Origin of the sequence: Streptomyces sp. NPDC037389, from assembly GCF_040636475.1 — a bacterium.
GTDB classification, from domain to species: domain Bacteria; phylum Actinomycetota; class Actinomycetes; order Streptomycetales; family Streptomycetaceae; genus Streptomyces; species Streptomyces hesseae.
Window position 1 is genome coordinate 30715 of the sequence record NZ_JBEZUS010000009.1, and the last position, 56357, is coordinate 87071.

50 protein-coding genes, 2 tRNA genes and 1 riboswitch (1 of these 53 running past the window's edge) are annotated in these 56357 nt (G+C 70.9%); of the genes, 21 read left to right on the top strand and 31 right to left on the bottom strand.

Features of this window, described 5'->3' with window-relative positions; translation table 11 throughout:
• Positions 1-148: 148 nt before the first annotated feature.
• The 4 genes from AB0E98_RS20745 to AB0E98_RS20760 all read right to left on the bottom strand — a co-directional run bounded on the left by AB0E98_RS20745 (position 149) and on the right by AB0E98_RS20760 (position 4880).
• Positions 149-1675, bottom strand: a complete 1527-nt coding sequence (locus AB0E98_RS20745) for a glycoside hydrolase family 3 protein (RefSeq protein WP_361704614.1) — start codon at positions 1673-1675, stop codon at positions 149-151.
• Between the two features lie 10 nt (positions 1676-1685).
• Positions 1686-2525, bottom strand: coding sequence for a carbohydrate ABC transporter permease (locus tag AB0E98_RS20750; RefSeq protein ID WP_361704616.1), 840 nt, complete (start codon positions 2523-2525; stop codon positions 1686-1688).
• Positions 2522-3502 carry a sugar ABC transporter permease gene (locus AB0E98_RS20755; RefSeq protein ID WP_361704619.1) on the bottom strand — a complete coding sequence of 327 codons (981 nt, stop codon included), beginning with the start codon at positions 3500-3502 and terminating at the stop codon, positions 2522-2524. The genes AB0E98_RS20750 and AB0E98_RS20755 overlap by 4 nt, the downstream gene beginning before the upstream one ends.
• 106 nt (positions 3503-3608) lie before the next feature.
• Positions 3609-4880 (bottom strand): extracellular solute-binding protein, encoded by a 1272-nt coding sequence (locus AB0E98_RS20760; protein WP_361704622.1) that lies wholly within the window; start codon positions 4878-4880, stop codon positions 3609-3611.
• Between the two features lie 256 nt (positions 4881-5136).
• On the opposite strand from AB0E98_RS20760, the gene AB0E98_RS20765 reads away from it, so the two are divergent.
• The 3 genes from AB0E98_RS20765 (at position 5137) to AB0E98_RS20775 (ending at position 6736) form a co-directional block, all read left to right on the top strand.
• Positions 5137-5907, top strand: a complete 771-nt coding sequence (locus AB0E98_RS20765) for a GntR family transcriptional regulator (protein ID WP_361704625.1) — start codon at positions 5137-5139, stop codon at positions 5905-5907.
• Between the two features lie 107 nt (positions 5908-6014).
• Positions 6015-6236, top strand: a complete 222-nt coding sequence (locus AB0E98_RS20770; RefSeq protein ID WP_311614457.1) for a hypothetical protein — start codon at positions 6015-6017, stop codon at positions 6234-6236.
• Entirely contained in the window at positions 6233-6736 is a 504-nt protein-coding gene (locus tag AB0E98_RS20775; protein WP_361704627.1) for a hypothetical protein, read from the top strand. The genes AB0E98_RS20770 and AB0E98_RS20775 overlap by 4 nt, the downstream gene beginning before the upstream one ends.
• Before the next feature lie 3 nt (positions 6737-6739).
• Here the strand turns inward: AB0E98_RS20775 and AB0E98_RS20780 are convergent, their stop codons facing one another.
• The 4 genes from AB0E98_RS20780 to AB0E98_RS20795 form a co-directional block, all read right to left on the bottom strand.
• Positions 6740-8377, bottom strand: a complete 1638-nt coding sequence (locus AB0E98_RS20780) for a lytic murein transglycosylase (protein ID WP_361704629.1) — start codon at positions 8375-8377, stop codon at positions 6740-6742.
• A gap of 114 nt (positions 8378-8491) precedes the next feature.
• A complete protein-coding gene (locus AB0E98_RS20785) occupies positions 8492-10378 on the bottom strand; it encodes an FG-GAP-like repeat-containing protein (RefSeq protein WP_361704631.1) in 1887 nt (628 codons plus the stop codon).
• A gap of 108 nt (positions 10379-10486) precedes the next feature.
• On the bottom strand, positions 10487-12073 hold the full coding sequence (locus tag AB0E98_RS20790) for a trypsin-like serine protease (protein ID WP_361704634.1): 1587 nt from the start codon (positions 12071-12073) through the stop codon (positions 10487-10489).
• Positions 12074-12155: 82 nt separating this feature from the next.
• Positions 12156-12638 (bottom strand): hypothetical protein, encoded by a 483-nt coding sequence (locus tag AB0E98_RS20795; protein ID WP_361704637.1) that lies wholly within the window; start codon positions 12636-12638, stop codon positions 12156-12158.
• A gap of 440 nt (positions 12639-13078) precedes the next feature.
• Here AB0E98_RS20795 and AB0E98_RS20800 point away from each other — a divergent pair, with 440 nt between their 5' ends.
• The 4 genes from AB0E98_RS20800 to AB0E98_RS20815 all read left to right on the top strand — a co-directional run bounded on the left by AB0E98_RS20800 (position 13079) and on the right by AB0E98_RS20815 (position 17983).
• The gene (locus tag AB0E98_RS20800) at positions 13079-16672 is read left to right on the top strand and encodes an ALF repeat-containing protein (RefSeq protein WP_361704640.1); all 3594 of its coding nucleotides are present in this window, start codon (positions 13079-13081) and stop codon (positions 16670-16672) included.
• Positions 16673-16698: 26 nt separating this feature from the next.
• Positions 16699-16965 (top strand): hypothetical protein, encoded by a 267-nt coding sequence (locus tag AB0E98_RS20805; RefSeq protein WP_361704641.1) that lies wholly within the window; start codon positions 16699-16701, stop codon positions 16963-16965.
• Positions 16966-17237: 272 nt separating this feature from the next.
• On the top strand, positions 17238-17831 hold the full coding sequence (locus AB0E98_RS20810; RefSeq protein WP_361704644.1) for an ALF repeat-containing protein: 594 nt from the start codon (positions 17238-17240) through the stop codon (positions 17829-17831).
• Positions 17828-17983, top strand: a complete 156-nt coding sequence (locus AB0E98_RS20815) for an LAETG motif-containing sortase-dependent surface protein (protein ID WP_361704647.1) — start codon at positions 17828-17830, stop codon at positions 17981-17983. Before AB0E98_RS20810 ends, AB0E98_RS20815 begins: the two co-directional genes overlap by 4 nt.
• 45 nt (positions 17984-18028) lie before the next feature.
• Here the strand turns inward: AB0E98_RS20815 and AB0E98_RS20820 are convergent, their stop codons facing one another.
• Both AB0E98_RS20820 and AB0E98_RS20825 read right to left on the bottom strand, forming a co-directional pair.
• Positions 18029-19546, bottom strand: coding sequence for a SulP family inorganic anion transporter (locus AB0E98_RS20820; RefSeq protein ID WP_361704649.1), 1518 nt, complete (start codon positions 19544-19546; stop codon positions 18029-18031).
• A 134-nt stretch (positions 19547-19680) separates the two neighbouring features.
• Complete coding sequence (locus tag AB0E98_RS20825) at positions 19681-20274, bottom strand: carbonic anhydrase (protein ID WP_361704651.1); 594 nt, start codon at positions 20272-20274, stop codon at positions 19681-19683.
• 506 nt (positions 20275-20780) lie between these two features.
• Between AB0E98_RS20825 and AB0E98_RS20830 the strand changes: the two genes are divergently transcribed.
• The 4 genes from AB0E98_RS20830 (at position 20781) to AB0E98_RS20845 (ending at position 26560) form a co-directional block, all read left to right on the top strand.
• A complete protein-coding gene (locus tag AB0E98_RS20830; protein ID WP_361704654.1) occupies positions 20781-21044 on the top strand; it encodes a DUF3311 domain-containing protein in 264 nt (87 codons plus the stop codon).
• On the top strand, positions 21041-22672 hold the full coding sequence (gene mctP, locus AB0E98_RS20835) for a monocarboxylate uptake permease MctP (protein ID WP_361704657.1): 1632 nt from the start codon (positions 21041-21043) through the stop codon (positions 22670-22672). The genes AB0E98_RS20830 and mctP overlap by 4 nt, the downstream gene beginning before the upstream one ends.
• 163 nt (positions 22673-22835) lie before the next feature.
• A riboswitch (cobalamin riboswitch) is annotated at positions 22836-22980 on the top strand.
• A 158-nt stretch (positions 22981-23138) separates the two neighbouring features.
• Positions 23139-25544 carry a ribonucleoside-diphosphate reductase subunit alpha gene (locus tag AB0E98_RS20840; protein WP_361704660.1) on the top strand — a complete coding sequence of 802 codons (2406 nt, stop codon included), beginning with the start codon at positions 23139-23141 and terminating at the stop codon, positions 25542-25544.
• A complete protein-coding gene (locus AB0E98_RS20845; protein ID WP_361704663.1) occupies positions 25544-26560 on the top strand; it encodes a ribonucleotide-diphosphate reductase subunit beta in 1017 nt (338 codons plus the stop codon). The genes AB0E98_RS20840 and AB0E98_RS20845 overlap by 1 nt, the downstream gene beginning before the upstream one ends.
• Positions 26561-26712: 152 nt before the next feature.
• Here AB0E98_RS20845 and def read toward each other — a convergent pair whose 3' ends face one another.
• The 8 genes from def to AB0E98_RS20885 all read right to left on the bottom strand — a co-directional run bounded on the left by def (position 26713) and on the right by AB0E98_RS20885 (position 34710).
• Positions 26713-27354 carry a peptide deformylase gene (gene def / locus AB0E98_RS20850; RefSeq protein ID WP_361704665.1) on the bottom strand — a complete coding sequence of 214 codons (642 nt, stop codon included), beginning with the start codon at positions 27352-27354 and terminating at the stop codon, positions 26713-26715.
• 91 nt (positions 27355-27445) lie between these two features.
• Positions 27446-28438, bottom strand: a complete 993-nt coding sequence (locus tag AB0E98_RS20855; RefSeq protein ID WP_229357584.1) for a hypothetical protein — start codon at positions 28436-28438, stop codon at positions 27446-27448.
• Positions 28439-28672: 234 nt separating this feature from the next.
• Positions 28673-29881, bottom strand: a complete 1209-nt coding sequence (locus AB0E98_RS20860; RefSeq protein WP_361705260.1) for a metal-dependent phosphohydrolase — start codon at positions 29879-29881, stop codon at positions 28673-28675.
• A 506-nt stretch (positions 29882-30387) separates the two neighbouring features.
• Positions 30388-31722 (bottom strand): HD-GYP domain-containing protein, encoded by a 1335-nt coding sequence (locus AB0E98_RS20865; RefSeq protein ID WP_361704668.1) that lies wholly within the window; start codon positions 31720-31722, stop codon positions 30388-30390.
• 166 nt (positions 31723-31888) lie between these two features.
• Positions 31889-32221, bottom strand: a complete 333-nt coding sequence (gene rsrA, locus AB0E98_RS20870; protein ID WP_361704671.1) for a mycothiol system anti-sigma-R factor — start codon at positions 32219-32221, stop codon at positions 31889-31891.
• On the bottom strand, positions 32218-33063 hold the full coding sequence (locus tag AB0E98_RS20875) for a sigma-70 family RNA polymerase sigma factor (protein ID WP_361704673.1): 846 nt from the start codon (positions 33061-33063) through the stop codon (positions 32218-32220). The genes rsrA and AB0E98_RS20875 overlap by 4 nt, the downstream gene beginning before the upstream one ends.
• 149 nt (positions 33064-33212) lie before the next feature.
• Positions 33213-33854, bottom strand: coding sequence for an alpha/beta family hydrolase (locus AB0E98_RS20880; RefSeq protein ID WP_361704676.1), 642 nt, complete (start codon positions 33852-33854; stop codon positions 33213-33215).
• A gap of 25 nt (positions 33855-33879) precedes the next feature.
• Entirely contained in the window at positions 33880-34710 is an 831-nt protein-coding gene (locus tag AB0E98_RS20885; protein WP_361704679.1) for an SOS response-associated peptidase, read from the bottom strand.
• Positions 34711-34751: 41 nt separating this feature from the next.
• Between AB0E98_RS20885 and AB0E98_RS20890 the strand changes: the two genes are divergently transcribed.
• The 4 genes from AB0E98_RS20890 (at position 34752) to AB0E98_RS20905 (ending at position 38351) form a co-directional block, all read left to right on the top strand.
• Positions 34752-35516, top strand: a complete 765-nt coding sequence (locus AB0E98_RS20890; protein WP_361704681.1) for a M50 family metallopeptidase — start codon at positions 34752-34754, stop codon at positions 35514-35516.
• 27 nt (positions 35517-35543) lie between these two features.
• A complete protein-coding gene (gene aroA / locus AB0E98_RS20895; protein WP_361704684.1) occupies positions 35544-36890 on the top strand; it encodes a 3-phosphoshikimate 1-carboxyvinyltransferase in 1347 nt (448 codons plus the stop codon).
• A 16-nt stretch (positions 36891-36906) separates the two neighbouring features.
• Positions 36907-37914 (top strand): ribosome small subunit-dependent GTPase A, encoded by a 1008-nt coding sequence (gene rsgA / locus AB0E98_RS20900; RefSeq protein ID WP_361704687.1) that lies wholly within the window; start codon positions 36907-36909, stop codon positions 37912-37914.
• Between the two features lie 113 nt (positions 37915-38027).
• The gene (locus AB0E98_RS20905; protein WP_229354055.1) at positions 38028-38351 is read left to right on the top strand and encodes a multidrug efflux SMR transporter; all 324 of its coding nucleotides are present in this window, start codon (positions 38028-38030) and stop codon (positions 38349-38351) included.
• Positions 38352-38388: 37 nt separating this feature from the next.
• Here the strand turns inward: AB0E98_RS20905 and AB0E98_RS20910 are convergent, their stop codons facing one another.
• The gene (locus AB0E98_RS20910; protein ID WP_361704690.1) at positions 38389-39006 is read right to left on the bottom strand and encodes a TetR/AcrR family transcriptional regulator; all 618 of its coding nucleotides are present in this window, start codon (positions 39004-39006) and stop codon (positions 38389-38391) included.
• A 137-nt stretch (positions 39007-39143) separates the two neighbouring features.
• Here AB0E98_RS20910 and hisN point away from each other — a divergent pair, with 137 nt between their 5' ends.
• Positions 39144-39950 (top strand): histidinol-phosphatase, encoded by an 807-nt coding sequence (gene hisN / locus AB0E98_RS20915; RefSeq protein ID WP_311614420.1) that lies wholly within the window; start codon positions 39144-39146, stop codon positions 39948-39950.
• Positions 39951-40161: 211 nt separating this feature from the next.
• Positions 40162-40569, top strand: coding sequence for a CBS domain-containing protein (locus tag AB0E98_RS20920; protein WP_361704694.1), 408 nt, complete (start codon positions 40162-40164; stop codon positions 40567-40569).
• Positions 40570-40674: 105 nt separating this feature from the next.
• On the opposite strand, the gene AB0E98_RS20925 is transcribed toward AB0E98_RS20920, so the two are convergent.
• Positions 40675-42150: a catalase gene (locus AB0E98_RS20925; RefSeq protein WP_361704697.1), complete on the bottom strand. Its 1476-nt coding sequence runs from the start codon at positions 42148-42150 to the stop codon at positions 40675-40677.
• 160 nt (positions 42151-42310) lie between these two features.
• Between AB0E98_RS20925 and AB0E98_RS20930 the strand changes: the two genes are divergently transcribed.
• A complete protein-coding gene (locus AB0E98_RS20930; RefSeq protein ID WP_311614417.1) occupies positions 42311-42727 on the top strand; it encodes a Fur family transcriptional regulator in 417 nt (138 codons plus the stop codon).
• A 40-nt stretch (positions 42728-42767) separates the two neighbouring features.
• Here AB0E98_RS20930 and AB0E98_RS20935 read toward each other — a convergent pair.
• The 4 genes from AB0E98_RS20935 to AB0E98_RS20950 form a co-directional block, all read right to left on the bottom strand.
• Positions 42768-42841 (bottom strand) — tRNA-Met (locus AB0E98_RS20935).
• Between the two features lie 90 nt (positions 42842-42931).
• Complete coding sequence (locus tag AB0E98_RS20940; protein ID WP_361704701.1) at positions 42932-44905, bottom strand: tetratricopeptide repeat protein; 1974 nt, start codon at positions 44903-44905, stop codon at positions 42932-42934.
• Positions 44906-45152: 247 nt separating this feature from the next.
• Positions 45153-45226 (bottom strand) — tRNA-Met (locus tag AB0E98_RS20945).
• Positions 45227-45271: 45 nt separating this feature from the next.
• Positions 45272-48160, bottom strand: coding sequence for a UPF0182 family protein (locus AB0E98_RS20950; RefSeq protein WP_361705262.1), 2889 nt, complete (start codon positions 48158-48160; stop codon positions 45272-45274).
• Between the two features lie 191 nt (positions 48161-48351).
• Here AB0E98_RS20950 and AB0E98_RS20955 point away from each other — a divergent pair, with 191 nt between their 5' ends.
• Positions 48352-48936, top strand: a complete 585-nt coding sequence (locus AB0E98_RS20955) for a PPA1309 family protein (protein ID WP_361704704.1) — start codon at positions 48352-48354, stop codon at positions 48934-48936.
• 38 nt (positions 48937-48974) lie between these two features.
• On the opposite strand, the gene AB0E98_RS20960 is transcribed toward AB0E98_RS20955, so the two are convergent.
• From AB0E98_RS20960 to AB0E98_RS20975, 4 genes are all read right to left on the bottom strand, one after another.
• Positions 48975-50063 (bottom strand): PDZ domain-containing protein, encoded by a 1089-nt coding sequence (locus AB0E98_RS20960; RefSeq protein ID WP_361704707.1) that lies wholly within the window; start codon positions 50061-50063, stop codon positions 48975-48977.
• Between the two features lie 85 nt (positions 50064-50148).
• Positions 50149-50322 carry a hypothetical protein gene (locus tag AB0E98_RS20965; RefSeq protein WP_164737834.1) on the bottom strand — a complete coding sequence of 58 codons (174 nt, stop codon included), beginning with the start codon at positions 50320-50322 and terminating at the stop codon, positions 50149-50151.
• Positions 50323-50517: 195 nt separating this feature from the next.
• On the bottom strand, positions 50518-51009 hold the full coding sequence (locus tag AB0E98_RS20970) for a molybdenum cofactor biosynthesis protein MoaE (RefSeq protein ID WP_361704710.1): 492 nt from the start codon (positions 51007-51009) through the stop codon (positions 50518-50520).
• Positions 51010-51222: 213 nt separating this feature from the next.
• The gene (locus tag AB0E98_RS20975) at positions 51223-52389 is read right to left on the bottom strand and encodes an SDR family oxidoreductase (protein WP_311614412.1); all 1167 of its coding nucleotides are present in this window, start codon (positions 52387-52389) and stop codon (positions 51223-51225) included.
• Between the two features lie 204 nt (positions 52390-52593).
• Here AB0E98_RS20975 and AB0E98_RS20980 point away from each other — a divergent pair, with 204 nt between their 5' ends.
• Positions 52594-54054, top strand: coding sequence for a zinc-dependent metalloprotease (locus AB0E98_RS20980; protein WP_361704712.1), 1461 nt, complete (start codon positions 52594-52596; stop codon positions 54052-54054).
• Complete coding sequence (locus tag AB0E98_RS20985; RefSeq protein WP_361704715.1) at positions 54051-54572, top strand: NUDIX hydrolase; 522 nt, start codon at positions 54051-54053, stop codon at positions 54570-54572. The genes AB0E98_RS20980 and AB0E98_RS20985 overlap by 4 nt, the downstream gene beginning before the upstream one ends.
• Before the next feature lie 71 nt (positions 54573-54643).
• Here AB0E98_RS20985 and AB0E98_RS20990 read toward each other — a convergent pair whose 3' ends face one another.
• The 3 genes in view from AB0E98_RS20990 to AB0E98_RS21000 are tightly spaced (at most 32 nt apart) and all read right to left on the bottom strand, a layout consistent with a single transcriptional unit that may run on beyond the window.
• Positions 54644-55402, bottom strand: coding sequence for an AIM24 family protein (locus tag AB0E98_RS20990; protein ID WP_361704717.1), 759 nt, complete (start codon positions 55400-55402; stop codon positions 54644-54646).
• A 19-nt stretch (positions 55403-55421) separates the two neighbouring features.
• Complete coding sequence (locus AB0E98_RS20995) at positions 55422-56108, bottom strand: AIM24 family protein (protein WP_311614509.1); 687 nt, start codon at positions 56106-56108, stop codon at positions 55422-55424.
• Positions 56109-56140: 32 nt separating this feature from the next.
• Positions 56141-56357: the end of a TerD family protein gene (locus tag AB0E98_RS21000; protein WP_361704718.1), read on the bottom strand. It continues 1556 nt past the right edge of the window; the window shows 217 of its 1773 coding nt (coding positions 1557-1773); the start codon falls outside the window, past its right edge; its stop codon occupies positions 56141-56143.

Consider the following 56357-nt stretch of genomic DNA (forward strand, 5'->3'; position numbering starts at 1 on the left):
CCTCACCACGCACGCCACATGCCTCTTCGGACACATGGCGCGCATGACATTCGTGCACTTGCAGTTTTTGTCGATCTTCAGTTTTGAACGACGGCGATCGGCCCCCGCCGGTGAGCCCGGCGGTGCCGAACCGTCGCGGCCCGGGGGGTCAATCCCCCGCGATCGCCTCAGCGGCAGCGATCCCGCACACCCGCGCCGCCCCATGCGTGGCGATGTGCAGCGCACCGCTCGGCGGCGCCTCGTTGAGCCCCATCTCCACCACGACCGTGTCCGGCCGTGCCGCCAGCAGCGTCCCGAGGGCCCGGGCCATCCACGGATGCCGGTGGACGTCGCGGACGACCGCGACGATCCGTCGCTCCCCCGCCGCCGCGAGCACCGCTTCCGCCCCGGCCGACTCCGGCCCGTAGGTCTCGGTGAGCGTCCCGGGCCGCAGCCGCGCGAGCTCCGCTCCCACGCCCCACGGCGTCTCGTCGCCGACGGCGATGTTGGCGACGGGAGTGAAGGCGGCGACGTACACGGGCCCGGCGGGAGCCGCCTCGTACCCCACCCCGGAGCGCGTGATCCGCAGCGCGCGTCGCGCGGCGACCAGCCCCACGTCGGGGTCGGACGCCGACGGATCCGGGCGCGCCGCCGAGGACGTCCAGCCCGCCAGAGCCCGTACCCGCTCCGCCGCGTCGGCGAGCCGCTCCTCCGGCAGTTCCCCGCCGCGCACGGCCGCGACGAGCGCGTCGCGCAACCGGAGCACGGTCTCCTCGTCGGCCAGGCCGCCCCCGACGCAGATCGCGTCGGCGCCCGCCGCGATGGCCATGACGCTGCCGCGTTCGATGCCGTACGTACCGGCGATCGCCCGCATCTCCATGCCGTCGGTGACGATCAGGCCGTCGAAGCCGAGACCGCCGGCGGTGACGGGCGCGCGCAGCAGCCCGTGGAGAGCGAGGGGGCTGAGCGTGGCGGGCAGGGCGGCGTCGAGCGCGGGCAGCAGGATGTGCGCGCTCATCACGGCCTTCGTGCCGGCCGTGACGGCCGCCCGGAAGGGCACCAGTTCGCGTGCGTGGAGCGTCGCGAGGTCCGCGTCGATGCGGGGCAGGTCGTGGTGGGAGTCGACGGCGGTGTCGCCGTGGCCGGGGAAGTGCTTGGTGCAGGCGGCGACCCCGGCGGCCTGGAGGCCCTCGACGTACGCGGCGGTGTGCCGGGCGACGAGCGCCGGGTCGGCGCCGAAGGACCGTACGCCGATGACGGGGTTGTCGGGGTCGGAGTTGACGTCCCCGGAGGGCGCCCAGTTGAGGTTGACGCCGCAGGCGGCCAGGCGGCGGCCCAGCTCATGGGCGACGGCGCGGGTGAGCGCGGGGTCGTCGACGGTGCCGAGGGCGAGGTTGCCGGGGAAGGAGGAGCCCGTACGGACCTCCAGCCGGGTGACGTCGCCGCCCTCCTCGTCGATGGCGACGAGGACGTCGTCGCGTTCGGCGCGCAGCCGCGCGGTCAGGGCGGCGAGCTGTTCGGGGGAGGCGATGTTGCGGCCGAACAGGCCGACGGAGGAGAGGCCTTCGCCGAGCCTGCGCAGCAGCCAGTCGGGGGCGGTCGTCCCGGTGAAGCCGGGCTGGAGGACGGTCAGGGCGTCCCGGGTGAGGCTGTCGGGGTTGCTCCGGCTGTCCCGGTGCTGGGTGAGGATGGTCATGTCGATGCTCCTAGCCCTTCACTGCGCCGGACGTGAGGCCTCCGACCGCCTTGCGCTGGAGGATGACGAACAGGACGAGGATCGGGATCGCGAAGAGCGAGGAGGCGGCCATGGTGGCGCCCCAGTCGTCGCCGAAGGTGGTGCGGAAGCCGGTCAGCCACAGCGGGAGGGTCTGCGATCCGGGGTCCTTGTTGAGGATCAGGACCATCGGGAACTCGTTCCAGACGGTGATGAAGCCGAAGAGCGAGGTGGCCATCAGGCCGGGCGCCAGCAGCGGGAAGATCACCCGGATGAAGGCCTGGGTGCGGGTGCACCCGTCGACCATGGCGGACTCCTCCAGTTCCTTGGGCACGGCGGCGACGTAGCCGCGCAGCGTCAGGACGGTGAAGGGCAGCACCATGACGGTGTAGATGGCGATGAGCGGCGGCAGGCTGTTCAGCATGTCCGCGTCGCGCACGATCATGTAGTACGCGATGACCATCACCTCCCAGGGCGCCATCTGGGCCATCATCATCACGAGGATGAAGCTCTTGCGGCCCTTGAAGCGCATGCGCGCGACGGCGAAGGACGCCAGCAGCGCGATGACGAGCGACAGGGCGACGGCCACCAGGGTCACGGTGAGGGAGTTCCCGACGAACGTCCAGAAGCCGTCGGCGCTCACCGCCCTGTCGAAGTGCTCGAAGGTGGGGTTCGAGGGGAACCAGACGGGGCTGTCGCTGACGATGTCCTTGTTGGCCTTGAAGGCCGTGGCGAACATCCAGTAGACGGGGAAGGCGAAGAAGGCGAAGAGGACGACCGCCGTCGCCCCCGGCCAGACGCGACCGACGGTCCTGGGCAGTGAACGCCTCACAGCTCGTCCTCCTCTTGCTTGAGAACCAGGCGCAGATAGTGGGCCGTCAGCGCCAGCAGAATGACGATGGTGAGGATGGAGATCGCCGCGCCCATGCCGAAGTGCTGGCTGCCCATGCCCTCCTGGAAGGCGTAGACGGGCAGGGTCTCGGTGAGCCGGTCGGGGCCGCCCTCGTTGATCGCGAAGACCTGGGTGAAGGACTTGAAGACCCAGATGACCTCAAGGAAGGTCGTGGCGAGGAAGAACGGCTTGAGGAAGGGGAAGGTCACCGAGGTGAACTGCTTCCAGGTGCCCGCGCCGTCCAGCGAGGCGGCCTCGTAGAGCTCCTTGGGGATCGTGGTCGTGGCGGCGTAGAGGTTTATCGCCACGAAGGGCACCGACTGCCAGACGATCAGCACGGTGATCACGAAGAAGGTGGAGAGCTGGTCGCCGGTCCAGTTGTAGCCGGCCATGGAGTGCCGGCCGAGCGCGTCGAGGAGGTAGTTGACGACGCCGAAGCGCTGGTCGAAGAGCCACTGGAAGACGGTGGTCGCGGCGACGACGGGCATGGCCCAGGCGAGGACGAGGCCGAGCGAGAGCAGCAGTCGCGTCTTCGTGCCGAGCCGGGCGAGCAGCAGGCCGATCAGACAGCCCACCACCATGATCAGGACGACGTTGGCGGCGGTGAAGACCACCGAGCGGCCGGTGACGTGCCAGAACTCGGAACTGCCGAGGACGCTGTCGTAGTTGTCGACGCCGGTCCACTCGGTGACGCGCTGGATCAGCTGGCGCTTGTTGAGGTTCTGGAAGGACAGCAGGCCGTTCTTCACCAGCGTCCAGCCGAGCAGCAGTACGACGGCGGCGACGGTGGGGAGGATCAGCAGGTAGGGCAGGCTTCTCGCCGCGCGTTCCCGGTCGCGGCGGGGCGGCGGGGCGCCGCCTTTGCCGATCCGGGGCGTCGGGCCGGTGGCCGCCGCCTCTTCGATCTGCGCTGACATCGTCGTCCGCCTTCTCCCCTGTGGAACGGTTGTGCGTGCTGCGGGGTCCCGTACGGGCCGCCCCCACGGCGGCCCGTACGGGACCGGTCGGATCGCTGTCGGAGGACTACTGCTTCTGGGCGAGGCGCTTGTTCATGTCGCCCTCGACCTGCTTGGCGGCCTCCTCCGGCGACTTGCCGCCCAGAACAGCCGTCATATAGGCCTTGATCGGGTTCGGCGCGTTCTCCACGTTGGCCCACTCGGGGATCAGCGGAGTGGTGCCACCGGTCCTGGCGGCGGGGGCGGCGGCCTCGGCGGCCGGCTGACCCTTCAGGTTGGTCAGCAGCGCGTCCTTGTTGGGGAGCGAGCCGACCTCCTTGGCCAGCGCGCCCTCGTTCTTGTCGGACAGCGCGATCTTCAGGAACTCCTTGGCGAGGTCCTTCTTCTTGCTGCCCTCGGAGACGGCGAGGTTGGAGCCGCCGAGGAAGACGCCCTCGGGCTTGCCGGCGGTCTCACCGGGGATGGTGAAGTAGCCGATCTCCTTCTCGATCTCCGGGTTCGCCTTGACGGCGGTGGCGGCCTCCCAGCCCATGCCGATGAAGGCGCCGGTCTTGCCCTTGGCGAAGACGTCGGCCTGCTGCGGGGTGGCCTCGTCCTTGTCCTTGGGGGCCTTGCTGTAGGACTGGTACTTCTTGTAGACCTCCATGGCCTTGGCGACCTTGGGGTCGCCGAGGTTGGAGACGTACTTCTTGCCGTCCTTCTTCACCAGGTCGGCGCCGGTGCCGATGGTCAGGCCGTCGAAGAAGTACCAGTTCTGGCCGGGCAGGTAGAGCGGCTCGGCGTCGCCCTTCTGCTGAATGGCCTCAAGGTCCTTGAAGAACTCGTCACGGGTCTTCGGGGCGTCCTTGATGCCCGCGTCGGCCCAGATCTTCTTGTTGTAGATGACGACGCGGCTGGCGGCGTACCAGGGGGCGGCGTACTGCTTGCCCTCGAAGACGGCCGGCTTGTTGAGGGAGTCGGTCCAGTCCCCGCCGATCTCCTTCTTCAGGTCGTCCAGCTGGGCGAGGCCACCGGTCTGGGCGTAGGAGGGCGTCTGGGTGTTGCCGACCTCCACGACGTCCGGCGGGCTGGACTCGGAGAGGGCGGTGGTGAGCTTCTGCTGAATGCCGTCCCACTTCTGGACCTGGACATTGAGCTTGACACCGGTCTTCTGTTCGAACTCGGCCTGGACGGCCTTGGTCCAACCCGGTGGATTCGAGCCATCCATGAACCAGACAGTGAGGCTCTTGTCCTTGGAACCGCCATCGGCCGATCCCTTGTCACTGTCGCTGGACCCACAGGCAGCAACACTCACCAGCATGGCCACGACGCCCGTCGCCGCTATGAGCCCTCGCTTCACAGCACTCTCCCTTGAGGACCGAATGTGGTCTTTAATGGTTTAGACCAGTGCCCGCAGCTTGGCCTAGACCTTTTGGGGTGTCAAGGGTGTATAAGAGTCGCTGTCGGCTCCGTTACCGGACCGACACCTCGAGGTCGACCCGGGTATCTCCGGTCTCCTCGGGCTCTGCCCGTGCCACCATGTGACCGCTACAGACACGGAGGAGCCGGTGACGGCAGCAGGATCATCGGAGTCGGGAAGGTCGGGAAGGCACGCCATGGCGACCGAGGGCGAGACGGCGGAGGGCGGCAGCGCCGCGAGCGGCGGACGGACCGCGCGTGTTCCCAAGTATTACCGGCTCAAACGGCACTTGCTGGATATGACCGAAACCATGCCTCCCGGTACTCCCGTACCGCCGGAGCGCACCCTGGCCGCCGAGTTCGACACCTCCCGTACGACGGTGCGTCAGGCCCTCCAGGAACTGGTGGTCGAGGGCCGGCTGGAGCGCATCCAGGGCAAGGGCACGTTCGTCGCCAAGCCCAAGGTCTCCCAGGCCCTCCAACTGACCTCCTACACGGAGGACATGCGCGCCCAGGGCCTGGAGCCCACCTCCCAGCTCCTCGACATCGGCTACGTCACCGCCGACGACCGCCTCTCCGAGCTCCTCGACATAGTGCCCGGCGGCCGCGTCCTGCGCATCGAACGCCTGCGGCTCGCCAGCGGCGAGCCCATGGCGATCGAGACCACCCACCTGTCGGCGAAGCGCTTCCCGGCCCTGCGCCGCAGCCTGGTGAAGTACACCTCCCTCTACACCGCGCTGGCCGAGGTCTACGACGTCCACCTCGCGGAGGCGGAGGAGACCATCGAGACCTCCCTGGCCACCCCGCGCGAGGCCGGCCTGCTGGGCACGGACGTGGGCCTGCCGATGCTGCTGCTCTCACGCCACTCGCTGGACGCGGAGGGCAAGCCGGTGGAGTGGGTGAGATCGGTGTACCGGGGCGACCGCTACAAGTTCGTGGCGAGGCTGCGACGGCCGGTGGCGGAGTAAGGACCACCTCAAGGTTCACCCACCGACTTCATGACCATTCGATGAGCGTTCCGCAAACATGACCTTGGGGCGGGCCCGTTGTCAGTGGCACCCCCTAGCCTGAGGGCATGTCATGCAACGCGACCCTGACCCCGACCCCGGAGCAGCTCAACCACGAGATACGCACGTTCCTCACGGCCCGTCGCGGCCGCACGCTGACCAGCGCCGAGCGCGATGTCTACGAGCGGCTGCGGGCCGAATGGCTGGCGGCGGGCCGCCGCGCCCGGTACATGACGGTTCCCCGACCCGCTCGCACCTCGGCCTGCGGGGCACGTACGGTATCGGAATGAGCCACGCCGTCGACGCGGTCGATGCCGCCGCGATCGCCCTGAACGACCGCTCCTGGACCCCCTCGGACCACGAGCTGACCCTCGCTCGCGACTTCTTCACACGTCGCGACGCCATACCGCAGCGACTACTGCCGGGCATGCCCATGTCCCCCAGCCCCCAAGGCTGGGTCACCCAGCACGTCCTCTGGCTGGAAGACGTCGCCCACCTCGCCGGAGAGCTGCTGGACGCCTGGCGCGGCTGGCTCCCGGACAGCCACATGCTCGGCCTCCTCGGCGCCTACGGCGGCCTGGCCCGCACCGCCACCCCCCTCGCGGCCCGCCTCGGCCGCGACTGGACCGCCGAGTGGCAGGCCCCGCCCTCGAAGCAGGAGACCTCCTCCTGGGAGGACTGGCATCTCCCGACGGAACAGCGCCGGCAGCTCGACGCGCTGACCGACCGTCTGGTCCTGATCGGCGCGGTCATGGTGATGGCCGTCAACCGCGGCGAGACGGGGCACTGACGCTCACGCGGTGACGGTGAGCTCGACGTCCAGGGTGACACCGTCGGCGGCGGTGAGCCGGAGGACGTACGTACCGGGATTCCCGTCGGCGTGGATCGCCGGAAGGGTGACCACGCCATCGGCGCCGGGCGGAGGCAGGACGAGGGTGCGGACGGCCTTGCCCGACGCGTCGGAGAAGTACGGGCCGAGGGTGTTCTCGGCGGTGTTCTCCTTGCTCGTGAGGAAGGTCGCGGTAAGCACCGTGCCGAGGGCGGGCTGCCCATAGCGGGTGGCCTTGACCTGCGGACTCTCGGCGAAGGTGCCGCCGGCCGGTGCGCTCGGGGGCTGTTCGCCGATCCGCGTCAGGGCATCGGCGGTGGCGGAGGAGGAGAGCCGGGCGTTCACCTGGAACGTCACGTCCTTGCCCGCGGTGGTCGCCATGACGACAAAGCCGCCCGGCCGGTCACCGACGCGTATGCGCGGCGCGACGGCGATGCCCTGGGCGTCGGTGGCGACAGTGACCGTCGTGGCGTCCTCGTGCCCGGGGAAACGCGCGTCGGTGTCGGCGCCGACGATCTCGAAAGCGACGTCGGCTCCGGAGACGGGGTCGCCGTGGGCGTTGCTCGCCCGTACCCGCGCGACCTGGTCGAGGTCCTGTCCGGTCTCGGCGTCGCGGCTCGGCTCCCCGAGAGGGGTGAGACGGGTGACGGTTCGGGGGTCGGGCTCGGGCCGGGGCTCGGGTTCAGGCGTGGGCTTGGGCGTGGGCTTGGGCGTGGGCTTCGGCAGGGGCTTGGGCTGCGGCTTCTCCCCCGGCCCGGGGGCGGTCGTCCGCACGGCGGCGTGCGCCGAGGTGACGGACCGCCCGTCGGCCGGGTCCGGGCGATGGGGGACGGCCGGGGTGTCGTCGGGGAGGGCGGTGACCTTGCCGCCCTGGTACGTCCGCATCCACTCCAGGACGGCGTTGACGTATTCACGGGAGTTGTTGTAGCTGAGGATCGCCTTGTCGAGGTCGGCGGGATCCGTGAGGTTCCGGTCACCGGCGCAGAGGTAGCGGGCGGTGCCGAGGGCGGCGTCGTAGATGTTGTTGGGGTCCTTGACCCCGTCGCCATTGCCGTCGGCGCCCCAGGTGACCCAGGTGGAGGGGATGAACTGGGTGGGGCCGACGGCACGGTCGTACTCGGTGTCCCCGTCCCAGCGTCCGCCGTCGGTGTCGCGGATGAGCGCGAACTGCTTCCCGTCCAGCCTCGGCCCCCGGATGGGCTGCTCGGTGGACCCGTCGGTGCGCAGCCCGTACCCGGAAGCGTGCACGGACTCCACACGCCCGATCCCGGCGACCAGCTCCCACGGGATCCGGCACCCCGGCTGGCTCGCGGCCAGCGCCTGCGCGGCCTTCTTGTAGGCGTCCAGCGCGGTGGCCGGAATCCCGGCGTCCCCGTTGGCGGACGGGCCCGGCTGCTGCGGGGGCTTCCGCAGATCGGGGAGGACGAGATTCGGCACGCCCCTGGACGGGCCGGCCTGCGCACTGTCCGGCCCGGGCGCGGCCGGGTTCGCCTGTGCGGTGAGCGGCCCCGCGGCGGCGGCCGTGGAGAGGGACACGACGAGCGTGATCCCGCACAGCCCGCGGCGGGTGCGGCCGGTGAGGTGGATGGGGGCGAGCTTCATGGGGGCGGCGGGTTTCCTGACGTATGAACTACTGAACTGCTGAACGCTGCTGAACTGCTGCGATGCGATGCGGGCGTGGGGCCGGCACACAAGGTGCCGGCCCCACGGGGTGATTCAGCGCTTCAGGTCGCTGTTCCAGGCCTTCACGGGAGCGTTGAAGCCGCTGCCGTTGCTGATGAAGGTCCACAGGCCGACCGACGTACGGCCGTCGGCACCCTGGCCGTAGTCGTACGTGACGCCGATGTCGGCCTTGCCGTCACCGTTGAAGTCGCCGGCGGTGAGCTCGCTCGCGGCCCAGTTCCAGCTGTCGACCGTGGTGCCGCTCTCCCAGACCTTGCGGGGGTCGGTGAAGCCGTCCTTGGTGCCGGAGAAGACCCACAGGCCGGTCTTGCTCTTGCCGGAGACCTTGCCGTAGTCGTACAGGACGGCGATGTCGGCCTTGCCGTCACCGTTGAAGTCACCGGCCGTGACCTTGCTGGCCTCCCAGATCCAGCTGCGGCCCTCCCACGTCAGGCTGTTCCAGACCTTGCGGTGCTCGACGAAGCCGTTGCTGTTGTCGGCGATGAGCCACAGGGCCGTCTCGTTGCGGCTGTCGGAGGTCGTGCCGTTGCCGTAGAGGACGGCGATGTCGCTCTTGCCGTCGCCGTTGAAGTCACCGGCGACCATCTTGCTGCTGTTCCAGTTCCAGCTGGTCGAGCCGCTTTCCCAGGTCTTGCGGGGTTCGGCGAAGCCGTTGCCGTTGCTGGTGAAGGTCAGCAGGCCGCTCTCGTTGCGGGATCCGTTGTTGCCGTAGTTGTAGAGGACGGCGATGTCGGCCTTGCCGTCGCCGTTGAAGTCACCGGCGGCGACCTTGCTGGCGTCCCAGTTCCAGCTCTTCCAGGAGCTGGAAGAGCTCTCCCAGACCTTCACGGGGGCGTTGAAGCCGGTCCCGGTGCCGGTGAAGGTGAACAGACCGGTCCGGTAGAGGCCGTCGGCGGTCTTGCCGTAGTTGTACAGTGCGGCGATGTCGGCCTTGCCGTCGCCGTTGAAGTCACCGGACGTCAGCTTGACGGCGTCCCACCGCCAGCTGTCCGAGCCGGTGTCCCACACGGCGCGCGGCTCCTTGAAGCCTTCGCCGGTGGCGGTGTGGACCCACAGCGCCGCCCGGCCCCGGCCGTCCTTCGACGGACCGTAGTCGGTCAGCATGGCGACATCGGCCTTGCCGTCGCCGTCGAAGTCGCCGGTGGTCGTCACGTAGCGCTTCGGGAGAGCACGCACCTGCTGGACCCAGAAGGCGATGTCGTCGGTCCGGCTCGCGACGGCGCCCTTGCGGGTCTCGGCCTCGTTCCCGAAGCAGCCGCCCTGCCAGGAGGTGCTGCTGACGGCGACCAGCTCCTCGCGCCCGCCGCGCTCCCGCACCACCGGCCCGCCGGTGTCGCCCTTGCAGACGGCCCCGTCCTTGCCGGTGATGTCGAGGCTGGTGCCCTTCACGGCGTCGACGCCGAAGGCACCTGAGTGCACACGGTCCGGCACCCACTCGTCCTTGGTGCGGCCGTAGCCGGCGACCCGCAGGACGTCCCCCTTGGCGGGGGCGCCGCTGCCGAGTTCCGTAGGCTTGACGTCGGCGACGGGGGCGGCGAGCCGTGCCATGACGAGGTCGCGGTCGCCACGCGGGACGAGCTCGACGACGTCCCGCACCTGCCCGGCCTCGGTGGCGAGATCCGCCCGGCCGACGGTCGCCTTGGTCTTCAGCTGGGGCGCCCCGGGAGCGACCTTGCCGCCCGGCTGCGCGGTGTCGGCGAAGCAGCTGCCGGCGGTCAGCACCCACTGCTCGTCGACAAGCGTGCCGGTGCAGGCGCGCTGACCCTCGCCGATGTCGAGCTTGACGGTGGAGACGTACTGGCCGTCCTTGGCCACGTCGCCGATGACGGCGTGTGCGGGGGTGGCGACCAGCGCGCCGGTCGCGACAACAGTGGTGAGGAAACCGGCTGCCCACGCTGCGCGCGAACTACTGCGGTTCATGTGTTCTTCCTTGAGAGTCGTGAGCGAGCGCGGGCAGGACACGCTCAGGTCCGGCCGCCGCCGTGCGCGGCGGGCGGCCGGACCGTGGTTGATATGCGTCGGGCCGTTTCAGCCGACGAGCTGGACCTCGCCGTGCGTGCCGGCGGCGTCGATGCCGGGGTAGTAGCTGACGTTGCCGTCGTTCCACCCGACGAGGACGTCGTTCGGGCCCTTGCCGGGGACGGTGAAGGAGCCGACCGTCAGCGTCCGGGCGTTCTTCCACGCCGAGCCGACGGGCCGGACGGTGATCCGGCTGCCGTGGTATCCGGCGGTGTCGACACCCGGGAAGATCTGGGCCTGGCCGTCGTTCCAGCGGATGAGGAGGTCGGCGGTCTTTTTGCCGGTGAACTCGCCGGCGCTGATCTGGACGGCGTTCTTCCAGCCGTTGTCAGCCTTCGTCAGCTGGGTCTCCTTCTTGACCCCGTTGACGTCCGTGTCGGAGTACATCGACGTGGAGCCGTCCTCCCACAGCACGAGCAGGTCGTCGCGCAGGGCGTTGGCGGTGAAACGGCCAGCCGTGATGAGGCGGGCGTTCTTCCACGAGTCGCTGCGGGCGAGGGTCTTCTCGTCGTGGACACCCTTCTCGTCGACGTGGGTGTACGTCGAGAGCTTGCCGCTGGCCCAGCGGACGGTGATGCCGTCGGAACCGTTCTCGGTGAACTTGCCGCCGGTGACGGCCCTGGCGTCCTGCCAGTAGCTGCCCTTGTCGGCGATCTTGTACTCGGCGGAGAAGGGCTGCTTCGGGTCGTCGTGGTCGGCACCCTGGAAGAGCGTGGCCTCGCCGTCCTTCCAGACGACGAACAGGTCCATGCGGCGCTTGCCGTCGTTCGAGCCACCGGTGAAGTAGCCGGACACGGTGTGGGCAGCGTACTTCCAGCTCGAGCGCGGTAGGAGGGTGCGAGAGGAGACCGACTGGATCCATCCCGCGATGTCGTCGACCCGTGTGTCGACGGCGCCCTTGCGGGTCTCGGCCTCATTGCCGAAGCAGCCGCCTTGCCAGGACGTGCTGTTGACGCCGACGAGCTCGTAGCGACCGCCCACCTCGCGGAGGGCGGGGCCACCGGTGTCGCCCTTGCACAGGACAGCGTCCTCGGCCTTGCCGGTGAGGCTGATCGTGGTGTCCTTGACGGCACCGGCGGTGAACTTCGCGTAGTGCAGGTTGTCCGGCACCCACTCGGTCTTGGTACGGCCGAAGCCGGCCGCCCACAGCTCCTCGCCGGCCAGCGGGGCGCTGACTCCCAGGTTGGCGGGGGTGATGCCGGTGACCGGCTTGTCCAGCTTCGCCATCACCAGGTCGCGGTCCTCACGCGGGACGAGCTCCACGACGTTGGCGACCGTACCCGAGTCCCGCGTCAGGTCCGCACGGCCGATGACAGCGGTGGTCTTCAGCCTCGGCGCGCCTGCGGCGACCTTGAAGTCCTTCGCGGGGTCGTCGGCGAAGCAACTCGCCGCGGTGACCAGCCACTGCTTCTCGACCAGCGTGGCCGAGCAGCCGCGCTCACCACCGATGTCGAGCTTCGCGGTGAAAGGGAACGAGCCGTCCTTGGCACTCGGGCCCACGACGGCGCTCGCCGGAGCGGCGGTCAGCAGGCCGGAACCGACGGCGGTCGCGAGGAGCCCAGCGGCCCATGCGACGCGCGTACGGCTGACAAACATGTTTCTTCTTTTCTTTCTCGGTTCGGGAATCGCCGAAGGCTTACGGGATGCCGAAGAAGAGGCGCCCTGGAATCGTTGCTGGTCAGCCGGTTACGCGAAGCTCGACCAGGGTGGTGGACTTGCCGGGCGGAGAGCCGCCCTCACCGACGCCCTTGTAGCCGTTCTTCGGCACGTCTACGGTCTCGGTCTTGCCGTCGGCGGTGAGCTTGGCCCGGATCGCGTAGTCCTCAGTCGTGAGGTAGAAGGCCTTGGGCACCTCCAGGGTCAGATAGCCGGACTTGCCGTTACCCGTGACCTTGAAGCAGTACTGACCTTCATCGTTGTGGCGCGTCATCACCACGATGTCCTGAGAGGCGGCGCAGTCGGCCAGCAGGATGCGCCCGTCACCCTTGCGGAGAGCGATCCCCTTCTCCTTCAAGATCTTTTCCGCATTCGGGTACTCAAAGGTCTCCACCGCCGAGGGCTGGGTGGCTTCATCGGTTGGCGTGGGAGCCGCGGAAGCCGAGCTCACCGAGACTGCGGCAGCAATAGCGGTGACTGTGCCGACGGCGCCGACGATCAGCATTCCGCGCGCGCGAGATATCACAGAGATTCCCCTCGGATTGTGCAGATGGCGGCAATGCCGCCGGTAATGGCCAGTTAAAGGATCCTTCAAGACGCTATCACCATGAACGCGCAGCCGAGCAATGAGAGGCCATCAACCAGGCCTCACGGGCGGCGCGTCACGGGACGTGACGCCATGTCCAGCCCTTATTGATCAAGGAGACGGCACCCATCGACCCCTTTACTAAAGAAAGAGCGCGACATGTCCACGTCACCTCTTCTCAGAATTTCTGACCCGCCATCAGAAATATAGGTGCCCAGCGAAACAAGATGATCGGCAAGGTTATGCTCACCCGGCCGAATGCGGCATCAGACAGCTCGTGAGATGAGAAAGGCTTTTTGGTGAGGGCAACCGTCTATGCAACCCGGGCGAGAGGGGTGCGGTCGCGCGGCATACGCGCCTTGTCCGCAGGCGTACTACCTCTGGCGCTCGTCGCCGGCATCATTGGCACCGGTCCCGCCCATGCGGCGGATTCATGGGACGAAGACGAGCCCGTCAACCCGATTCCGGCCACCGATCGCGGCCGGGTAGTTCAGCTGTGGAAAGATGGCGGCCCCAGTGTCAAGGCGGCGGCGGAAGCCGCGCTCCTGGGATCGGACGCCGACCTGCGACGCTTCTTGGACAGCGAGCAGGAAATCGCCGAGCGCCATGACGATCGCGTCACCGCCGTTCAGCTGCATTCCATGGGCGGCCAGGGGGTCCGCGAAGCAGCCCAGAAGGCATTGGCCGGCACCCATGATGACCTGCGGAAATTCCTCAAGGACGGCTGGAAGAAGCCGCTCGAGCAGGACCAGCGCGTTCAGGTCGCCCAGATTGTCAGCGCCGGCGGGCCCGGAGTCCAGGAAGCCGGTCAAGCTGCGATCAAGAGCTCGATCGAGGACGTCAGAAAGTTCCTCGACAAAGGCCAGCACACCGCCCGTCAGGCGGACAACCGCGTCCGCGTCGTCCAGATTCTGAGCGGTGGCGGGCCGACCACCAAGGAGGCTGCGAGGCTCGCCCTCAAGGGGACCCCTGACGACATCCAGGAGTTCCTGAACGTAGGCCAGTACGTCGCTCGTTCACGGGACCAGGAACGTGCGACCGTCTCGCAGCTGGCCGAGCAGGCCAAGGAAGCGGGCGCGCAGGCCAAGCGCGAGACCATCGCCGCGAAGGCGGCCTCGGACCGCGCGGTAGCCGCTGCCCAGCTTGCGAAGGAAGCCGCTCAGAAGGCGGCGAAGGAGACAGAGGAAGCCCGCAAGGACGCGAATCGGGCCGCCGGTGCGGCCAGTCGCGCCGCCCAGGCTGCGCGGAGTGCAGCTGAGGCCGCGCAGGAAGCCATCAGCGCCGCGCGGGCCGCCAACCAGTCGGCCCGTGTCGCGGCCGCAGCAGCGGAGCAAGCCGCTGCCGCAGCTGCGGGCGCCGCACAGGCAGCGGCTCGGGCACGTGGCGCCGCCGCCGACGCCGCCACGGACGCCGGCAACGCCTCGGCCGCGCGCCAGGCCGCGGAGAACGCCCGTAAGGCGGCCCAGGCCGCCGACGACTCGGGCATCGCCGCCGGCCACGCGATGGACGCCTCCCGGGAGGCCGCGGCCGCGGCGAAGGCCGCGGCCGGTGCCGGCGGCAACGCCGACGCCGCTGCCGCCGCAGCAGACGAGGCCAACAGCCTCGCCGACGCCGCCGGTGCCCACTCTGCCGAGTCAGCCGCGGCCGCGGCCGCGGCTCACCGCCACGCACGCGAGGCGACCCGCGCGGCGAACGCCGCGGCGGCTCTCGCCGAGGAATCCGCGCAGGCCGCGCAGGAAGCCCAGACCTGGGCCCGTTCGGCCGCCAATCACGCCCGGAAGGCGGCCGACGCAGCCGAGGAGGCGGCCAAGCAGGCGGGGGAGGCGGCCAAGGCCGCCGATCAGGCCAAGGAGCACGCCAAGGCCGCCAAGGAGGCCGCCGATGTCGCGACCGGCGCGGTGAAGAAGGCGCGAGAGGTCCACGACCTCGCGCGCAAGATCGAGGCAGAGCAGCTCAACGCCCGTACCGCGGCGGCGATCGAGAAGGCCAAGGACCTCAAGGCCGAGAACGACAAGCGCAAGGCGGAGGCGGCCGACAAGGCCAAGGACACACAGGCTCTGGAGGACGAGGCGGCACGGCTCGCCGCGGGCGCCGCCAAGCCTGGGGGCGATGCCAAGGAGATCACTTCCAAGGGCCGTCAGCTGGCGCTGTTGACAGCACAGGTCTCCGGCCCGTGGGGCCGGACCGCAGCCGAGGTCGCGCTCGCCGGCTCGGATGACGCCATGCGGGAATACGTGCGCACCGGCTGGAAGCGGGCCGCCGATCAGGACGACCGTTCCCGGGTGGTACGGCTCGCCACCGATGGCCTGTCGGACAAGGTCAAGCAGGAGGCCAAGAAGGCCCTCGACGGCGACACGAAGCAGATCAGCGAATTCCTCCTCAACGGTCAGCACAAGACCGCCGCCATCGAGTACCGCGTGCGTGCGGCGCAGATCTCCAGCGCCGGTGGGCCGGGTGTGCAGGAAGCGGCTCAGGCCGCGCTGAAGTCAGGTTCGCCCGACAAGCTCCTCGCTTTCCTTGATGAGGGACAGTTCGTCGCGCGGGAGGCCGATGAGCGGGTACGTGCCGCGCAGTTGGTCAGCAGCGGCGATCCGGAGCTCCAGGCCGCCGCCCGGATCGCGCTCGCGGGCCCGCCGCAGCTGCTGCACGACTTCCTCCAACGGGGCCAGTACATGGCCAAGCGCAAGGACCAACTGGCGGCGACGCACATCGCCCAAGTCCAGCGCCTCATCGCTGAGGCCGCAGGAGTCGCGGCGACCGCGCAGCAGAACGCCGCTCAGGCTCAGGAGTCCGCGCTTCGCGCTGCCAAGGCCGCGGAAGAGGCGGACAAGTACGCCAAGCAGGCGAAGGCCTCCGCCGAGGAGGCCGACAAATACGCCAAGCAGGCCGCCCAGTCCGCGAAGGACGCTGCGGCTTCTGCGGCGCAGGCGGCCGAATCGGCCAAGCAGGCGCGCCAGGCTGAAGCCGACGCCCACCAAGCGGCCCTCGACGCGGACAACGCGGCGGCTCGCGCGGAATCCTCCGCTGTTTCCGCCCGCGGTTCGGCCGCCGAGGCCTACGCCGCCGCCAGCGAGGCTCGCTCCTCGGCCGAGAAGGCCGGCAAGGACTCCGATGCCGCTTCGTCGGCCGCGAGCGACGCTTGGTTCGCCGTCGCCGTCCTGCAGGAGAAGGAGTGGCAGAAGGAGTGGGAGGACTACGAGAACCGCCAGCTGACCTCCTCGCTCCAGGGGATGGAGGACGAGTTCCGGGCCGCGCAGAAGAAGGACAAGCGTGGTTGGTTCAGCAAGTTCTGGAACTTCGACAACTGGCTTGAAGACCTCCAGAAGGGCATGGACTACGCGGGCCTGGTCCCTGGGGCCGGTGAACCTTTCGACGGCATCAACTGTGCTGTCTACGGCGCGCGCGGGAAGGGCACCGAAGCCACTCTGTCCTGCTCAGCCATGATCCCCTTCGTCGGCTGGGGGGCTGCTGCGACGAAATTCGGCCTCAAGGAGGCGAAGAACGGAAAGAAGGGCGCCGAGACCCTCGAAGCGTTCCTCAAGGCAAACCGTGAGGCCGGCAGGCCGGCCGAGGTCTGGACTACTCCGAATAAGGCCAGCAAGGGCAACCGATTCCAGCAGGCCGTCGATCACTGGCGCAAGCACGGAGGCGAGTTCCCCGAGCTCAACGGCGCCAAGGAATACGTGACGAAGGCCCACAGCTATCGTCAGCTCATTGACCCGGACACTCCGCCGGCGGGGTACCGCGTGTTCGTTCGCCAGAAGGACTCCGACATCACAGGCTGGGCTGTGTACGAGGAGAAGACGAACACCCTCACCGCGTTCGATAAGAAGGGTCTACCAATTACCATGCACAAGCCGAGGCCCTACGACAAGGAAACCAACCCGAGCGGATACAAGGGCACCCTTGAGGACCATCTGAAGTCCCAGGGGAAGTACGAAAAGGGGCGCTGATGAGCACCCCGGTCACGAGGACAGCTATGGAGAACACGGACGACTTCGAGGACGTATGCCGCATCTGCGGCTACTCCGACGGTGAGTCCTTCCGCGAGGACGGATGGCCCGTCGGCACGATCTGCCATTGCTGTGGCACCGAGGCCGGCATCGGGGACAACGACCTCGAGCAGGTTCGCGAGATCCGCGAGCACTGGCTGCGCCATGGCGCGCAGTGGTGGCAGCCGAAGTCCAAGCCTGCAGACTGGGACCTGCAGAGACAACTGGCCAACGTGCTTCTGCAATGGCGTTGACCGGTACCCCCGAAGGCCTTGGCGAGCTTTCGGGGAGCTGGACGCCGGGGAACAGAGGACGCCAGTAGAAGGGGTGGGGCCGCACACGATCGTGTGCGGCCCCACACGCCTCTTCGGCCGAGAGCGCGGGCAAAATCACAGCCATGAGGCGGAGTTCCCCGAACCGAGTCCGACGGGCCCCTTCCCATCCCCGAAGCGATGACATGTCCAGTACGAGGAACTCCCGTGATCTTCTAGTCAAAAATGGGTGCATTCCCCCGTGAAGTCGGCCCGTGCTTCCGCAACCGTCGTCGCCGCTGCACTGGCTCCGGCCGTTCTCCTCTCCAGCTATTGCCGCTGATGTCACCACGCCTGCCGGGGCCTCCGCCCCCGACAAGGCCGCTGAGGTGAAGCCGGAAGAAGGCACCCACAAGAAGCAGATCGGGGACGACAAGTTCGCGATTCTGAAGATCCTCGGCGAAGAAAACATCGGCTGCGGTCTCAAGACGAGGGCCGAGAAGGCGCTCAACGACACCCCCGCGGATATGCACGGATTCCTCACCACCGGCCAGTACGCGGGCCGTGACGAGGACAACCGCTTCGCGATCCTCAGGATGCTCGGGATGGACAAGAACGTCGGTCCGGGCGTCCGGGAAGCCGCGAAGACGGCGCTCAAGGGAACGCCCGAGGATGTTCGGCGCTTCTTGGAGGTAGGTCAGTACGAGGCCCACGCCAAGGACGAGGCCGCCGAGAAGGAGGCCAAGGACAAGGAGAAGACGGCGCCGGGACCGGCGGTGACAAGGACGGCAAGCCGTCCACCGGCGATCGGGCGAAGCCGGAGAACGGCAGCGGCAGCGATGCCAAGCCGGCGGCCGACGTCGCCGTGAAGCCCACCGCGAAGGACACCGCCGCCGGCGGACAGATGGCCGCCACCGGCGCCGGCTCCTCGCTCCCCTGGGCCGTGGGCGGCAGCGCCGTCGCCCTCGCCGCCGGTGCGGGCATGCTCGTGACGGCGCGCCGTCGCCGCGCCACGAACTGAAGGCCGGGAGGGGGAGGGGCGGAGCACCGCCTCTCCCCCTTTCCCTTACGCGAGCTCCGGATGCCGTACCCGGACCGCCTCCGTCCCCTCCGTGTTGTGGCGTTCCGCCCACCCCTCCAGGGCCGTGCGGCACGCGTGGTCCAGGTGGCGGACCGCTGACAGGTCGAGTTCGACCGGGCGGTTCTGCGGGAGGGCCTCCAGGGTTTCCAGCAGGCGCGGGAGGCGCAGGAAGGTGGCGTGACCCGTGATCGTCACGACCACGCGGCCGCCGGTGAGTTCGCGGGTCTCGACGTGGACGTGGGAGACCTCCCACGCCGTCTTGACCACCGCCAGCAGCAGCCCCAGCACCACACCCTCGAACATGCTGGTCGTCACGATCGCGATCGCCGTGGCCGCCAGCACCAGCGCCTCGCCGCGGTGCCCCCGCCACAGCGGCGGCAGCTCCCGGACCGGCACCAGCTTGCAGCCCGCGTGGACGAGGACGCCCGCCAGCGCGGCCAGCGGGATGACGCCGATCGCGGCGGGCAGTGCGACGGCGAAAATCAGCAGCCACAGGCCGTGGAGAACGCGGGAGAGCGATGTCCTGGCGCCCGCTTGGACGTTGGCGGCGCTGCGGACGATGACGGCGGTCATGGGGAGGGCGCCCAGGAAGCCGCAGAGCGTGTTGCCCACGCCCTGGGCCAGGAGCTCCTTGTCGTAGTGGGTGCGCGGGCCCTGGTGCATCCGGTCGACCGCGGCGGCGCTGAAGAGGGATTCCGCCGAGGCGATGAGGGTGAAGGCCAGGACCGTGCCGAGGACGGCGACGCTGCCGAGGGAGGTGAGGTCGTTGAGGCCCGGGGGCTGGATGGCGTCGGCGAGGCCCTTGACCTCGACACGAGCGATGTCCAGGCCGGCGACCGCGGTGACCGTCGTGGCCAGGGTGACGGCCACCAGCGGGGCGGGGACGAGCCGGGCCTTCCCGGGGAGTTTCTTCCACAGGACGAGGACGGCGATGGTGCCCGCGCCCACCGCACACGCGGTCAGCCGGCCGCGGTCGGTCACGGCGTCCATGGCGAGACCCGGCAGGCCCGTGATCTTCGCGAGGCCCGAGCCCGGCTGCCGGGCGCCGGTCATGGTGTAGAGCTGGCCGAGGACGAGGACCAGCCCGATGCCCGCGAGCATGCCCTGGACGACCGCGACGGATATCGCGCGGAACCAGCGGCCGAAGCGCAGCGCCCCCAGGGCCAGTTGGAGCACACCCGTCGCCAGCACGATGGCGCCCAGGGCGCCCAGGCCGAACTCCTTCACCGCCTCGAAGACGAGGACGGTCAGCCCGGCGGCCGGGCCGCTGACCTGGAAGGTGCTGCCCGGCAGGGCGCCGACGGCCAGGCCGCCGACGATGCCGGTGATCAGGCCGAGTTCGGCGGGGACACCCGAGGCGACGGCCACGCCGACGCACAGCGGGAGGGCCACCAGGAAGACGACCAGGGAGGCGAGGGCGTCCTGGCGCAGCGCGCCCGGTCCGCCCGTATCAGATTTACCTGCTTTACCGGAGGAAGTGAGGGTTTTGAGGGTGGAGAGCATGAACGTGGGGGTTCCTTGTAGGTCGCTCGCGGCGCGGGCGAGGGATATCCCCGCCCGCCCACGCGAAGAAGTCCGCTTGCCTTGCTTGCGTCGTGGCAGCGCCCGTCACGGCGCCCGATCGGCGCCCGGCCGTCTCAGAGGGGCCCGAACGTACAGCTGTCCCCACCGGGTCGGTGCGCACGGACCGCACCCGTGTGGACCTCGTAGTACCAGGCGTGGAGGGAGAGCAGCCCTTCCTCGACGCGTTCGCGGACGCACGGGTAGGTGCGCAGCCGGTCGAGCTGGGCCACGGCGTGCCGCTGGACCGCGTCGGCGAGATCGGCACCGAAGGACGAACCGGCCGCCTGTGTCGCGAGCCAGTCGCGGACGGCGGGGGCGGCGGAGAGGTCGTCGCCCTGGACGAGGGCGCCGATCGCGCCGCAGTGGGAGTGGCCGCAGACGACGATGTCGCGGACGCCGAGCACGCGTACCGCGTACTCGATGGTGGCGGTCTCGCCCATGGGGCGGCCGCCGCCGTACTCAGGAACGATGTTGCCGGCGGTGCGGAGTTCGAAGAGCTCCCCGGGCCGGGCGCCGGTGATGAGCGAGGGGACGACGCGCGAGTCGGAGCAGGTGATGAACAGCGCCTCCGGCGACTGGCCGGCTTGGAGGGCACGGAAGCTCTCGGCGCGTTCGGAGTCCGCGACGTGGGCCGCGAAGGAACGGGCGTGGGCTATGAGCGACTTCATGATGGGCCTGCCTCCTGCGCCCGTGACGCGTGTGGGGACGCGCCGGGCACGGTGTGGTCGGGTCGGATCAAGAGCGGGGGACACCGGGGGACCCGGCGTCCGGATGCGGCGCGCCGGGGCCACTGCTTCGGGGCACACCGGCTGCCGAGGCCCGATTCTGCCCGGCCGCCGCGACAAACACTTTACCTGCGCATTACCCGTCGATGACAGATCGAAGTTTCGTCAAATACTGGACAACCCTGGCCCGCGCAAGGCGACTTGACGCCACATGTACACGGCCCGCCACCAACCACCATCCGGACGATGGGATTCCGCCCACACCCCTGCTGGTGTTGCCATTCCGATATCCGGAAAGGGGGTGACGCCCGGAGGCACCCTCACCTAGATTTCCAGCGCATTACGGCAAGTGATCGCACAGGGGACGGAGTCACCGCATGTCGGAACCACCCGAGCATCCACCCGGCCGCGCGGCCGCACAAGCCGCCGCGGACGGCCATAAACCACTCTTGACCGTACGCAACCCGGTCTTGACCGTCCCGCTGATCGTCGCGGGAGTATGCCTCGCCATCCCCTTCGTGGCGATGCTCTGGGTGGACTCCTACGCCAGACTCACCCCGGCCCTCATCGGCATCCCCTTCTTCTACTGGTACCAGATGCTGTGGGTGCTGCTGTCCACCCTCCTCACTGTCATCGCCTACGTCATCGTGCGTCGGCGTGAGGAGACGGCTCGGCGCGAGCCCTCACGCGGCGCGGAAGGGAGCGTGCGATGAAGGACGGCGTGAACGGCGTGGCACTCGCCGTATTCCTCTTCTTCTTCGTCGTCGTCACCGTCATGGGCTTCCTCGCCGCCCGGTGGCGAAGGGCCGAGAACTCCGACAACCTCGACGAATGGGGCCTGGGCGGCCGCTCCTTCGGCACCTGGGTCACCTGGTTCCTGCTGGGCGGCGACCTCTACACCGCCTATACGTTCGTGGCGGTGCCGGCGGCGATCTACGCGGCGGGCGCGGCCGGCTTCTTCGCCGTGCCGTACACGATCATCACCTACCCGCTGGTCTTCACCTTCCTGCCCCGCCTGTGGTCGGTGGCGCACAAGCACGGCTATGTGACGTCGTCGGACTTCGTCCGGGGCCGGTTCGGCTCCCGGGGCCTCTCCCTCGCCCTCGCGGTGACCGGGATCCTGGCCACGATGCCGTACATCGCGCTGCAACTGGTCGGCATCCAGGCGGTGCTCGACGTCATGGGCGTCGGCGGCGGCGAGAACGCCAACTGGTTCGTCAAGGACCTGCCGCTCCTCATCGCCTTCGGCGTGCTCGCGGCCTACACCTACTCCGCCGGGCTGCGCGCGCCCGCGCTGATCGCCTTCGTCAAGGACGCGCTGATCTACATCGTGATCATCGTGGCGATCATCTACATACCGATCAAACTGGGCGGCTTCGAGCACATCTTCAGCAAGGCCGGCGAGGCGTTCGCGACCGAGAATCCCGCTACCGGAAAACCCCGGGGGTCACTGATCCCGGGAGCGGAGACGCAGTGGGCGTACGCGACGCTGGCGCTCGGTTCGGCGATGGCGCTCTTCCTCTATCCGCACTCGGTGACGGCGGTCCTCTCCAGCAGGAGCCGCAACGTCATCCGCAGGAACACCACCATCCTTCCCCTCTACTCCCTGATGCTGGGCCTGCTGGCGATGCTCGGCTTCATGGCCATAGCCGCCGGGGTGAAGGTGAAGAACGGCCAGCTGGCGATCCCCCAGCTCTTCGAGGACATGTTCCCGGACTGGTTCACCGGGGTGGCCTTCGCCGCGATCGGCATCGGCGCGCTCGTACCGGCGGCCATCATGTCGATCGCCGCCGCAAATCTCTTCACCCGCAACATCTACAAGGACTTCCTCAAACCGGACGCCTCGCCCGAACACGAGGCGAAGGTGTCCAAGCTCGCGTCCTTGCTGGTCAAGGTCGGCGCGCTCGTTTTCGTCCTCACCATGGACAAAACGGTCGCCATCAATTTCCAGCTGCTGGGTGGCATCTGGATCCTCCAGACCGTGCCCGCGCTCGTCGGCGGGCTCTTCACCCGCTGGCCCCACCGCTGGGCGCTGCTCGCGGGCTGGGCGGCCGGCATGGCGTACGGGACGTGGCGGGCGTACGCCACACCGAGCGCCACCCAGGATCACTTCGGGAACACCAACCTCATCCCCTTTATTGGAGAAAAGGGATATATCGGGCTTACCGCCTTTATCCTTAACGTGATCGTCGTCATCGTCGCGACGGTCGTCCTCAAGGCACTGAAGGTGCCCGACGGCGAGGACCGGACCCGGCCCTCGGACTACACGGCCGACGCCGGTGACCCGGGGGTCCGCGCGGACCTCCCGCCGGCCACCGCAGGAGCCCCCGGCGGGCACTGACTCGCCGCCCCCGGGACCACCGCCCGGAGGCCCTCCGGAGGGCCGCCACATCCCCGTCCAGGGGGCGTGGCGGCCCTCTTCTCTTGCCGTGCCAGGGACGCCCGTTAGCACATTCCGCGACCGTCTCATGACGCGACGACACAACATGTGGGGGCGCGTGCGAGACCCGGCACTAGATGTATGCTCGTCTCCGCTGTCGTCGCAGGGGAATCCGGTGGAAATCCGGAACTGTCCCGCAACGGTGTATGTGTGCGCATATACCCAGCGCACCTGAAGTCCGACGACCTGCCGACAGCGCGCCCACCACCGAGCCTGCCCCGGCTCGGTCATGGGCGTTGAATTCGTCCGGGCCTCGCGGGTTGGGCCGATGGACGCCTACGAGGCATGCCCTGGTGCAAGTGGCATGCGCGTGCGCGCCCCATCGCTCTCCCGCCCGGCCCACCCAGCCGAGCGAGGGAGAGCCTCAGTGACCATCGCGCCCGCAGATCCGGTTTCAGCTCCGGTCTCAGCGAATGCGGAAGCGACCGGCGGCCCCGGGACCGCGCTCCTGCGCACCCTGACCGACCTCACCGCCAACCTTCCGGCCACCGACCCGGGCAAGGTCGCCGCCGCCGCGCTGCGCGGCCGCAGCGCCGCCGCGGACGACGCCGAGCTGCGCTCCCTCGCCACCGAGGCCGCCGCCGGCCTGATCTCGGAGGAGCCGGAGTACTCCAAGCTCGCCGCGCGCCTGCTCACCCTGGCCATCGCCGACGAGGCGGCCGGCCAGGGCGCCACCTCCTTCTCCGCCTCGGTCGAGGTCGGGCACCGCGAGGGGCTCATCGCCGACGACACGGCCGCCTTCGTGCGCACCCACGCCGCACGCCTGGACGCCCTCGTCGAGGCCGCCCTGACCGACGGCGCGGACGACCGCTTCGGCTACTTCGGCCTGCGCACCCTGCACAGCCGCTACCTGCTGCGCCACCCGATCCACCGCGACGTGATCGAGACCCCGCAGCACTTCCTGCTGCGCGTGGCCTGCGGTCTCGCCGAGGACCACTCGGAGCGGGCCCTGGACGACGTCGCGGAGCTGTACCGGCTGACGAGCACCCTCTCGTACCTGCCGTCCTCCCCGACGCTGTTCAACTCCGGCACCCGCCACCCGCAGATGTCGTCCTGCTACCTGCTGGACTCCCCGCTGGACGAGCTGGACTCCATCTACGACCGCTACCACCAGGTGGCGCGTCTGTCGAAGCACGCGGGCGGCATCGGCCTGTCGTACTCGCGCATCCGCTCGCGCGGCTCGCTGATCCGGGGCACCAACGGTCACTCCAACGGCATCGTGCCGTTCCTGCGCACCCTCGACGCCTCCGTCGCCGCCGTCAACCAGGGCGGCCGCCGCAAGGGCGCGGCCTGTGTCTACCTGGAGACCTGGCACGCCGACATCGAGGAGTTCCTGGAGCTCCGCGACAACACCGGTGAGGAGGCCCGCCGCACCCACAACCTCAACATCGCGCACTGGATCCCGGACGAGTTCATGCGCCGCGTCGAGACGGACGCGGACTGGTCGCTCTTCTCCCCCGCCGACACCCCGGACCTGGTCGACCTCTACGGCGACGAGTTCGACGCCGCGTACCGCAAGTACGAGGCCGAGGGCAAGGCCGTCAAGACCATCCCGGCGCGCGTGCTCTACGCCCGGATGATGCGCACCCTCGCGCAGACCGGCAACGGCTGGATGACCTTCAAGGACGCCGCCAACCGCACGGCCAACCAGACGGCCGAGAAGGGCGCGGTCGTCCACTCCTCGAACCTCTGCACCGAGATCCTCGAGGTCACGAACGACGGCGAGACCGCGGTCTGCAACCTGGGCTCGGTCAACCTCGCGCAGCACCTCGGTGCCGACGGCGAGATGGACTGGGAGAAGCTCGACCGTACGGTCCGCACGGCCGTCACCTTCCTCGACCGCGTCGTGGACATCAACTTCTACCCGACCGAGCAGGCCGGCAGCTCCAACAGCCGCTGGCGCCCGGTGGGCCTGGGCCTGATGGGTCTCCAGGACGTCTTCTTCCGGCTGCGTCTGGCCTTCGACTCGGCCGAGGCGAAGGAGCTGTCCACCAAGATCTCCGAGCGGATCATGCTGGCGGCGTACGAGGCCTCCGCGGACCTCGCCGAGCGCCACGGCCCCCACCCGGCCTGGGCCGCGACCCGCACCGCCCGCGGTGTGCTCCACCCGGACCACTACCCCAACGCCGTCGCCGCGTGGGAGGACCGCTGGGAGGCGCTGCGCGCCCGCATCGGCCAGGTCGGCATGCGCAACTCGCTGCTGCTCGCCATCGCCCCGACGGCGACCATCGCCTCCATCGCCGGCGTCTACGAGTGCATCGAGCCGCAGGTCTCCAACCTGTTCAAGCGCGAGACGCTCTCGGGTGAGTTCCTCCAGGTCAACACCTACCTGGTGGAGGACCTCAAGAAGCTCGGCGTGTGGGACCGCGCCACCCGCGAGGCCATGACCGAGGCCAACGGCTCCGTCCAGGACATGAAGTGGATCCCGCAGGAGGTCCGCGACCTGTACCGCACGGCCTGGGAGATCCCGCAGCGCGCCCTGATCGACATGGCCGCGGCCCGTACGCCGTACCTGGACCAGAGCCAGTCGCTGAACCTGTTCATGGCCTCGCCGACCATCGGCAAGCTCAGCTCGATGTACGCGTACGCCTGGAAGCAGGGCATCAAGACGACGTACTACCTGCGTTCCCGCCCGGCCACCCGGATCGCCCGCGCCGCGTCCGGCGGTGCCGCCGCGACCGCCGCGACCATCCCGGTGCAGCAGGTCGCGCCCGACGAGGACGCCATCGCCTGCTCCCTTGAGAACCCCGAGTCCTGCGAGGCATGCCAGTAATGTCCATCGAACGCCAGAAGAACCTGCTCGACCCCGGCTTCGAGCTGACGCTGCGCCCCATGCGGTACCCGGACTTCTACGACCGCTACCGCGACGCGATCAAGAACACCTGGACCGTCGAGGAGGTCGACCTCCACTCGGACGTCGCCGACCTCGCCAAGCTGACCCCGGGTGAGCAGCACATGATCGGCCGCCTGGTCGCGTTCTTCGCGACCGGTGACTCGATCGTGGCGAACAACCTCGTGCTGACGCTGTACAAGCACATCAACTCGCCCGAGGCGCGCCTCTACCTGTCGCGGCAGCTGTTCGAGGAGGCCGTGCACGTCCAGTTCTATCTGACGCTGCTCGACACCTACCTGCCCGACCCGGACGACCGCGCCGCGGCGTTCGACGCGGTGGAGAACATCCCCTCCATCCGCGAGAAGGCGCAGTTCTGCTTCAAGTGGATCAACGAGGTCGAGAAGATCGACCGTCTGGAGACGAAGGCCGACCGCCGTCGCTTCCTGCTCAACCTGATCTGCTTCGCGGCCTGCATCGAGGGCCTGTTCTTCTACGGCGCCTTCGCCTACGTGTACTGGTTCCGCAGCCGCGGCCTGCTGCACGGCCTGGCGACCGGCACCAACTGGGTCTTCCGCGACGAGACCATGCACATGAACTTCGCGTTCGAGGTCGTGGACACCGTCCGCCAGGAGGAGCCGGAGCTCTTCGACGACGAGCTCCAGCAGCAGGTCACCGACATGCTGAAGGAGGCCGTCGAGGCCGAGCTCCAGTTCGGCCGCGACCTGTGCGGTGACGGCCTGCCGGGCATGAATACCGAGTCCATGCGCGAGTACCTCCAGTGCGTCGCCGACCAGCGCCTCCAGCGCTTGGGCTTCGCCCCGGTCTTCGGCTCGGAGAACCCTTTCTCCTTCATGGAGCTCCAGAACGTCCAGGAGCTGACCAACTTCTTCGAGCGCCGCGCGTCCGCGTACCAGGTGGCGGTCGAGGGCACGGTCGGTTTCGACGAGGAGTTCTAAGCCCCGTAAGGGGCGCGGGGCTGCACCTTACGGGGGCAGCCCCCGGACCCCCGGGCGCGACCGGCCACGGCCGGTCCGCGGTTGCCACTGAACGACCATGACGAAGGGCCCGTACGGAAACATTCCGTACGGGCCCTTCGCCGTGCTGCAGGTCAGTCGTTGGCGACGACCGGATACCGCGGCGTACCCTCCGCCATCTGGCCAAGCGCGTCCTTGCGGTCCCGCTTCGACAGGCGGTCGATGTACAGGTAGCCGTACAGGTGGTCCGTCTCGTGCTGGAGGCAGCGGGCGAAGTAGCCCGTGCCCTCGACGGCGATCGGGTTGCCGTGCATGTCCTGACCGCGCACGACGGCGTAGTCGGGGCGGGCGAGGGCGGCGTAGGCCGTCGGCACGGACAGGCAGCCCTCGTTGGACTCGTCCAGGACACGGCGGTCGGCCGGCAGGTCGTCCAGGACGGGGTTGATGACGTGGCCGACGTGGCGGACGCCCTCGTCGTCGGGGCAGTCGTAGACGAAGACCTTGAGGTCGACGCCGATCTGGTTGGCGGCCAGGCCGACGCCCTCGGCGGTGCGCTGGCTGGCGAACATGTCGTCGATCAGCTGCGCGAGCTTCTCGTCGAACTCGGTGACGTCCTGGCACTCCTTGTGCAGGACCGGGTTGCCGACGACGGTGATCGGACGGGAGGTGCCCCGCTCGCGGTGCGCGAGCTCGCGCTCCTCGCAGTCCTCGGTGTCCACGATGAACTCGCTCTTCGGCTCGTCGTTCACCGACTGCTCAGTGTCTTGCTGCGACATCTCCGCCGTACGCCTCTCTCACAACCCGAAAGCAATATCTTGCCCTGAACCCATAGGGCCCCATACAGGGTACGGGGGCCGGGGCGCGAGCTCAGCAGACCTCTTCGAGATCCCGCCACTCGCGGGTGTCGGGGCTGTCGGCGACCCAGCCGTCCAGCAGGCCGCGCACCAGGCCGGGCGGGGCCGCGATGCCGCACTCGCGCTCGGGCACCCACAGGGACCCGGAGCCGGAGCCGGCCGTGCGGTGGCCGAGGGGGCCGGGGTGGCCGGGCTCGCTGTGGTCGTGGGGGTCGAGGTGCTCGCCGTCGCCCTCGTCACTGGGCATCCGGCTCTCCGAGCACGTACGGCACAGCAGCCGCACGGAGGAGGACCAGTCCTCGGCGGCGAAGCCCGCGTCGGCCGCGAGCCGCTCCAGGGCGTCCCGGTCGGCCTCGGTGGCGGCCTCCAGCAGTACGACCCAGGTGGGGACGGGCGAGGGGGCCCACAGCTCGATCTCGTCGAAGACCGGGTAGGCGGGCCCTGCGGCGGTGACGCGCTCGCCGTGCGGGACGCCGTCGTGCAGCACGACCTCGCCCCAGCGGCGGCCGGAGGACGGCAGCGGGATGGAGAGCACCTCGATGCGCGCCGGATCGAGCCGGCGGCCCCAGACGACCTCGGCCTCGCCCTCCGGGGAAAGGCGCACGGCCGCGCTGCCCAGCTCCATGCCGGCCGGCTCACCGGCCGGGCCGCCCTCGCCGGGCACCTTGAGCCCGTAGGCCTGCCAGGCGCGGCGGGCCAGCGGCCAGTCCTGGAGGGCGGTGGCGGCGATGCCCACGTTCCACCAGTCCGGGGCGCCGGCCTCGCGGTCGAGCAGGGCCACCGCGCGCAGGCCGGCGGCGCGGGCCTGCTCCCAGTCGTGCCGGAACTTGTGCAGCAGGGCGAGGTTGAACCACGACTCGGAGAGCCAGGGCTCCATGTCGGCGGCCCGCGTCAGCAGCGCGCCCGCGTCCTCGTACCGGCCGTCGCCGATGAGCGTGAAGGCACGGTCGGTGGCCTGCCGCCACGAGGCGGAAGGCCGGTGCCGTACCCTGCCGAAGATCCTCACGATTCCCGCCTGCCGGTTTCTGCGTGTTCCGCGTGCGACCACGCCGGATGGACCGGGTGGCGACCGCCGTCCTCCCCGACGACTGCCCGCCACACCCCATGGGTTCCGGGGAGCACTGCCGCCCTCACCGTCTCCTTGCCGACGACGGCGCGCATGACACCCCCCGATTTCCGCGTTCTCGCCATTCTCTTTGTCTTCTTCGCATCCAACCATGCCCTTCCGGACGCCCGCTCATTACCCGTGGGTTCGGCGGGCTAGTCCCGGTTCGCCCGCACTCCCGCGAGTGCGGTGGTGCGGGCCGCCGCGCGCGAGCACCCTCGCGAGCGCCTCCACGACCCGGGGCTCGTGGTCGTGCGCGGTGGCCAGGCGCAGCCGCTCCAGCGCGCGCAGCGGACCGCACGCCGGGTCGCCGGCGAGGTCGTCGTAGGCGTTGACCGTCCGGACGATACGGGCGGTGAGCGGCTGGTCCCGGTATGGATCCGCCTGGCGCTCGACCACCAGTGCGACTTCTGGCGGTACGCCGGTCTGCCGGACCACGGCGCCGCCCAGCAGGGCGATCCGGCGGCGCTCCTCGGCGGGCAGCGGCTCGGTGGCGCCGGCGGGCACGGGTTCGAGGAGGGAGAGCTGGCCGATGTCGTGCATCAGCGCGGCCTCCTCGACGACGCCGAGGCCGGCCGCGGACAGGCCCAGTTCCCGGCCGACGGCCCGGCCGAGCGTCGCCACGCGGCGGGCGTGCCCGGCGGGGGTGTAGCCGGCGATCTCGGTGGCGCGGGCGAGGGAGGCGACGGTCTGCCGGCGGGTGGCCCGTACCGCCTCGTAGCGGTGCACGGACAGCTGGGTGACCAGCAGCGGCAGGCAGAACACGGGCAGCGCCCAGAGGCCGGCGACGGCCACGGCCAGCGCCAGTACGACGCCGGTGGCGCCGATCGCCGAGCCGATGCCGGGCAGGGCGCGCAGCTCCTCGCGGAGGGCCGGGCCGTACGGACCGCCGGTGCGGGCGCGGGTCAGGGCGGCCGCCAGGACGGCGTCGCACAGGGCGGTGAGGGCGAGGAGGAGGAGCAGGAACAGGGGGTAGTACGGGCTGTGGGCGAACCGGGGGCCGAGGGCGCCGGAGGCGTGGAGGGGCTGGAAGCAGAGGGCGGCGAACCCGGCGCCCAGCACGCGGCGGGCGAGCCGGTCCAGCGCGGGGGGCCGGCCGACGGCTCCCGCGAGGGTCGCGCCCAGCACGACGGCCACGACCTGCGCCGCGCCGTGCGAGGCGGGTTCGCCGCCGATCTCGCCGAGCAGCGCGTACGCGAGGGTTCCGGCCGATCCGACGGGCGCGGTCTCGCGCACCCCGCCGGCCCCGCCCGGCCGCCGCCGCGCGGCCTCCCCCAGCGCGATGAGCGCCCCATAGGCGAGAGCCACCCGCGGCTGCGCGACCCCCCACCACGCGGTCCACACGAGCGCCCCGAGCGCGGCGCCCCCGGCGAGCGCGTGCACACCCCGCACGACCGGCACGGCGCGGCGTGCGGGGCGCCCCCCGGGCCGGCGGCCGGGTCGGGCCGGGCGGGTGGTCCGCGCGGGGTGCCCGTCCCGGTCGCGGGGCGACGGCCCGCCTCCCGGGACGGCCCCCGACACCTGCCGCGCACGCGGCAGTGCCCGTGCGGGGTGTCCGTCCTGGCCACCGGGGACCGACCCGCCGCCAGGCACAGGTCCTGGCGCCTGCCCTGCCCCTGGCAGGCCCGGCGCCGCGCGTCCCTCCCTGCCGTCACCGGACGTCGGCGCGCCACTGGGCGCCGTGTCCGGCGTCTGCCCCGCCCCTGGGCGGCCCCGTGCCGCGCGCCCGTCCCGGTCGCGGGGCACCGATGCGCCCGCGGGCCCCGCGCCCGCCCCCCGGCGTGCCCCCGGTACGACCCCCTCCGCAGGGGCCGTCGGGCGCGGCCCCCGGCCCCCGGGGTGGGCTGGCGTCATGCCGGGCCGCCCGGGTGCGCGAAGCCCGCCGCAGGCGAGGTCGCAGGCGAACGGTGATCAACAGGGACGTTTCGGCTGGGCGGAATGATGTCTTCCGGGCAGCGTTCCCGAGGGCTCGCGGGGCGCCAGCCGTGGCGGTCGAGGGCGCGGGAGAGGGCGGCGACCATGCGGGGGTCGAAGTGGGAGCCCGAGCAGCGGTGGAGCTCGGCCAGGGCCACCGGGACGGGGCGGGCGCGGCTGTAGCTGCGGGTGGAGGTCATCGCGTCGAAGGCGTCCGCCACGGCCACCACCCGGGCGAACTCCGGGATCTGATGCCCCATCAGGCCATAGGGGTAGCCGCTGCCGTCCAGGCGCTCGTGGTGGTGGAGGATCGCGTCCCGCGCCTCGTCGAGGAAGCCGATGCCGCGCACCATCTCGTGCCCGTACTCGGGGTGGAGCTCGATGACGCGGCGCTCCTCCGCGGTGAGCGGGCCGTCCTTGCGGAGCAGCCGGGTGGGGACGCCGAGCTTGCCGACGTCGTGGAGGGTGCCGGCGAAGCGGACGGCCTCCAGGCGGTCGCCGGCGATGCCCAGCTCCCGGGCGATCAGCACGGACGCGCGGCCGACGCGCTCGCTGTGGCCGCGCGTGTAGCGGTCCTTGAGGTCGACGGCCTGGACCAGCGCCCGGACCGTCGCCTGGTGCGCGGCGCGCTCACGGCGGCAGCGGTCCAGGACCCAGGAGGAGACGGACATGGGGAGCAGCACCAGCAGGGCCGCCACGGGCCCGTACGCGCTGTGCCACAGGAGCGCCGTCATCAGGCCCGTCGGCCCGTGGAGCAGCGGCGGCACCACCGCCCCCGGCAGCGGCGCGCCCCAGGCCGCGCGCGGGGAGCGGCCCTCGGCGGCGACCAGGACGCCGCCGTCGAGCGCGGTGACGACCAGGGCGAGCGTCAGCGCCGCGGCGAGCGCGGGCAGCAGGGCGTAGGGAAGGCCGGACGCCGGGGCGCCCAGCCCGTGGACGAAGGAGGCCGCACTCGCGGCGAGGGAGAACTGCGCCGCGTGCCACAGCCGCCGCACCCACACGGGCCGCCGGCCGACCCGCCCCAGGAGCGCGCCGGGCACGGCCACCAGCCCGGCGGCCCCGGGCGGCAGCAGAAAGGCCCCGGCGAGCAGCACGGGCACGGTCAGTGGGCAGCGCGGCAGCCGCTCGGAGACGACGCAGAGGCCCGCGAGGAGCGCGACCGCTCCCCAGGGCACGGCCGAGGCGTCCCGCACGGCGGGCACGGCGCACAGCGCGGCGGCGAGCACGGCCCCCGCGATGTACACGCGAGCCGCCGCCGGAAGTGCCCCCATGGCGCGTCCTCCCCGACCCTTGGACCTGGCGTCTGGATGGGGAGAATAGGCTCAGCCGAGCCGGGAAAACCGCCCCGTTGGTATTGCGCCGTCCGTTCGGGTGACGTTCCCGGGTGCGGTGGTTTGGATCAACGGCGTCGGCCTACCGCCGACGCCGGACCGGTGGTCAGTCCTGCCGCCCGGCGGCCTCCGCGGCCTCGGCCGCCCGTGCCTCGGCGACCACGTCCTGCTCCGGCACGGCCTCCCCGGCACGGATCAGCTCGATCCGGCCCATGACCTTGGAGCGGAGGTCGGCCGGCACGTCGTCGTGGCCGCAGCAGCGCTTGACGAGCTTCTTCACGGCCTGTTCCAGCCCGTACTTCTCCAGGCAGGGCGAGCACTCGTCGATGTGCACCTCGAACTCGGCGCACTTGCCGTCGGGCATCTCGTGATCGAGGAACTCGTAGAGATGGTCGAGGACTTCAGAGCAGTCCGTCTCGTGCGGGTCTCCGCAGCTCATGAGTCCGACCCTTTCCGGTTGTGCGACGCGTCGGCCCCGTTCGGCGCGGGGGCGGCACCGGCCGGGACCAGTCCGCGCTCACGGGCGTAGTCCTCCAGCATGCCGCGCAGCTGACGACGGCCGCGGTGCAGCCGGGACATCACCGTGCCGATGGGGGTACCCATGATGTCCGCGATCTCCTTGTACGCAAAGCCCTCGACGTCCGCCAGGTAGACCGCGATGCGGAACTCCTCCGGAATGGCCTGGAGGGCCTCCTTGACATCGGAGTCGGGGAGGTGGTCGAGCGCCTGGGACTCGGCGGAGCGCAGCCCGGTCGACATGTGCGACTCGGCACGCGCGAGCTGCCAGTCCTCGATCTCCTCCGACGCGCTGCGCAGCGGCTCGCGCTGCTTCTTGCGGTAGGAGTTGATGAACGTGTTGGTCAGGATGCGGTACAGCCAGGCCTTGAGGTTGGTGCCGTCACGGAACTGGTGGAAGGACGCGTAGGCCTTGGCGTACGTCTCCTGCACCAGGTCCTCGGCGTCGGCGGCGTTGCGCGTCATGCGCAGCGCGGCCGAGTACATCTGGTCGAGGAAGGTCAGGGCGTCGCGCTCGAAGCGGGCATTGCGCTCCGCCGTGGTCTCGGCGTCCCGCCCGCTCGCGGTGTTCTCCGCGTCGGTCCCAGCGACCGGACCCACCTCCTCCAACACCATGGCGGCGCCCTTGTCGGACCCGCTCGAATCGGAGAATAGACGACGATCCGGTCCGCCCGCCGCTCCAGCCACGGCCGGATCCGCCATGCTCATGACCGCCCATCCCGGGTCGGCCGTGAGCGGGCGGGACGGGCATGCGATCGAACCCATGCGGGGAGCTCCCATTCCTTCGTCTGTGCCGGTACCTGACTACAGACCGCACAACAGCCCGCTCCCGTGGATCATTCCCGGCGGTAGGAAACTTCTCCGGAAGATCCTCAAGATCCTCGGAAGGCCCTCGGTTCGCCCTCGGAAGGCCCTCAGATCGCCTTGAGCCACATCCCCACGGCATCGGTGATCACGGCCAGGGCCTCCGTCTGGGTGATGTCCGCCTTCTTGGGCACCGCGAAGCCGTGGTCCCCGGCCGGTACCGTCACCGGCTCGGTGCCCGGCGGGAACTCCTCCGGCCGGCCGAAGGGGTCGCGGGCGCCCTGCACCACGAGCGTGGGCAGGCCCGCGCCGGTCAGCTCGTCGGCCCGGGACCTCTCCGGCTTGCCCGGCGGGTGGAGCGGGAAGCTCAGCGCGAGCACGGCCGCCGCGCCCAGCTCCGCGGCCGTCCGGCACGCCACCCGGGCCCCCGCGCTGCGGCCGCCCGCCACGACGGGCAGCCCGGGGGCGGCGAGCGCGGGCCACAGCGCCCGCCATGCCTCGTCGAGCGCCTTGGGCGCCGGGGCCACCTTCTTGCCGGCCACCCGCCAGGGCTGCTCGACGAGGGCCACGGTGACCCCGCCCAGGGGCAGGGCGGCGGCGAGCGCCCGGAGGTCACGGGCCTCCACTCCCCCGCCCGCGCCATGGCCCAGGGCGAGCACGAGGCGGGCGTCCGGCGCGAGGTACCAGTGGACGCGGGCGTCCCCGGCGGGGGTCGGCACGTCCTGCGCGGTCTCAGCGATCTTTGTCGTCACCGCTCCATCCTGCCGCCCCGCCCCCTCAGAACAGCGTCGACTCCTCCGGCGCAGCCAGCTCGGTCAGCAGCTCGGGACCGTTGTTGCGGACGTCGCTGACCGCCGTGGCGACCGGGTACGCCCGGACGAGCCCGGGAGGCGGGGGCGCCAGCAGCGCCCGCAGCTCCTCCGGGTCCGTACGGGCGGGATCCAGCCAGGCCTCCCACCGGTCGGGAGTGAGCAGCAGCGGCATCCGCGGATGGATCTCCGCCAACGAGCGGGGCCCCGGTTCGGCGGAAACGGAGGGTGTCGCCATGGCGAACGGCTCCGTTTCCGCCTCGGTGGTTATCACCGAGCAGGTCGCCCACCACGCCTGCGGATGGTCCGGCGGCAGCGTCGGGTCGCGCCAGAACTCGTACACCCCGGCCATCGCCATCACCGAGCCGTCGACGGGCGTGACGAAGTACGGCTGCTTCCGGGTGCGCTTGCGGCGCCCCTTCTCCTCCAGCTCGCGCTCCTGCGCGCCGGTGACCCACTCGTAGTAGCCGTCCGCCGGGAGCAGACAGCGCCGGGACTCGAAGGCCCGCCGGAAGGACGGCTTCTCGTGGACCGTCTCCGACCGGGCGTTGATCATCTTCGCCGCGCCCTCCGGCGTCTTCGCCCACGACGGCACCAGCCCCCACCGCAGCGCCCGCAGCTGGCGAACCGGACGCCGGTCCGCTGCGTCTTTCAGAGGACGTTCGAGCACCGCGTACACGCTCTTCGTCGGCGCCACGTTCCAGTCCGGAGCCAGCGTCTCCTCCGGTACCCACTTCTCCACCTCGAAGAGCCCGGCCAGGTCCTCCGGCCGCCGACTCGCCGCATATCGCCCGCACATGGGTGTCACACTGCCACGAAGACGCTAGGAGCGGCTCACAGATGGACAGCAGCACCACCGCCACCGACCTGTGGAACCGCGTGGTCGGCACCCAGCCCCACCCCTCGCTCTGGCTGGTTCTCGCCACCGGCGTCATAGCCCTCGCCGCTGTCACCCCCTACGGCGTCTGGCGCGTCACCCGCAACGCGATCACCATCGCCCACGAGGGCGGCCACGCGATCGTCGCCCTGCTCAGCGGGCGCCGGCTGGACGGCATCCGGCTGCACTCCGACACCTCGGGGCTGACCGTCTCCCGGGGCCGGCCGACCGGGCTCGGCATGATCCTCACCGCGGCGGCCGGCTATCCGGCCCCGTCCCTGCTGGGCCTGGCCGGGGCCGCCCTGCTGGCGGCCGGGCACACCACCGCACTCCTGTGGGGCGCGGCGGCGCTGCTCGCCGCGATGCTGGTGATGATCCGCAACGCCTACGGGGCGCTGACCGTCGTGCTCTCGGGAGCCGCGTTCGTCCTGGTGTCCTGGCTGGCAGGGCCGCAGGTGCAGGCGGCGTTCGCCTACGGGGTCGTGTGGTTCCTGCTGCTGGGCGGCGTCCGGCCGGCCTTCGAGCTCCAGCGCAAGCGGAAACGGTGGGGCGGCGCGACAGCGCCTCGATCAGGGGTGGTGGCCGGGTGGCGGGCGGGAGCCCCCGACTCCGACGCGGACCAGCTGGCACGGCTGACGCACGTCCCCCCGGTGGTGTGGCTGGGCCTCTTCCACGTCGTTTCCCTGTGCTCCCTGACCGGGGGAGGCCGCTGGCTGCTCGGACGGTGACCGGCGGCGAACCACTAAGGTGAGGGCATGACCGAGAGCCCCGTGCACACCGACCTCTGGCCCGCCCCCGTCGCGAACGGGGCCGTCGACGCGACCGTCACCGTGCCCGGATCGAAGTCCGTCACCAACCGTGCCCTGGTACTGGCCGCTCTCGCCGCCGAGCCCGGCTGGGTGCGCCGCCCGCTGCGCTCGCGCGACACCGTCCTCATGGCCGACGCGCTGCGCGCCATGGGCGTCGGCATCGAGGAGGGCGTGGGCCCGGACGGCACCGGAGAGGCCTGGCGCGTGATCCCCGCCCGGCTGCACGGCCCGGCCGAGGTCCTGGTGGGCAACGCCGGCACCGTCATGCGCTTCCTGCCGCCCGTCGCGGCCCTCGCCGACGGCCCGGTCCGCTTCGACGGCGACCCCCGCAGCTACGAGCGTCCCCTGCACGGCGTGATCGACGCGCTGCGCGCGCTGGGCGCCCGCATCGACGACAACGACCGCGGCGCCCTGCCGCTGACCGTGCACGGCTCCGGCGCCCTGGACGGCGGCCCGGTGGAGATCGACGCCTCCTCGTCCTCGCAGTTCGTCAGCGCGCTGCTGCTGTCGGGTCCGCGCTTCAACCAGGGCGTCGAGGTCCGGCACATGGGCGCGTCCCTGCCGTCGCTGCCGCACATCCGGATGACCGTGGACATGCTGCGCGCGGCCGGTGCCCAGGTCGACACCCCGGAGTCCGGCGGCGAGGCGAACGTCTGGCGGGTCTCCCCCAGCGCCCTCCTCGGCCGTGACCTGGTCGTCGAGCCGGACCTGTCCAACGCCGCGCCGTTCCTGGCCGCCGCCCTGATCACCGGTGGCCGGGTCACCATTCCGGACTGGCCCGAGCGCACCACCCAGCCCGGCGACTCCCTCCGGGAGATCTTCACCGCCATGGGCGGCCGCTGCGAGCTCACCGACGCCGGCCTGACCTTCACCGGCACCGGCCGGATCACCGGCATCGACGCCGACCTCCACGACGTCGGCGAGCTCACGCCCGTGATCGCCGCGGTCGCCGCGCTGGCCGACTCCGAGTCCGTCCTGCGGGGCATCGCCCATCTCCGGCTGCACGAGACCGACCGTCTCGCCGCCCTGGCCAAGGAGATCAACGAGCTCGGCGGCGACGTCACCGAGACCGAGGACGGCCTGCGCATCCGCCCGCGCCCGCTGCACGGCGGCGTCTTCCACACCTACGAGGACCACCGGCTGGCCACCGCGGCCGCCGTCATCGGCCTCGCCGTCGAGGGCGTCCAGGTGGAGAACGTGGCCACCACCGCCAAGACCCTGCCCGACTTCCCGGAGCTGTGGACCGGGATGCTCGGATCCGTCGCGGGGGCGACGACGGCGCCGAGAAGCTGAGAGACCTGGAAGCACGATGCGCCGCTACGGCAAGCACACCGACGAGGACGACGTCCGCGTCCGCCCCAACCGCAAGGGCAACCGCCCCCGCACCAGCATCCGGCCCAAGCACGAGGACGCCGCCGAGGGCCTCGTCCTCACCGTCGACCGCGGCCGGCTGACCGTCCTGGTCGAGGACCGGAAGATCACCGCGATGAAGGCCCGCGAGCTGGGCCGCAAGAGCGCCGTCGTCGGGGACCGGGTCGCCGTCGTCGGCGACCTCAGCGGCGCCAAGGACACCCTCGCCCGGATCGTGCGCGTCGAGGAGCGCAGCTCCGTGCTGCGCCGGACGGCCGACGACGACGACCCGTACGAGCGAGTGGTCGTCGCCAACGCCGACCAGCTGGCGATCGTCACCGCCCTGGCCGACCCCGAGCCGCGCCCGCGCCTGATCGACCGCTGCCTGGTGGCGGCGTACGACGCCGGGCTGGAGCCGCTGCTGGTGCTCACCAAGTCGGACCTGGCGTCCGCCGAGACGCTGATGGAGTCCTACGGCTCGCTGGGCGTGCCCTATGTGGTGACCAACCGCGAGGAGCTGGCGAACGGGGACGCCGCCGACCGGGTCCGCGAGCAGCTCGCGGGGCGCGTCACCGCGTTCGTCGGGCACTCCGGCGTCGGGAAGACGACGCTGGTCAACGCGCTCGTACCGGAGCGGCAGCGGGCCACCGGCCATGTCAACCGGGTCACCGGCCGGGGCCGGCACACCACCACCTCGGCGCTGGCCCTGCCGCTGCCCGACGGCTCCGGCTGGGTGATCGACACCCCGGGCGTACGGTCCTTCGGGCTGCACCACGTGGACCCGGCGCGGGTCATCCACGCCTTCCCGGACCTGGAGCCCGGCACCGAGGGCTGCCCCCGCGCGTGCAGCCACGACGAGCAGGACTGCGCGCTGGACCAGTGGGTGGCCGACGGCCACGCCGACCCCCAGCGGCTGTACTCCCTGCGGCGGCTGCTGGCGACCCGGGAGCGCCGCGAGGGCGACTGACCGACCGCGTTCGCGATCGCCCACGTTTGCGAGTTGCCTCCAGCGGCAAGGGCATGCAAGGACAGCAGAGCACCGGTGCGCACGGGGCGGTCCGCGGAACGGGAGGCAATCTGATGGCGTGGCTGCTGGTCGTCGTCGCCGGAATCCTGGAAACCGGCTTCGCCGTCTGTCTCAAGCTCTCGCACGGTTTCACCCGGCTGTGGCCCACGATCGCGTTCGCGGCCTTCGCCCTCGGCAGCTTCGGCCTGCTGACGCTCTCGCTGAAGAAGCTGGACGTGGGCCCGGCCTACGCCGTGTGGACGGGCATCGGCGCGGCCGGGACGGCGATCTACGGCATGGTCTTCCTGGACGACCTGGTCTCCACCCTCAAGATCGTCTCCATCTCCCTGGTGATCGTCGGGGTGATCGGGCTCCAGTTGTCCGGCTCCTCGCACTGAGCACGGCCGGTCCCGCTGAGCACGGCCGGTCCCGCGCTCACCCCTCGGCCAGCAGCGCCCGGACCAGCCCGGCGACCTCCGTCGCGGCCTCCTCGTCCGAGGCGGCCGGGGCGATGACGTACGAGAGGGTCAGCCGGACCGCCGCCTCGCAGGAGCGCGACACGACGTCGGGAGGCAGGCCGGGCGCGTCGGCGTCCACGACACCGGCCACGCTGTCGCGGATCCGTTCGACCAGGGCGCCCGGCGCGAGCGCGCCCCTGGGCGGTCGCGCCTCGCGCCCGGCGCGGGGCGCCGGTACGGACGGCGCGGCGGCGGGCGGCAGCCGGTCGCCGCGGCAGCCGGTGAGCGCGGCGCGGACGAAGGGGTTCGCCCGGGCCGTCCGGAGCGTCCACAGGGCCGCGGCGGCGCAGCGGTCCCCGGCGTCGGCGGTGTCCGGCGCGGCGGCGAGGGAGTGTTCCACCCCGGCGAGGAACGTCTCGGCCTCCCGGCGCACCAGGGCGCGCGCGAGGCCGTCCTTGCTGCCGAACTCGTTGTAGAGGGTCTGCCGGGAGACCCCGGCGGCGGCCGCGACGTCGACCATCCGGACCCCGTGCCAGGGGCGGGTGGTGAGCGCCGTGAAGGCCGCGTCCAGCAAGAGCTCTCGTGCCGCGGGCATCGTCGCCTCCCCGGCCGTACGGCCGCACGACAGTGGATGGCCAGGGCACAGAATTGACGCGCCGCCGGACGGTGTCAAGAGCCTTCACAGGTCGCGCCGCGCACGCCCCGGCCGTGGCCACGGGTAGTGTGCGTGGCATGTCCGATTACCACGATGATCTGCGTCTGGCCCATGTCCTGGCGGACGCCGCCGACGCGGCCACCATGGACCGGTTCAAGGCTCTCGACCTCAAGGTCGAGACCAAACCGGACATGACCCCGGTGAGCGAGGCGGACAAGACCGCCGAGGAGCTGATCCGGGGCCAGCTCCATCGCGCCCGGCCGCGGGACGCGGTGATGGGCGAGGAGTTCGGCATCGAGGGCTCGGGCCCGCGCCGCTGGGTGATCGACCCGATCGACGGCACCAAGAACTATGTGCGCGGAGTGCCGGTCTGGGCGACGCTGATCTCCCTGATGGTGCAGACCGAGTATCAGGGCGAGATCGGTTACGAGCCGGTGGTGGGCCTGGTGTCGGCGCCCGCGCTGGGCCGGCGCTGGTGGGCGGCGAAGGGGGCGGGCGCCTACACCGGGCGCAGCCTGACGTCGGCCAACCGGCTCCAGGTCTCCCGGGTGGGCCGGATGGGGGACGCGTCGTTCGCCTACTCCTCGCTGAGCGGCTGGGAGGAGCGCGGGATGCTGCCGGGCTTCCTGGAGCTGACGCGCGCCTGCTGGCGGACGCGGGGCTACGGCGACTTCTGGCCGTACATGATGGTCGCCGAGGGGTCGGTGGACATCTGCGCCGAGCCGGAGCTGTCGCTGTGGGACATGGCGGCGAACGTCGTCATCGTCGAGGAGGCGGGCGGCCGCTTCACGGGGCTGGACGGGCGCCCGGGGCCGCACAGCGGCAACGCGGCGGCGTCGAACGGGCTGCTCCACGACGAGATGCTGAACTACCTGCGGCGGTAAGCACTCCGGAGCGTCCTAAACCCACAAGGCCGTCGTAAAAATCTGGCAAAAATCACCCTCGTTCAGGCCTTGTTGGCACTCTTGACGGTGTGTGACGATGACAGCCTCCCGGGTTTGTGAACTTGTGAAGTCCGGTGTTTCCTGCTGGAGTTCACGGTTCCGGGAACGTTCCGGGAACGCATCGCAGTCCACCAAGGAGGTGGCTACGGCCATGCTCGTCCGCGACGCCATGAGCACGGTGGTCCTCACCATCGGCCCCGCGCACACCCTCCGCCAGGCCGCCCGGCTGATGTCCGCCCGCAGGGTGGGCGCGGCGGTCGTCCTCGACCCCGACACCTATGGGCTCGGGATCCTCACCGAGCGGGACATACTCGACGCGGTCGGGGCGGGCCAGGATCCCGACCGCGAGACCGCCCACGGCCACACCACCACCGACGTCGTCTTCGCGACCCCCGAGTGGACCCTGGAAGAGGCGGCGGCCGCGATGACGCGCGGCGAGTTCCGGCACCTGATCGTCCTCGAACGCAGCGAGGCGGTGGGGGTCGTCTCGGTGCGCGACATCATCCGCTGCTGGCTGCCCGCGCGCCGGCGCACGCAGCCGGCGGCGGTCTCCGCATGAGCGGAGGGACGTGAGCCGACGCGGAGAAGGCCTGGGGCAGGCCGAAGAGGCCGGAGCCCCTTGGCGTCCGGCCTCTTCGGTTTGTACGGCAAGCGTCCAGGGTCGTCAGCCGCGCAGGGCCTGGACGGCGGCCTCCAACCGCTTGCCGTAGTCGGGGTCCGCCTGGCGGAAGTTGCTGATCGCGCGCTCGGCGATGTCGTCGCGCGACACCTTGGCGATGAAGCCGGCGAGGTTGGCGATCAGGCGCTCCTTCTCCGCCTCCGACATCAGGCGGTAGAGGTTGCCCGCCTGGACGAAGTCGTTGTCCTCGGCGTGCGAGGGAGCGACGTGGTTGCCGGTGGCCCCGGTGACGGGCACCGGCTGCCACAACGGCCGGTCCGTCTGGAAGGGGCCGCCGAAGCTGTTCGGCTCGTAGTTCTTCGCGCCCTTGTGGCGGCCGTCGTAGAGGAAGCCGTCACGGGAGTGGGTGCGCGCCTCGGTGGCGTGCGGGCGGTTCACCGGCAGGTGGTCGGCGTTGATGCCGACGCGGTAGCGGTGGGCGTCGCCGTAGGCGAAGAGCCGGCCCTGGAGCATCTTGTCGGGGGACGGGCCGATGCCCGGCACGAAGTGGGCCGGCGAGAAGATCGACTGCTCGACCTCGGCGAAGATGTTCTCGGGGTTGCGGTTGAGCTCCAGCCTGCCGATCTCGATCGGCGGGTAGTCCTCGTGCGGCCAGACCTTGGTCAGGTCGAACGGGTTGAAGCGGTAGTTCGCCGCCTCGTCCGCCGGCATGATCTGCACCTGGACGGTCCAGGTCGGGAAGTCGCCGCGCTCGATGGCCTCGCGCAGATCGCGCTGGTGGCTGTCGGGGTCCTCGCCCGCGAGCTTGTTGGCCTCGTCCTGGGTGAGGCTCTTGATGCCCTGGTCGGTCTTGAAGTGGTACTTGACCCAGAAGACCTCGCCGGCCTCGTTGCTCCACTGGTAGGTGTGGGAGCCGTAGCCGTTCATGTTGCGGTACGAGGCGGGGATGCCGCGGTCGCCGAAGAGCCAGGTCACCTGGTGGGTGGCCTCGGGCGACAGGCCCCAGAAGTCCCAGACGTTGTCCGCCTCCTGCGAGCCGGTGTACGGGTCGCGCTTCTGGGTGTGGATGAAGTCGGGGAACTTGATGGCGTCCTTGATGAAGAACACCGGGGTGTTGTTGCCGACGAGGTCGTAGTTGCCCTCTTCGGTGTAGAACTTCAGCGCGAAGCCGCGGGGGTCACGGACCGCGTCCGCCGCGCCGAGGTTGCCGGCGACCGTCGAGAACCGCAGGAAGGTCTCGGTCTCCTTGCCCACCCGGGAGAGGAACTTCGCCCGGGTCCAGCGGGTGACGTCGGCGGTGACGGTGAAGGTGCCGTAGGCACCGGCGCCACGGGCGTGCACGACGCGCTCCGGGATCCGCTCGCGGTTGAAGTGCGCGAGCTTCTCCATCAGCAGCTGGTCCTGGATCAGCATGGGGCCGCCGGCGCCCGCGCTCTCGCTGTTCTGGTTGTCCGCGACCGGAGCACCGGACTCCGTGGTCAGCGGGCCCGTCACCGTTGCCGCCTCGCCGTTCGTCGACACGTACGCCTCCGTCGTCAGATCGTCTGTCCCTTGGCCTGAGCCGAGATCGATCCTACATTGGACTTTGTCTAAGTCAAGATGCGGACGATACAAATATGGGATCCAGTGGTGGACAAGGCCCGCTGCTACGCTGGTCCTATCTGACTGATAGGTGAATGGCATGAGTGACCTGCTGGAACGGCTCCGGGGCCGCGGCTGGCGGCTGACCGCGCAGCGACGCGTCGTCGCCGAAGTGCTCGACGGAGACCATGTGCACTACACCGCCGACGAGGTGCACGCCAAGGCCGCCGGCCTGCTGCCCGAGATCTCGCGCGCCACGGTGTACAACACGCTCGGCGAGCTGGTCTCCCTGGGCGAGGTCCTCGAGGTGAGCACGGACGGCCGCGCCAAGCGCTACGACCCCAACGCGCACCACGCCCATCAGCACCTGGTGTGCTCCCGGTGCGGCACGATCCGCGACGTCCACCCCTCCGGCGACCTGCTGGGCGACCTCCCGTCCGAGGAGCGCTTCGGCTTCCAGGTCTCCGCCGTCGAGGTGACCTACCGCGGCATCTGCCCGAACTGCGCCACGGCATGACGAAAGGCCCGGATCCAAGGATCCGGGCCTTTCGTTTCAGTAGCGGGGACAGGATTTGAACCTGCGACCTCTGGGTTATGAGCCCAGCGAGCTACCGAGCTGCTCCACCCCGCGTCGATGCACTTACTCTAACCCGTCCGTGACCGCTGATGCAAACGCCCTTACGAGCCCGCTTACGTCACGGTGCGGCCACCGGGCGCCGCCCTACGCACTGAGCTCCTGCTGGAGCGCGTCCCGCAGCCGGGCCGCGCGTTCGGCGACCTCCGCCGGGCCGAGCTCGACCGCCTGCGCGCACCACAGCCGCCCCTCGGCGAGGTCGCCGCGCCGCGCCGCGAGCAGGGCGAGCCGCAGCGCGGCCCGGCCGTGCCCGGCCTCGGCGGCCCGGGCCCACCACAGCGCGGCCTCCTGCTCCCGGCCCTCACGGGCCAGCAACAGCCCGAGGTTGAAGGCGCCGTTGCGGCTGCCGGCCTGCGCGGCCTCCCGGTACCAGTGGGCGGCGGCGGCCGCGTCGCCGCGCTGGGCGACCAGCATGCCCAGGCGCACCTGGGCCCGCCGGTGGCCGTGCCGGGCGGCGCGTTCGTACCACTCCTCGCACTCGCCGCGGGTCTCGTCGTCGCGATCGAGCAGGGCGCCCAGCCGGAAGGCCGCCTCGGCGTTGCCGCCCCTGACGGCGATCCGCAGATGGCGCTCCGCCTCGTAGGTGTCCTCGGCGCCGCCGTCCCGCAGCAGGGCCATGGCGACCTGGAGTGCCGCGTCCGTGTGCCCGGCGGCCGCGGCGCGCTCGTACCACTGGAAGGCCAGGTGCTCCTCGTCGCGGCCGGTGTAGAGGATGCCCAGGTTGAAGGCGGCGTCCACGCTGCCGGCCTCGGCGGCCTTGGAGAACCACGGCTCGGCGCCGGCCGGGTCGCCGTTCTGGAGCAGCAGGACGGCCAGCGCGTTGGAGGCCTCCTTGTGCCCGGCGTAGGCGGCGCGGCGGTACCACTGCTCGGCCTGGGCGGTGCGGCTCTGCTCGGAGCAGAGCAGGCCGAGGTTGTACGCGCCGTTGATGTCGCCCGCGTCCAGCGCGGCGCGGTACCAGCGCTCGGCCTGCTGGGACTCGCCCCGGTCGGCGTGGAGGGCGCCCAGGGCGTTGGCGGCGTTGCCGTCGCCCTCCTGGGCGGCGCGGCGCCACCAGATGGCGGCGCTGTCGCTGTCCCCGGCGTCGCGCAGCAGGAAGCCCAGGGCGCAGGCGGCGCGCGGCTCGCCGTCCTTGGCGGAGGTGAGGTACCAGCGCGCGGCCTCCTGGGTCTCGCCGCGCCCCTCCAGCAGGGTGCCCAGGTGCAGGGCGGCACGGCGGTGGCCGCGGGCGGCGGCCTGCCGGTACCACTGCTCGGCCTCGCCGGCGGGGCCGTCCTGGCGGCGGCCGCCCGCGGCCGCGGCGCGCAGCTCGCGCACGGAGGTGTCACCGCCGGCGACGTTCACATGGCGGCCGCCGGTGGGCGGGCCGAGGCCGGCGGCGAGGCCGTTGGCCGCGTCCTGGGCGGCTCGTGGCGCCCGGCCGTCGAGTATCCGCGCCAGCCGGTACGCGGCCTCGCGGTGGCCGCGCTCGGCGGCGGAGCGGAACCAGCGCTCCGCGCCCACGTCGCTGCGGTGCTCCAGGAGGTCCGCGAGGGCGTACGCGCCCAGCGCGTGCCCGGACTCGGCGGACTGCCGCAGCCAGTACTCGGCGGCGGGCTCGTCGCCGCGCTCGCGGTGGTAGCGGCCCAGGGCGTGGGCGGCCGCGGCGGAGCCCGCGACGGCGGCGACGCGCCACCAGGTGGCGGCCTCGTCGGCGTAGCCGCGCTGGTGCAGCAGGACGCCGAGGTTGTTGGCGGCGGAGCGGTCGCCCTCGGCGGTGGCGGCGCGCAGATGACGCTCGGCGCCGTCGAGGTCGCCGCGGCGCAGCAGGAGGGCACCGAGCCTGCTCAGGGATGCGGGGTCCCCGGACTCGGCGGCACGGCGGCGGGCCGTCTCCAGCTCCAGGTCGGCCGCCTCGGTGGCACAGGAGGACTCGGATCCCTCCCGCGTCCCGGCGGTCCCCAGCGGCCCCCCCGGGCCGGACGACGACGGGTCCTGATCATCCCGGTGGCTCCCGTCCCCGGGAGCCTCTACAAGCCGACGTGTTTCCAACAGCCTCGCCTTGTCCCCCATAAGTCCCATCGTCGCACTCCCGCAACCTGCGTACACCACGAATACCGCAGTCAGTGAGGTCACTTCAGCGTTTTGTCGACTTCCCGACTTCCCGACACGGCGGTGCCCCAAACTCTAATCAAAAGCCCCGCACACAACCCGCACAGACCACCCGGACAGCCGACAGCGGTCTCGCGCACGGCACTCGGGCGGCCGTCGGGCGGCCCGGTACGCGAACAAGGCCCGGAGTCCTGGGACTCCGGGCCTTGCCTTTGAGTAGCGGGGACAGGATTTGAACCTGCGACCTCTGGGTTATGAGCCCAGCGAGCTACCGAGCTGCTCCACCCCGCGTCGTTGTGGCACAACTGTACCACGACGACGCGGGGGGCGGGACGGTCAGCTGCCGGGCTTGGTGCCGGCGGGCGCCGCGGCCTCGGCCTTGGCGATCCGGTCGAGGGCGGCCTTCAGATCCTGCTGGGCCTTGCCGTAGGCGGCCCAGTCCTTGTTCTCCAGCGCCTTCTGCCCCGCGTCGAAGGCGTCCTGAGCATCCTTCACGGCCTGCTTGACCGTGGGGTTCTCACTGGCCGGGGGCGTGGGGCCCTCGGTGGGCGGCTTGGTGCCGGGCGCTGGGCTCTTCACCTCGAACACGGCGTCGAGGGCCTTGCCGAGGTCGTCCTCGAAGGCGGTCTTGTCGCCGTAGGTGACCAACACCTTCTTCAGACGCGGGAAGTTGGAGCCAGCGCCGCGCACATAGACCGGCTCCACGTAGAGGAGGCCGTCGTCCAGCGGCACGGTCAGCAGGTTTCCGTACTCGATCTCGGAATCGCCACGCTTCAGAATATTGATCTTATTGGCGATCTCGGGGTCGCCGTTGAACTTGCTCTGGACCTGCTGGGGACCCGAGGTCGTGGTCTCCGACGGCAGCTTCAGAATTCTGATCTTTCCGTAACCGGAGCTCTTGGCATCGGCGTCGACGGCCATGAAGGCGCCCAGGTTCTCCCGGCTCTTCGGCGTGAACGTCGTCGTCAGCGAGAAGGCCGACGCCGGCTGGCCCGGCATCCGCATGCTCAGGTAGTACGGCGGGACCGCGTTGCCCGACTTGTTGGTCGGGTCGTCCGGGACCTGCCAGCGCTCACTGCCGGTGTAGAACGTACCGGGGTTGGTGACGTGATAGCGGGTCAGCAGTTCGCGCTGCACCTTGAAGAGGTCCTGCGGGTAGCGCAGGTGGTCCAGCAGACCGGCGCTGATCTCGCTCTTCGCCTTCACCGTGCCCGGGAAGGCCTTCATCCAGGTCTTGAGCACCGGGTCCTTGGTGTCCCACTGGTACAGCTTCACCGTGCCGTCGTAGGCGTCCACGGTCGCCTTGACGGAGTTGCGGATGTAGTTGACCTGATTCTGCTGCGCCACCACCGCGCGCTGCCCGGTGGTCAGCGAATCGGCCGTGGAGTCGCCGAGCGTGGTGCGCGAGGCGTAGGGATAGCCGTTGGTCGTGGTGTACGCGTCGACGATCCACTGAATGCGCCCGTCGACCACCGCCGGATAGGCGTCGCCGTCGATCGTCAGCCACGGGGCGACGGATTCGACGCGCTCCTTCGGGGTGCGGTTGTACAGAATCCGCGAGCCGTCGCCGATGGCGCCCGAATAGAGGATCTGCGGCTCGCCGAACGCCACCGCGTAGGCGGCCCGGTTGACCGGATTGGCGAGGCTGACGCCGCTCTTGCCCTCGTAGCTGTAGCTCTTCTCGCCGCTGTCGCCGGAGTAGTCCAGCTCCTTCTGCGGGCCGCCCACGATGGAGTACTGGGTGGTCTTCTCGCCGTAGTACACCCGCTGCTCGTACTTTCCGAGCGCGCCCTTGGTGGGCAGGTCCCGCTCGGTGAAGGCGGGGTCGCCCTCGCCGACGGCGGTGGTGCCCTTGGCGGTGATGGCGCCGTAGCCGTGGGTGTACTTGAAGTGGTCGTTGATCCAGTTGCGCTCGGGGATGCCGTTGATGTTCAGCTCGCGCAGACCGATGACCGTGTCCTGCTCCTTGCCGTCGACCTTGTAGCGGTCGACGTCCAGCGTGGAGGGGAACTGGTAGTAGCCCTTCACCTGCTGGAGCTGCTGGAAGGTGGGCGAGACGATGTTCGGGTCGAGCAGGCGGATGCTGGCGGTGGAGTCCGCCGCGGCGCGCAGCCGCTCCTTGTCCTGCTGGCTCTTGCCCTTCAGGTCGCTCTTGCCCACGTAGTCCGTCACCTCGGACCCGTCGATGCCGTAGGCCTCACGGGTCGCGGTGATGTTCTTCTTGATGTAGGGCGCTTCCTTGGCCTGCTCGTTCGGCTGGACCTGGAACTTCTGCACGATCGCCGGGTAGAGCCCGCCGATCAGCACCGCCGAGAGCACCATCAGGCCGAAGCCGATCACCGGCAGCTGCCAGGTGCGCCGCCAGAGCGTCGCGAAGAACAGCACGGCACAGATCAGCGCGATGATGAACAGGATCGTCTTGGCCGGCAGATAGGCGTTGGCGTCCACATAGCGCAGCCCGGTCCAGCCCTCGGTGGACTTCAGGCCGCTGGACTTCACGGCGAGCCCGTAGCGGTCCAGCCAGTAGGCGACCGCCTTCAGCGTCACGAAGACGCCGAGCAGTACGGACAGGTGCCCCGTGGCCGCCGCCGTGGCCCGGCCGCCCGGGCTGGTGAGCCGCAGACCGCCGTAGAGGTAGTGCACCAGGGCGGCGGCGATCAGCGACAGGACCGCCGCCGCGAAGCCGAAGCTCAGCAGGAAGCGGTACCAGGGCAGGTCGAAGGTGTAGAAGGAGATGTCCTTGTGGAACTGCGGGTCCCGCTGCCCGAAGGGCACGCCGTTGACCCACTGGAGCCAGGTGCGCCACTGGCCGGCGGCGGACGCGCCCGCGACCAGGCCCACCAGCGACGTGACCGCCAGCAGCACCCACCGCTTGTAGGGGGCGATGCTCATCCGGTAGCGGTCGAGGCTCTGCTGCTCCATGGACATCGCGCTCAGCGGCGGCCGCAGCCGGTGCGCCAGCCAGATGTTCGTTCCCACCGCCAGGGCCATCAGCAGGCCGAAGACGGCGAACAGGCCGATCTTGGTGCCGAGGGTGGTGGTGAAAACGGAGGAGTAGTCGACCGAGCGGTACCAGAGCCAGTCGGTCCAGAACCCGGCGAACATGACGAAGAGCATGGCCAGCACCGCCAGCACGCCCAGGGTCATCAGCAGGGTCCGGACACGCCGGGACGGTCGGCCGACTCTGATCCGTGGCCCGGACGGGCCTCCGCCGCGGTCCGGCATCTGGAAAGCCAAGGTGCGCACCTCGAAGTTCGCTGTCGATGAAGCTTGTCGATCGAGCTCGACCGAGCCGCTGTGAAGCTTGGGGAACGAGCTGTCGATCAGGCCCACGCGATAGTAGGACCCACTGTGGCAACTTACCGACGCTTTACTCGGTTCCCGTTTTCGGGCTCGGTCAGGGCACGATATTGACCATGTCCAGCAATACCGGTTCGAACCTTCCCGGCTCCCAGGAGCCCAGCGTCCCCATGGCGGCCAGCCCGCTCACCCGTGCCGTGCTCGAGATCGACGAGTACGCCTCCACCCTGGGCTGGGATCAGCCCGCGCGCCTGTTCGCCCTGGTCGACACGGCCCGGCTGCGTTCCCAGGAGCCCGGTCTGGCCGCCCAGCTCGGCCTCGACGACGAGGCGTCGGCCAGCGCCTCCTTCACCCCCATCGAGCAGGAGGAGCTGCCCAAGGGCACCGCCCTCGACAAGTTCCTGGGCACCATCGCCTGGCCCGACCCCGTGGTGGGGTGCGCCCTGACCGTGGAGCGGCTGATGCTCCCGCCGTCCGCCGAGGCGTCCGTGCCCCACGGCCTGAAGGGGAAGCAGCTCGCCGCGTGGGTCGCCAAGCACCCGGACCGCCAGGAGGTCCGGATGACGGTGGCCGTGCTGCGTGACGGCGCGCGCGAATCCGCCATCCGGCTGCGCGAGAAGGACTCGCCGACCGAGGTCCTCACCGGTGCCGACCTGGTGCCGGGCCTGGCCGAGGCGCTGGCCGCCACCTTCGAGGACTAGAAGCCCCAAGCGCCTGGAGGGCTCCGCGAGGGGGCCGGTCAGCCCGTCTTGCACCGGGGCAGGCCGGCCGTGTCCCCCTTGCGGAGCTTCTCCAGCGACTGGAGGGCGTCCTTGATCGCGTCGACCTTGATCAGGGTCAGGCCCGACGGGGTGTCCTTGGCGGCGGCCGCGCAGTTGTCCTTGGGCGTGAGGAAGTAGCGGGCGCCCTTGTCGCGCGCCCCGACCGTCTTCATCTCCACGCCGCCGATCGGGCCGACCTTGCCCTCGTCGTCGATCGTGCCCGTACCCGCGATGAACTTCCCGCCGGCCAGATCGTCCGGCGTGAGCTTGTCGACTATCCCCAGGGCGAACATCAGCCCGGCGCTGGGACCGCCCACGTCCGCCAGCTTGATGTTGATCGTGAACGGGAAGGTGTGGTCCGTACCGGCCTGGATGCCGACGATGGCCCTGTTGTCGTCGGGGGCCTTGTTGGTGACGAGAGTGACCGTGTCCTCGGTCTTCGGCTCCCGCTTCTCCTTCTCCGCGGCGGCGGCTTCCTTGGCGGGAACGACCCGGAACGTCACCTTTTCACCGGGCTTGTGCCGGGTGACCAGCTTGGCCACGTCGCCGGGCTGCTTGATCTCCGTGCCGTCGACGGACTTGATCACGTCTCCGGCGTGCAGCGTCCCCTCGGCGGGGCTGCCCTTGACGACGGACGACACGACGATCCGCGAGCCCACCGGGATGCCGAGCTGCTTCAGGGCGGCGACCTTGGCGCTCTCCTGGGATTGGCTGAACTCCTCCGCCGTCTCCTGGTTCAGCTCGTCGGGGGACTTGTCGTCCGGGTAGAGCGTGCTGTGCGGGACGACCAGGTTGTCGTGGGCGAGCCAGCCCCAGACCGCCTCGACCAGGTTCATCCGGTACTGCGAGCCGGTGACGCGGACCGTCGTCATATTGAGATGGCCGGTGGTCGGATACGTCTTGCGCCCGGAGATCTGGAGCACCGGCTCACCACCGTGCTCACCCAGGGTGTTCACCGTCGGCCCCGGGGACATCTCCGCGTAGGGCACGGGGATCAGCACGCCTGCGCAGAGCAGCGCGATCAGCATCAGGAGGGAGGCGAGCATCGTCGCTGTCCGGCGGGGCATGGAACGACAGTACGGGACCGGTCCGACAGCCCCCTCCCGGGGCGGTCCGTCCGGGGCAGATATGGGAACTCTCCGACGACTTCGGTCAGCTCGCCGGACCGGATCCGGACTCGGCCCGTTCCATCGCCTCACGGAACTTGGCGTAACCCGCCAGCTCCGCGACATCCCCGGACTTGCGGTTTCTGGCTGCCCAGCTTCCCCAGAGCGCGGCCACCACGGCCGCCGCAGCGGGAATCAGCAACCAAGCGAGCGCCGCCATGCCGGCCTCCGACCCCTTACGCAATCGCCATTAACCGATGAGCAGATTAATCATCTTCGGTCTCAACGCTTACGTCAGGGGGCCGGTTACGCAACCAGGGACGGCCCAATAGTGGCCAGCTTCGGACACCGGGGCGCCTACCGCGCCCCCACCCTCCCCCGGCTACCGCTGGGCGGTGCCCCCGGGCCGACGGCGCTACGCGCCGACCCATTCCTCTGTCCCGTCCGCGAAGGTCTGGTGCTTCCAGATCGGCACCTCGCGCTTGAGATCGTCGATCAGTCGCCGGCACGCCTCGAAGGCCTCCGCCCGGTGCGGGCACGAGACCGCCACCACCACCGCCAGGTCCCCCACGGCCAGCTCCCCCACCCGGTGGACGGCGGCCAGCGCCCGCACCGGGAAGTCGGCCGCGACCTTCTCCGCGACCCGGCGCAGCTCGGCCTCGGCCGTCGGGTGCGCGGAATAGCCGAGCCCGGTGACGTCCGCGCCGCCGTCGTGGTCCCGGACCGTGCCCACGAAGAGGGCGGTGCCGCCCGCCGCGGCGTCGCCGACCGCCGCGAAGACCTCGTCCACGGACAGCGGGGTCTCCCTGACCGCCAGGAGGCGTACGGGGTCCCCCGCGGCGAGCTCGCCGGGGTGGTCGTCGTGCGTATGGGGGCGGGGCGTGCCGGAGGGCGGGTGAGGTGCCATGGAGCCAATCGTGCCGTATGCCCACGGCCGGCGGTCGTGGCGATTCCACCAGCGCCCGCGCGAGGCGCCCTGTGCGGTTCTACGGGCCCCGACGGCCCCACCCGGACCGGGAAGTCGCTCACGCCCCTTCCGGCCGCGCAGGGCCCCTCCACGGGCCCGTACGCCCGTACATCCGTGCCCGCGGGCTCCCGTGCGAACCGCTACAGCCGACCGTTACAGCCGGCGGCGGGCCTTGCGGGCCCTGCGCACCAGGGCAGCGGTGCCCAGCAGCGCGACGGTCGCGCCGGCGGCGCCCGCCGCGGTGGCGTCCTTGCGGCCCAGGCGGCGGCCGGCGACGGTGTGGCGGCCGGCGACCTCCTCCAGCAGCTCGGCGAGGACCTCCTCGTTGGTCCACCGGGGCCGCCAGCCCGCGTCGTGCAGCCGGTGGCCGCTGACCACCCAGGGGTGCATCGTGTACGCGAGGTCGCCCGCCGGGGACGGGGTCAGCCCCAGCCGGTGCAGCCGGGAGGCCGCGCCGAGGGCGACCGCCGAGGGCAGCTCCATGCGGCGGATGCCGGTGAGCTCCTCGACCTCCTCCTGCTCCAGCCAGCCGTCGCAGCCGACGGCCAGCTCCCCCTCCGCCTTCTCCAGGGCGGCGAACTCCAGCGCGCTCACCAGGTCCTCCACATGGCAGAACTGCCAGGTCGGCCGGGATCCGGCGACCACCAGGAGGCGGGGCGACTCGAAGTAGCGGGTCAGGGCCGTGTCGGTGCCGCCGACCAGGACGGCGGGCCGCAGCACGGTGACGTTCAGGCCGGGGTGCGCCCGGGGCGCTCGCCTGGCCAGCCGCTCTATCTCCAGCAGGTCTCCCACGCCCGTCGCCTCGGCGGTGGCGCGCAGCTCGGCGTCCTCGGCGAGCGGTACGTCGTTGTCCGGGTGCGCTCCGTAGACCATGGCCGAGGTGCACAGCACCACCCGGTGCACCCCGGCGGCCGCCGCGGCGGTCAGCACGGTCTGGGTGCCCCGCACGTTGTAGGCGGTGCGGGCGGCGGCGTCGCCCTCCAGGTCGAGGTCCAGCGCGAGGTGGACGACGACGTCGGCGCCGCGCAGCTTCTCGGCGATCGCCGGGTCGCGGACGTCCAGGACGTGCCACTGGGCCTCGGTGACGTCGCCGCGGCGCTCGTCGATCGCCACCACGTGCTTGATCTCCTCGGACGCGGCGAGGCGCCGCGTGAGCAGCGCTCCGACGCCGCGTGCGGCACCGGTGACCGCGACGACGGGCCGGCGGCCGCGCGCGGGCATGCCGCGCGGCGCCAGGGCACGCGGGATCGCGCTCTCGCGCGCGGAACCGTTTCGCGCTGCGCGAACTTCTCGGTCGGCTTCTCGGTCGGGGGAACTCACCGGGCGTCTCCAGCGGTTGTCTTCAGTACGTATGTGCCATCACGTTTGTCATGACGCGTACGTACCAGGTGACGTCCATCCTGCCGCAGGCCCCGGACGAGCGGAGCACCAAGCCCGGATAGCGGCGGGGTGTCTACGCTTGGTGGTGTTGTCGGGCATTCGCCGCCGGTCCGGAGCCGGCGGCCCTACGAGCCGAGGAAACCCGTGAGTGACACCCCATTCGGATTCGGTCTTCCGCCGGAGGAGCCGGAGAACGGCGACGACGGCAAGAGGAAGGGCGGTGGCCAGGGAGGCGGCCAGGGGCCCGCGAATCCCTTCGGGTTCGGCGGGCTCCCCGGCGGCGGGGACAACCCCTTCGCCGCGATGTTCGGCTCCATGAACCCCGGTGATCTCGGTGCCGCCTTCCAGCAGCTCGGGCAGATGCTCTCCTACGAGGGCGGCCCGGTGAACTGGGACATGGCCAAGGACATCGCGCGCCAGACCGTCGCCCGTGGCACCGCCGACGGTTCCAAGGACGCGAGCGTCACGGACGGCGAGCGCGCCGCGGTCGAGGAGGCCGTGCGCCTTGCCGACCTGTGGCTGGACGGCGTGACGTCCCTGCCGTCGGGCTCGGGCACGGCCGTCGCCTGGTCCCGCGCGGAGTGGGTCGAGGCGACCCTGCCCGTGTGGAAGGACCTGGTGGACCCGGTCGCCGAGCGCGTCGGCGCCGCCATGGGCGGTGTGCTGCCCGAGGAGATGCAGGCCATGGCCGGCCCGCTGCTCGGGATGATGCGCAGCATGGGCGGCGCCATGTTCGGCACCCAGATCGGGCAGGCCCTGGGCGTGCTCGCGAACGAGGTCGTCGGCTCGACCGACATCGGCCTGCCGCTGGGCCCGGCGGGCAAGGCCGCGCTGCTCCCGGTGAACATCGAGACCTTCGGTTCGGGCCTTGAGGTCCCGCAGGAGGAGGTCCGGCTGTACCTGGCCCTGCGCGAGGCCGCCCACCAGCGGCTCTTCGCCCACGTGCCGTGGCTGCGCTCGCATCTGTTCGGTGCCGTCGAGGGCTACGCCCGCGGCATCAAGGTCGACACGTCCAAGCTGGAGGACGTGGTCGGCCAGCTCGACCCCACCCACCCCGAGCAGCTCCAGGAGGCCCTCCAGCAGGGCATGTTCCAGCCCGAGGACACCCCGGAGCAGAAGGCCGCGCTGGCCCGCCTGGAGACGGCGCTCGCGCTGGTCGAGGGCTGGGTGGACGCGGTCGTGCACGCGGCGGCGGCCCCGCACCTGCCGTCCGCCGACCGGCTGCGCGAGACGCTGCGCCGCCGCCGCGCCTCCGGCGGCCCCGCGGAGCAGACCTTCGCCACGCTGATCGGCCTGGAGCTGCGCCCCCGCCGGCTGCGGGACGCCTCCCGTCTGTGGGCGTCGCTGACGGACGCGCGCGGCCTGGAGGGCCGGGACGGCCTGTGGGAGCACCCGGACATGCTGCCCACCGCCGCCGACCTGGACGACCCGGACGGCTTCGTCCACCGCGAGCACCTGGACTTCTCCGAGCTCGACAAGATGCTCGGCGAGGCCGCCAAGGGCCACGGGGCACAGACCCCGAAGCCCGAGGACGGCAAGGGCGAGTCCGGGAACGCAGAGGGCGAGCCCGGCTCCGGGGATGAAAAGGGCGAGTCCGGCAAGTGAGTCTTCACGAGAACGCGGCCCTCGTCCTCAAGGAATACGCGGACCAGCCGGAGCTGCGCGACGTCTATCTGGACCACCTCGCCGCCCACCCGGACGGCATGTGGAAGCCCTGCCAGGCGGGGCACGTCACCGCGAGCGCCCTGGTGATCGACCCCGCGCGCGGCCGGGTGCTGCTCACGCTGCACCGCAAGCTCCGGATGTGGCTCCAGATGGGCGGCCACTGCGAGCCCGGTGACGCCACGCTCGAGGAGGCCGCGCTGCGCGAGGCCACGGAGGAGTCCGGCATCGCGGGGCTGACGCTGCTGCCGGGCGGCCCGGTGCGGCTGGACCGCCACCCGATCCCGGCGCCGTGCAACTGGCACCTGGACGTGCAGTACGCGGCGCTGGTGCCGGACGGGGCCGTCGAGGCGATCAGCGACGAGTCACTGGACCTGCGCTGGTTCCCGTACGCCGAGGTGGGCTCGGTGGCCGACGAGTCGGTCGTCGAGCTGCTGCGCCGGACGCTCGGGCGCCTGTAGGCGACCCAGAGCGACGTAAGGGGCGGTCACCCATGGTGACCGCCCCTTACCTTGCCTCTGAGCGCGACCGCTCAGTTCGTCCAGATGTTGCCCTGGTTCTGGGCGTGGGCGCCGTGCTGGCCCAGACCGTACTGGGCCATGAGGCCCTGGCCGATCTCCGCGCCCTGCGGCGGCAGCAGTTCGCTGGGCTGCACCAGCGCGTAGCCATGGCCGGAGAAGCTGAGCTCCCAGCCCTCGCCCGTGCCGCCGCGGCGGCGCCACACACCGGACGAGGACGTCTGTGCCTGCATCTGCACCCGCAGCGACGCCGACCAGGCGACCACCGCGTCCGCGTCGGCGCTGACGACGCGGTCGGGAGTGACCTGGAGCATCAGCGGATGGCCGGAGGTCATCAGCGCGACCTTGCCCTGGCCGGAGATGTTCAGCTGGTACGCGCCCGTGCCGGAGATCCCGTACTGGCTGTCCACCGCGATGGTCTCCCAGTGGAGGCCGGAGTCCAGGGCCAGGACGTAGGCGCCGTCGACGGTCAGGCCGTCCCGGTCCACGTCCATGATGTGGACGTGCTGGGCCAGGTTGGCGAGGTAGACCGTGCCCTGGCCGGAGCAGCGCATCAGGTCCAGGCCCTCACCGGTGTAGGAACGGGAGTGCTGCTGGCCGCGCGTCTGGTACTCGGCGTCGAACTCGACCATGCCCTGGTAGGCGACCATCGAGCCCTTGCGGGCGAGGACGTCCTCGTGACCGGTGAGGGCGACCCGCAGCATCTGCGCGTTCTGAAGGGCGTAGCGGTCCTGCGTCTGGGTCTCGGCGTAGGCGAAAAGCGGGCTCTGCATGATGTTCTCGTTCTCCCCCTCAGCCCCGGGCCCGGAGCCGGTCGGTGCTGTCCTCGCTGGGCTGTACGACCACGAAGCCCTCGCCGGAGAAGCCCAGTTGGTAGGCCTCTCCGCTGCCGCGGCCGATCAGGGAGGACGCCTTGAAGCTGCGCTTGCCCTTCATCCGGAGGTTGCTGGACCAGGCGACGAGCGCGTCGGGGTCGACGTAGGTCTCGTCGTCGCCGCGGCCGCAGTCGACGACGATCGGTGTGCCGCGGGAGGTCAGCGCCACCCAGCCGGTGCCGCTGATGCCCACGTTGAACAGGCCCTGTCCGGCGAACTTCGCCATGCCCTTCACTCGCTCGACGCCCCACTGGAGCTGGGCGTCGAAGGCGAGGACGTTGGTGCCGTTCACGGAGAGGGACTCACCGTTGAGCTGGAGGCAGACGACGTCCGCCCCGTAGTCGGCGAGGTAGAGCAGACCGTCGCCGTGGCAGCGCATGAGGGGGACGCCCTCGCCGGTGAGCCACTGGGAGGCCATCTGCCGGACGGCGGGCGGGTTCGGGTCGTACTGGACGTAGCCCTCGTAGGCGACCATCGAGCCCGTGCGGGCGAAGAGGTCCTGGCCGGTCATCATGGCGACCTTGAGCATGCTGCTGCCGTGGTTCTCCATGCGCGGCCCCGACGGTACGGGGGCGGCGTGGCCCGGGAACGGCGGCTGGCCCATCGGCATCTGGTGCATGGTCATTTCGGCTTCCCTCAGACCTCGTAGGGCTGGACGACGATGAAGTTGCCGGGCGCGCCCCGGAACTGGAGGTTCACGGCCTCACCGCTGTGGCCCGGGTAGGAGGCGCGGCGCAGTCGCACCTGGCTGGAGATGATCACCTGGGCACCCGCCGACCAGGCCACGATGGCGTTGCTGTCGGCGAAGGTGGTGGGGGTGACGGGCAGCACCACGGGCGTGCCGTGGGTCTTG

Bases quoted from the DNA above. Each gene is read 5' to 3' on its own strand.
- AB0E98_RS20745 (WP_361704614.1), bottom strand. From the start codon at position 1,675: ATGACCATCCTCACCCAGCACCGGGACAGCCGGAGCAACCCCGACAGC.
- AB0E98_RS20755 (WP_361704619.1), bottom strand. From the start codon at position 3,502: ATGTCAGCGCAGATCGAAGAGGCGGCGGCCACCGGCCCGACGCCCCGG.
- AB0E98_RS20765 (WP_361704625.1), top strand. From the start codon at position 5,137: ATGGCGACCGAGGGCGAGACGGCGGAGGGCGGCAGCGCCGCGAGCGGC.
- AB0E98_RS20770 (WP_311614457.1), top strand. From the start codon at position 6,015: ATGTCATGCAACGCGACCCTGACCCCGACCCCGGAGCAGCTCAACCAC.
- AB0E98_RS20775 (WP_361704627.1), top strand. From the start codon at position 6,233: ATGAGCCACGCCGTCGACGCGGTCGATGCCGCCGCGATCGCCCTGAAC.
- AB0E98_RS20780 (WP_361704629.1), bottom strand. From the start codon at position 8,377: ATGAAGCTCGCCCCCATCCACCTCACCGGCCGCACCCGCCGCGGGCTG.
- AB0E98_RS20785 (WP_361704631.1), bottom strand. From the start codon at position 10,378: ATGAACCGCAGTAGTTCGCGCGCAGCGTGGGCAGCCGGTTTCCTCACC.
- AB0E98_RS20790 (WP_361704634.1), bottom strand. From the start codon at position 12,073: ATGTTTGTCAGCCGTACGCGCGTCGCATGGGCCGCTGGGCTCCTCGCG.
- AB0E98_RS20795 (WP_361704637.1), bottom strand. From the start codon at position 12,638: ATGCTGATCGTCGGCGCCGTCGGCACAGTCACCGCTATTGCTGCCGCA.
- AB0E98_RS20805 (WP_361704641.1), top strand. From the start codon at position 16,699: ATGGAGAACACGGACGACTTCGAGGACGTATGCCGCATCTGCGGCTAC.
- AB0E98_RS20820 (WP_361704649.1), bottom strand. From the start codon at position 19,546: ATGCTCTCCACCCTCAAAACCCTCACTTCCTCCGGTAAAGCAGGTAAA.
- AB0E98_RS20825 (WP_361704651.1), bottom strand. From the start codon at position 20,274: ATGAAGTCGCTCATAGCCCACGCCCGTTCCTTCGCGGCCCACGTCGCG.
- mctP (WP_361704657.1), top strand. From the start codon at position 21,041: ATGAAGGACGGCGTGAACGGCGTGGCACTCGCCGTATTCCTCTTCTTC.
- AB0E98_RS20845 (WP_361704663.1), top strand. From the start codon at position 25,544: ATGTCCATCGAACGCCAGAAGAACCTGCTCGACCCCGGCTTCGAGCTG.
- def (WP_361704665.1), bottom strand. From the start codon at position 27,354: ATGTCGCAGCAAGACACTGAGCAGTCGGTGAACGACGAGCCGAAGAGC.
- AB0E98_RS20865 (WP_361704668.1), bottom strand. From the start codon at position 31,722: ATGGGGGCACTTCCGGCGGCGGCTCGCGTGTACATCGCGGGGGCCGTG.
- rsrA (WP_361704671.1), bottom strand. From the start codon at position 32,221: ATGAGCTGCGGAGACCCGCACGAGACGGACTGCTCTGAAGTCCTCGAC.
- AB0E98_RS20875 (WP_361704673.1), bottom strand. From the start codon at position 33,063: ATGGGTTCGATCGCATGCCCGTCCCGCCCGCTCACGGCCGACCCGGGA.
- AB0E98_RS20885 (WP_361704679.1), bottom strand. From the start codon at position 34,710: ATGTGCGGGCGATATGCGGCGAGTCGGCGGCCGGAGGACCTGGCCGGG.
- AB0E98_RS20890 (WP_361704681.1), top strand. From the start codon at position 34,752: ATGGACAGCAGCACCACCGCCACCGACCTGTGGAACCGCGTGGTCGGC.
- aroA (WP_361704684.1), top strand. From the start codon at position 35,544: ATGACCGAGAGCCCCGTGCACACCGACCTCTGGCCCGCCCCCGTCGCG.
- rsgA (WP_361704687.1), top strand. From the start codon at position 36,907: ATGCGCCGCTACGGCAAGCACACCGACGAGGACGACGTCCGCGTCCGC.
- AB0E98_RS20905 (WP_229354055.1), top strand. From the start codon at position 38,028: ATGGCGTGGCTGCTGGTCGTCGTCGCCGGAATCCTGGAAACCGGCTTC.
- AB0E98_RS20910 (WP_361704690.1), bottom strand. From the start codon at position 39,006: ATGCCCGCGGCACGAGAGCTCTTGCTGGACGCGGCCTTCACGGCGCTC.
- hisN (WP_311614420.1), top strand. From the start codon at position 39,144: ATGTCCGATTACCACGATGATCTGCGTCTGGCCCATGTCCTGGCGGAC.
- AB0E98_RS20920 (WP_361704694.1), top strand. From the start codon at position 40,162: ATGCTCGTCCGCGACGCCATGAGCACGGTGGTCCTCACCATCGGCCCC.
- AB0E98_RS20930 (WP_311614417.1), top strand. From the start codon at position 42,311: ATGAGTGACCTGCTGGAACGGCTCCGGGGCCGCGGCTGGCGGCTGACC.
- AB0E98_RS20940 (WP_361704701.1), bottom strand. From the start codon at position 44,905: ATGGGACTTATGGGGGACAAGGCGAGGCTGTTGGAAACACGTCGGCTT.
- AB0E98_RS20950 (WP_361705262.1), bottom strand. From the start codon at position 48,160: ATGCCGGACCGCGGCGGAGGCCCGTCCGGGCCACGGATCAGAGTCGGC.
- AB0E98_RS20955 (WP_361704704.1), top strand. From the start codon at position 48,352: ATGTCCAGCAATACCGGTTCGAACCTTCCCGGCTCCCAGGAGCCCAGC.
- AB0E98_RS20960 (WP_361704707.1), bottom strand. From the start codon at position 50,063: ATGCCCCGCCGGACAGCGACGATGCTCGCCTCCCTCCTGATGCTGATC.
- AB0E98_RS20965 (WP_164737834.1), bottom strand. From the start codon at position 50,322: ATGGCGGCGCTCGCTTGGTTGCTGATTCCCGCTGCGGCGGCCGTGGTG.
- AB0E98_RS20970 (WP_361704710.1), bottom strand. From the start codon at position 51,009: ATGGCACCTCACCCGCCCTCCGGCACGCCCCGCCCCCATACGCACGAC.
- AB0E98_RS20990 (WP_361704717.1), bottom strand. From the start codon at position 55,402: ATGCAGAGCCCGCTTTTCGCCTACGCCGAGACCCAGACGCAGGACCGC.
- AB0E98_RS20995 (WP_311614509.1), bottom strand. From the start codon at position 56,108: ATGGGCCAGCCGCCGTTCCCGGGCCACGCCGCCCCCGTACCGTCGGGG.